This window comes from Aureimonas sp. ME7 (assembly GCF_903970965.1).
Classification (GTDB): Bacteria; Pseudomonadota; Alphaproteobacteria; order Rhizobiales; family Rhizobiaceae; genus Aureimonas.
In genome coordinates, this window is the sequence record NZ_CAJCKW010000004.1 from 224,502 (window position 1) to 281,257 (window position 56,756).

Genomic DNA, 56,756 nt, shown 5'->3' on the forward strand with positions numbered 1-56,756 from the left:
GCGCGTCGATTGGCTCGATCGCTGGCGTATTCGGGCCACAGGTTAGTTGATCATTCACCAAGAAAGCGTTGCCCCGCGCGTCGGTCGGCGCTTTGCCTTCTGCCCGGTGATGCACTAGAGCCGAAGCCCCATCGCTTGGAAGGACATGCCATGAATGCCGCGTCGATGAAGGAACGTGTCGGGGAAGCGGCCGTCGGCCATGTCGAGACGGGCATGCGGCTCGGCATCGGAACCGGCTCCACCGCCGAAGCCTTCGTCCGTGCCCTGGCACCCCGCGTTCAGGACGGCCTTCGCATTGTCGGCGTGCCGACGTCGGAGCGCACGGCTGCCCTGTGCCGCGAACTCGGCATTCCGTTGGCGACGCTCGAGGAGATTCCCGAACTCGATCTCGTGGTGGACGGCGCGGACGAGATCGATGGGCAGTTCCGCCTGGTGAAGGGCGGAGGCGGCGCGCTTCTGCGCGAGAAGATCGTGGCAGCGGCTTCGGCTCGCATGCTCGTGATTGCCGATGCCAGCAAGAAGGTGGACATGCTCGGCACCTTTCCGCTGCCGATCGAGGTGAACGGGTTCGGCGTCGTCGCGACGCTCCTTGCCATCGAGCGCGCGGGTACGCTGCTCGGCCTGTCCGGCGATCTTGCCTTGCGCAAGGTCGGCGAGTCCGCCTTCATCACCGATGGCGGGCATCTCGTCATCGACGCATCTTTTGGCCGTATTCCCGATCCAGAAGCGCTGTCGGCTGCCCTTCACGCTATTCCGGGCGTGGTGGAGCATGGATTGTTTCTGGGTCTTGCGGATGCCGTCCTCCTGGCGGGTCCGGACGGGATCGAGCATCTGCAAGCGAATTGAGGGCGACTTGCGGGCCGAATGGTCGGCCTTGCGAGGAACGCCAGAGTTTGGCATTCGGGCGGCAACGTCCGATCGATGGGAATGGAGTGGGAACTTGAAGCTTTCTAGCGAAACGTTGCGTCGCGGACTTTGCGTTTCCGCCGCCTTTCTGGCCCTGTCGGCGGCTCCTGCCTTCGCGCAGGAGACGAGCCCGGCGCACCTGACGGCCGCGCGCGAAGCCGTGGACGCGCTCGACACGACCGAGCAGTTCGACCAGATCCTTCTCAACGCCGCGACGCAGATCAAGGCGGAGCTGATCGTCAACAACCCGAATCTCCAGAACGAGATCTCGAACATGGTGGACGACAGCGCTCTTGCGTTGGCGCCGCGTCGCGGCGACCTCGAAAACGAGATCGCGCGCATCTATGCCAAGCTCTTCACCGAGCAGGAACTGCGCGAGATCGCCCAGTTCTATGGGTCGGAAGCGGGCAAGAAGCTGATCCAGCAGGGCCCGACCGCCTCGCGCGAGATGCTGGCGGCAGCCGATGTCTGGTCCAGCGGCATTGTGCGTGATCTGCGCAACGCCTCGATCAACGGTATGGCCAAGCTCGCGCCGCCGGCCACCGCCTCGGCTCAGTGACTTCGGCAAACCCGGACCTGTCAATTCCCGAAGGGCGGCCATGTGCCGCCCTTTTCCCATCCTGAAAGGGCAAGCATGACCAGCGGCGGTTTCGACTTCGACCTTCTCGTGATCGGCGGCGGCTCGGGCGGCGTGCGGGCCGCCCGGCGTACGGCGGCTCTTGGACACAGGGTCGCGATCGCCGAGGAATACCGCTTCGGCGGCACATGCGTCATTCGCGGCTGCGTCCCCAAGAAGCTTCTCGTCTACGCCTCGCAATTCGGCGAGCAGTTCGAGGATGCGGCCGGTTTCGGCTGGACGGTGGGGGAAAGTTCGTTCGACTGGGCGCAGCTGATCGCCAACAAGGATCGCGAGATCGACCGGCTGGAGCAGATCTACAGCCGCAATCTCGAAAGCGCGGGCGCGGAGCTTCTGAAGTCCCGCGCCGTTCTTGAAAGCGCGCACGAGGTTCGGCTTCTCGAAACCGACAAAGTGGTCACCGCCGAGCGCATTCTTCTGGCGGCCGGTGGGCGGGCCAACCCGTTCGCGGGCCTGCCGGGCGCGGAGCACTGCATTACGTCGAACGAGGCGTTCCACCTGAAGCGTCTGCCCGGATCGATCGTGATTCTGGGCGGCGGCTACATCGCCGTCGAGTTCGCCAACATCTTCCACGGGCTCGGTTCGGACGTTACGCTCGTCTATCGCGGCAAGAAGATCCTCGGCGGCTTCGACGACGATCTGCGTGACGCCCTGCAGGAGGCGATGACCAAGAAGGGCATCCGCATCCTGTGCGAGGACACGATCGTTGAGGTGGCCGGGAAGGCCGACGGCCGGTTCCAGGCCAAGCTCAAGGGCGGCGCGGTTCTGGATGCCGACGAGGTCATGCTGGCGATCGGCCGCCAGCCCAACACGCTGGATCTCGGATGCGAGAAGGCCGGCGTGGAACTCGACGAGAAGGGCGCGGTGAAGGTCGATGCCTTTTCCAAGACCACGGCCGACAACATCTGGGCGCTCGGCGACATTACCAACCGCATCCAGTTGACGCCGGTCGCGATCCACGAGGCGATGTGCTTCGTCGAGACCGTGTTCCGCGATCGTCCGACGCAGCCCGACTTGGAGGACATTCCGACCGCCGTGTTCTCGCAGCCCGAGATCGGCACGGTCGGCATGACGGAAGCGGAGGCGTCAAAGGAGTTCGCCGAGCTCGAAATCTACCGCACCACTTTCCGCCCCATGCGCAACACCCTGTCGGGGCGCGATGAGCGGACCTTGATGAAGCTCGTCGTGGATGCCGCCTCGCGCCGCGTCGTCGGCGCCCATATCCTCGGACCGGACGCGGGCGAGGTGGCGCAGATCCTCGGCGTCTGCGTCAAGGGTCGCCTGACCAAGGACGTGTTCGACCGCACCATGGCGCTCCATCCGACGGCGGCGGAGGAACTCGTCACGATGTACGAGCCGAGCTACCGGGTCCGGGACGGAAAGCGGGTCGATGGCTGAGGCACCGGTGCCGGCGGTTCACGAGGACCATCCGGACCTCGCCGCGCTGGCCGCCGATGGGCACGTCGTCGCCTATTTCGGCTATGGCTCGCTGGTGAACCGCCGTACGCTGCGCACCCGGTTCCTCGGCCTCCGTCGTGCCTCGGTCACAGGCTGGCGCCGCTTCTGGATGCCGCGCACGGCGCCCCTGCCGGCGCTTCTCTCGGTTCGGCCCGTGGACGGGTTTCGAACCGATGGGGTCGTGGTCTACGATCTCGCCGATCATCTGCCGGCCGTCGACGAGCGAGAAGCGGGCTACCATCGCCGCGTCGTCATGCCGGACCATGTGCGCATCGAAAACGCGCTGGCGACCGAGGCTCCTCTCTTCATCTACGAAGCCGCGCCGACGCAGCCGGACGCGGCCGAGGTCGGCGCCGTGATCTGGCAATCCTATCTCGATGCGGTGCTCCAGGGTTTCTCGACCCTTTACGGCGAGGATGGTGTGCGGCGCTTCGTGTTGGAAACGGAAGGCTTCGAGACCGTGCTTCTCGCCGACCGGGACGCGCCTCGCTATCCGAGGGCCGTCGATATCACAGAGGACTAAGCGCTTCTGTTCGACCGCCTGGTCGCCCAGCGCGGCGCGCGAACGACGCTGCCTCCGGCCGACGTGCCCGCAACCCTTTGGTGACAAACGACGGCGTTCGTGCCACTAAGCCGCGATCGATCGCCCGGCTATGAAGGCCGCGCAGAACCGCGCCATTCCAACTCAAAGCGTGCGGACAGGCGGTCGACGAAGGAGAAAAGCATGGCAAAGGATTGGTCCCCGTCCAGCTGGCGCTCGAAGCCGATCGAGCAGGTGCCCGCCTATCCCGATCTCGGCGCGCTCGCCGAGACCGAAAAGCGCCTCGCCACCTTTCCTCCGCTGGTTTTTGCAGGTGAAGCGCGCAAGCTGAAGAAGGCGCTCGGCGAGGTCGCCGAGGGGCGCTCCTTCCTGCTGCAGGGCGGCGACTGCGCCGAAAGCTTCGCCGAGCATGGCGCCGACAACATCCGCGACTTCTTCCGCGCCTTCCTGCAGATGGCCGTGGTGCTGACGTTCGCGGCTTCATCGCCGGTGGTCAAGGTCGGGCGTATCGCCGGGCAGTTCGCCAAGCCGCGATCGTCCGGCTCCGAAACCAAGGACGGCGTGACGCTGCCGAGCTACCGTGGCGACATCATCAACGGCATCGAGTTCGACGAGAGCCAGCGCATCCCCAGTCCGGACCGGCAGGAGATGGCCTACCGCCAGTCGGCGGCGACGCTGAACCTCCTGCGCGCCTTCGCGCAGGGCGGCTACGCCAATCTCGACAACGTCCACCAGTGGATGCTCGGCTTCGTGTCGGGCAGCCCGCAGGCCGAGCGCTACGGCCAGTTGGCGGACCGCATCTCCGAGACGATGAATTTCATGCGGGCGATCGGCATCAATTCCGACAGCTACCCCGCGCTGCGCGAGACAGATTTCTTCACCAGCCACGAGGCGCTGCTTCTCGGCTACGAGGAGGCCCTCACACGCGTCGATTCGACCAGCGGCGAGTGGTACGCAACCTCCGGCCACATGATCTGGATCGGCGACCGCACGCGCCAGCTCGGCAACGCCCATGTCGAATACTGCCGCGGCATCAAGAACCCGATCGGCCTCAAGTGCGGGCCTTCGCTGGGGGCCGACGACCTGATCCGCCTAATCGACGTCCTGAACCCGCAGAACGAGGCGGGCCGCCTGACGCTGATCACTCGCTTCGGCCACGAAAAGGTCGGCGATCACCTGCCGCGCCTCGTGCGCGCTGTGGAGCGGGAAGGGCGCAAGGTCGTCTGGTCCTGCGATCCGATGCATGGCAACACGATCACGGTCAACGACTACAAGACGCGCCCCTTCGACCGCATCCTGGCCGAGGTGGAGGCGTTCTTCGACGTTCACCGCGCGGAGGGAACGCATGCCGGCGGCATCCACATCGAGATGACCGGCAAGGACGTGACGGAATGCACCGGCGGTGCGGCGCGCCCGGTCCTCGCAGAGGACCTGTCCGATCGCTACCACACGCATTGCGACCCGCGGCTGAACGCCAGCCAGGCGCTGGAACTCGCCTTCCTGACCGCCGAGCGGATCAAGAAGGAGCAGGAAGCGCACCGCCCGTCGCAGGCCGTCGGCTTCTGAGACGTATCGCGAGTTCGAATATGCAAAAGGCCGGGTTCATCACCCGGCCTTTTCGTTTGTGCCCTATGCGCCGCGCGGCACTTCACTCCCCGGGCTTGCGCTCCGCCTGACGGCTCCGCTCGGCCCGCTCCTCGCGTGAGAACAGCCGGTCGCGGATGACGGAGCCGCCCTGCTGCCAAGCGAAGAACAGCGCGAGCAGGAGGACGATGACGCCGATGCCGATCATCACGCCCTGTTCCATCATCTCCAGCCGCTGGAACACGGTGGTTATGGAATAGCCGAAGACGTAGCCGATGGTCGTGAAGATGCCGGCCCAGATGCCGGCACCGATGAAGTTCAGCGCCAGGAACCGTGGAACGGTGATCGAAGAAAGCCCCAGTGCGATCAGCCCGGGCATCCGCAATCCGTAGACGTACCGGTTCACGATCACGAAATAGGCCTGGAAGCGGTCGACGAGACGAAGAGCCTTGGCGAACTTGGGCTTCTTCGTCCACTTCACGACCCACCGGCTGTCGGAGAAGTAGCGCGCGAACAGGAACACCGCGAGATCACCGCAGAAGGACCCGACAAAGGCGAGGCTCGCCATCAGCTCGATCGGATAGGCCCCGCGATAGGCCAGGAAACCTCCGATGATGGCGAAGACCTCACCCTCGAAGAACGTCCCGACGAACACGATGCCGAGGCCGAACCGGTCGATCAAAGAAAGGATTTCGTACACGCGGTCTCCGATGGCGCGGGCGAGGTCGAGCCTCGTCCTGCCCTATGTCGGGCGGGATGCTGCAATTGCAAACATCCGATATTCAGATCGCAATGGTTTGACGATCCGGAGGCGAATGGTTGCAATCGTCACCCGTGTCGTGGAAACCCGGCGCAACGTCAACCGCGCGCCACGGCCATTCGATGCAAGTTCCGCCGCTTCCCGATGCCGTCATGGCGCTCGTGCTTCTCGGCTTCCTGTTTCTCCTGCGCTTCCACCTCTCCATGCGCCGGATTTGGAGCGAAACCGGTCTACCGGAAGGCCGCTGGATCGAACGGTACCGAGCGCCGACGCGGCCGATGAGCTTCGGACGCGCGCTGGAGCCGAATCGGCGCCATGCCGTGCGGCAATTGGTGGTCGCGCTCGTTTGCCTCGCCCTGGCATTCGTTCTCGGCGTCTGGCTCGGTCTCGGTCTCCTTCTCGGCTGGTAGCGTCCGCCAAAGCGTTTGCCAGTTCGGCAAATCCTGCGCTATCGCGAAGGAATGACTGTATTCGTCCGCTTCGCACCGTCGCCCACGGGCTATCTTCACATCGGCAACCTGCGGCCGGCGCTGTTCAACTGGATCTTCGCCCGGCGCCACGGGGGCCGGTTCCTCCTGCGCTACGACGATACGGACACGGAGCGCTCCCGGCCGGAATATGCCGAGGCGATTGCCGAGGATCTTGCCTGGATCGGCATTGTGCCGGATGTCGTGGACCGGCAGTCCGACCGCCTTTCGCGCTACGAGGCAGCCGCCGAGATGCTGCGCGAAAGCGGCTTCCTCTACGCTTGTTACGAGACGCCCGACGAACTCGACCGCATGCGCAAGCGGCGGATGGCGCGCGGCCAGCCCCCGGTCTACGGACGCGAGGGCCTGGCGCTGTCTCCGGAGGAGCGAGCGAGATACGAGGCGGACGGGCGCCGTCCGTACTGGCGCTTCCGTCTGCCGAACGCGTCCGCCGACCCTCTGGTGCCCCAGCGCACCGAAGTGCATTGGGATGATGTGGCGCGAGGACGGCAAACGGTCGATCTCGGCTCCCTGTCCGACCCGGTCCTGGTGCGCGAGGACGGCACGTTTCTGTATACGTTCTGCTCCGTCGTCGACGACGGGGACATGGGCATCACCCATATCCTGCGCGGTGACGACCACGTCACCAACACGGGCGTCCAGATCGCGATCTTCGAGGCGCTCGGATACGCCGTCCCGCATTTCGGCCACTTCAACCTGCTGACGACGATCGACGGCGAGGGGCTGTCGAAGCGCAGCGGTGCCCTGTCGCTGCGCTCCCTGCGCGAGGATGGGGTGGAGCCGATGGCGGTCGCCTCGCTCGCCGTCCTCACCGGCCTTTCCGGCTCGATCGAGGCGATGCCGAGCCTGAATGCGTTGGGCGAACGGGTGGACTTCGCCGGCGTTTCCACTTCGAATTCGAAGTTCGATCCGACTGAGCTCCTACGCCTCAACGCAGAAATCGTGCACGCCATGCCCTACGAAGAGGCGGCCGACCGCCTGACGGAGATCGGCGTGTCCCAGGTCCACGGGGAGGCGTTCTGGCTCGCGGTGCGCCGTAACTGTGCCAAGGTCTCCGATGCCCAGGAATGGGCCGCGATTGCCTTCGGCGATCTTTCCGCCACGCCCGCTCTGTCGGGTGAGGACGAAGGCTTCGCGCGCGAAGCCTTCGATGTCCTGCCGCCTGCCCCTTGGGACGGCACGACCTGGAAGACGTGGACCGAGGCCGTAAAAGCCAAGACCGGGCGCAAGGGGCGGGCGCTGTTCATGCCCCTCCGTCTGGCGCTGACCGGCGTGGATCACGGACCGGAGCTGGCCGACCTGCTTCCGTTGATCGGGCCCGAACGGGCGGCTTCGCGCCGCCCGTGAACGCTCAGCCGTTCGCCGCTTCCTCGCGCTGAACGGCTTCCGCCACCGCGATCGCCGCCATGTTGACGACGCCGCGCGAGGTGACGGACGGGGTCAGGATATGCGCGGGCTTGGCCGTGCCGAGGAGGATCGGGCCGACATGCAGCGCGTCGGTCATCGACTTCACGACGTTCATCGTGATGTTGGCCGCATCGAGCGTCGGGAACAGGAGGAGGTTGGCGTCCTCCGTTAGCGTCGAGTTCGGCATGACCCGCTGGCGCAACTCGCGCGACAAGGCCGCGTCGCCGTGCATCTCGCCGTCGATCTCGAGATCGGGCGCCTGTTCGCGCACGAGCGCCAGCGCCGCGCGCAGCTTGCGCGCATCCGCCGTGTCGGCCGTTCCGAAATTGGAATGCGACAGGAGCGCCGCGCGCGGCTTGATGCGGAACCGCTCGATCATCCCAGCCGAAAGAAGCGCGATTTCCGCCAGATTCTCCGCCGTCGGGCTTTCCTGCACATAGGTGTCGGCGAAGAAGGTCGTCGCGTTCTGCGAGATCAGGAGGCTGAGGCCCGAAAGCTTCGACACGCCCGGCGCGACGCCGATGATCTGCCGGATGTCGCGGATTTGGCGCGAGAAGCGGCCGGCGAGACCGCAGATCAGGATATCCGCGTCGCCACGCGAGACCGAGACGGCGCCGATCACCGTCGTGTTGGTGCGAACGAGGGCGCGAGCCGTGTCCGGGTTGACGCCGCGCCGACCGACCTTGGCGAAGTAGTGATCGACATAATCGCGGTAGCGCGGATCGTCCTCGGGATTGACGACCTCGAAGTCCTGCCCGGGTCGGATGCGCAGTCCGAAGCGCTCGAGACGCGTCTGAATGACGCTCGGACGGCCGATCAGGATCGGGCGGCAGACCTTGTCTTCCAGCAGCACCTGCGCGGCGCGCAGGACGCGCTCGTCCTCGCCGTCCGAGAAGATGACGCGCTTCTGCGAATTGCGCGCCATGGCGAAGATCGGCTTCATCACGAGGCCGGAGCGGTAGACGAAGCGGTTCAGCCGGTCGAGATAGGCATCCCAGTCGGCGATCGGGCGCAGCGCGACGCCCGTGGCTTCCGCCGCGCGGGCGACGGCGGGCGCGATCTTGAGGATCAGGCGCGGGTCGAACGGCGAGGGGATGAGATACTCCGGCCCGAAGACCGGTGTCTCGGACCCGTAGGCCTTGGCGGCGACCTCGGACACTTCCTCGCGCGCGAGAGCGGCGATCGCGTCCACCGCTGCGATCTTCATCTCCTCGTTGATCGAGGTGGCGCCGCAATCCAGCGCGCCGCGGAAGATGTAGGGAAAGCAGAGGACGTTGTTGACCTGATTGGGGAAGTCGGAGCGCCCGGTGCAGATCATCGCGTCCTTGCGGACGGCGCGGGCAAGGTCGGGCATGATCTCGGGCGTCGGGTTGGCGAGCGCGAGAATCAGCGGCTTCTCCGCCATCTTCTCCAAAAGTTCGGGCTTCAGGATACCGCCGGCCGACAACCCAAGGAACACGTCGGCCCCGTCGATCACCTCGGCGAGACTGCGCGCCTCCGTCTGCTTCGCGTAGACCGCCATCCAGCGGTCCATGCGCTTCTCGCGGCCCTCGTAGACGACGCCTTCGATATCGGTGCAGGTGATGTTCTCGACCTTGGCGCCGAGCGCCACCAGAAGGTTGAGACAGGCAAGCGCCGCCGCGCCCGCGCCCGAGGTGACGATGCGAACGTCCTCGATGCGCTTCCCGGCCAGCAGCAAAGCGTTGCGCACCGCTGCCGCCACGATGATCGCCGTGCCGTGCTGATCGTCGTGGAACACCGGGATGCCCATGCGGGCCCGCAGCTGTTCCTCGACCTCGAAGCACTCCGGCGCCTTAATATCCTCAAGGTTGATGCCGCCGAAGGTCGGCTCCAGTGCGGAAACGACCTCCACCATGCGCTCGATGCCCGGCGCGTCGATCTCGATGTCGAAGACGTCGATATCGGCGAACTTCTTGAACAGGACCGCCTTGCCTTCCATAACTGGCTTGGACGCCAGCGGTCCGATATTGCCGAGGCCGAGCACGGCCGAGCCGTTGGATACGACGGCCACGAGGTTGGCCCTGCTGGTGAAGTCGGCCGCCGTCGCCGGATCGTCCGCGATGGCAAGACAGGGCGCGGCGACGCCGGGGGAATAGGCGAGCGCGAGGTCGCGCTGGTTGCCGAGCGGCTTGGTCGCGTGGACGCCAAGCTTACCGGGCTTGGGATGGCGGTGGTAGAAAAGCGCCTGCTCGTCGAGATCCCGCTTCACGGGGGCGTTTGCAGTATCGTCGGCACTCGACATGAGAACTCCTGCGCTGTTCGGGCGGAGGCGTTTTCGCGCCGGCGCGCGATCCTCCCGCCCGATGTCTAATGCAAGCTGCCATCCGGTGAAGCAACCCTTCGTATCGGCGCCGAGGGCAAAGGTGCGTCATACCGCTGAAATACAAACCAGCGAGGGTCGGATGAGTTTCGGCGGCCAGGGAGAGCGCGCCCATGACGACGATTCGCCCGTCCGGCACCATCCGTCACTTTCGCACACTCTTCATCTCCGATCTGCATCTCGGCTCGAAAGCCGCCCAGGCCGAGCAGCTGATCGACTTCCTCGCGGTTCACGACGCGGAGAAGATCTATCTCGTCGGCGACATCATCGACGGCTGGCGCCTCAAGCGCGTGTGGCACTGGCCTCCGTCGCACAACGACGTGGTCCAGGCGTTCCTGCGCAAGGCGCGGCAGGGAACCGAGGTCGTCTACATTCCCGGCAACCACGACGAGTTCCTGCGCGGCTTCCTCGGCCAGCATTTCGGGGGCATCGAGGTGCGCCTGACCGACATTCACCAGACGGCGGACGGGCGGCGGCTTCTCGTCATGCATGGCGACGAGTTCGACGTCGTCGTTCGGAACGCGCGCCTGATCGCCTATCTCGGCGACTGGGCCTATGACGCGGCCATCGCGATCAACCTCGTCTTCAACCACCTGCGCCGCCGCTTCGGCTTCGGCTACTGGTCGTTTTCGTCCTGGGCCAAGCTGAAGGTCAAGAACGCGGTCAACTTCATCGGAGCGTTCGAGAGGGCGCTCGCTTCCGAAGCCGAGCGCATGGGGTGCGACGGCGTCGTGTGCGGCCACATCCACCACCCGCAGATCGCCGAGCGCAGCGGCATCCTCTACGTCAACAGCGGCGACTGGGTGGAAAGCTGCTCCGCCATCGCCGAACGCAACGACGGCTCGCTCGAACTCCTGCGCTGGACGGGGGTCGCGGAGGAACCCGTCCCCGGCCTCGAAGGACAGATCGCAAGGATCGCCCCGGCAAGAGCCGCCTGATCCTCGGGGCTACCCCCAAAGCGACGCTTGTGGAGGATGGACCCTCGAGCCTTCGTAGGTCAGGCCGTTCGGCCGGTCCTCGCGCAGGAGAAGGGGGCCGTCGAGGTCCACCAGTTCGGCGCCCTGCGCCAGGAGCACGGCGGGCGCCATCCCCAAAGAACTCCCCACCATGCAGCCGACCATGACGCCGAACCCATGACGCCGAGCCTCGGCGAGGAAGCGCAGTCCTTCCGTCAGGCCGCCCGTCTTGTCGAGCTTGAGGTTCACGTAGTCGTATCGGCCGACCAGCGAGCCGAGGTCCGCGCTTCCGTGCACCGCTTCGTCGGCGCAGACGGGCACGGGGCGCGGCATGCGGGCGAGCAGTTCGTCCCGGCCGGCGGGAAGCGGCTGCTCGACGACGAAGGCGCCGATCGAAGCCGCCGCCAACATGTTGTCGCGGATCGTGTCCGGCGTCCAACCCTCGTTGGCGTCGATGATCAGCCGCGCTTGGGGCGCGGCCGCGCGCACGGCGCGCATCCGCTCGCCGTCGCCTTCGCCGCCGACCTTGACCTTCAAGACCGTGCGCTCGCCCGCCTCGCGCGTCGCGCGCGCCATCTCGTTCGGCGTGCCGAGGGAGATGGTGAAGGCCGTATCGACCGGGGCCGCTCCAGCGCGGCCGATCGTCTCGGCGACCGAACGACCGCTTCGCTTGGCTTCCAGATCCCACAGCGCACAGTCGACCGCATTGCGCGCAGCGCCCGGCGGCAGAAGCGATTGCAGGGTGTCGAGACCTTCCCCGGCCTCGATCGCCGCGCGGATGCCCTCGATCGCGGCCGTCACGCTTTCCACGGTCTCGCCGTAGCGCGCATAGGGAACGCACTCGCCTCGCCCGGAATTCGAGCCTTCCAAGACGGTGCAGGTGACCACAACGGCCTCGGTTTTTGAGCCTCTCGCGATGGTGAACTGGCGGGCGAGGGGGAAGCGGTCCACTGTGACCGAAAGACGACGCACGATCATAATCCCTCGACAAATCTTAACGGGCATTGCATCGCACACGACGCAAGTTAACTCTGCGGTTTCGGCGCGTCCTGCGCCATAGCCGGATATGCGGCGATCCCATAACGCAAACACCGGATCCGAGCGACCGAATGCTGGATACCCCACGATCCGACGATTCTTCGGGAAACGGCGCGCAGCCTAAGAATGCCGCGCCCACTCTCGAAGCCGATAAGGCCGACGGGGGCGTAATCCTGCATTTCGGCGGCGACTGGCTGGCGCGCACCATCGGCGGCGTGGAAGACACGGTGGCCGAAACGCAGAAGTCGGATCTCGGCAAGTCGATCACCTTCGACCTCGCAGGGGTTGGCCGCCTCGACACGTCCGGCGCGCTTCTCGTCGAGAAGCTTTCGCGCGGGCTGACGGAAGGGGGCGCCAAGGTCACAATCGAGGGCACCGGCGACAGCGAATCCATGCTGTTCGACGCGGTGCGCAAGGCCCTCGACACGAAACGGCCGGAAAAGAAGGTCGCGCAGTCGTCCGTCGTCGTCGATCTCGTGGCCAAGCTCGGCGAGAACGTCATCGCCGCAGGCCGCGAGTTCATGATGGGCCTCAACATCGTCGGCGCCTCGCTCTACGGCGCGGGGCGGCGCATCACCGGCCAGACCCGGTGGCGCCCGGCCGCCATCGTCAGCCAGATGGATCGGATGGGTGTGCGCGCCGTGCCCATCATCGCGCTCATGAGCTTTCTCATCGGCGCGGTGATCGCACAGCAGGGCGCGTTCCAGCTTCGCAATTTCGGCGCCGAGATCTTCGTCGTCGATCTCGTCGGTATCCTGCAGCTGCGCGAGATCGGCGTGCTTCTCACCGCGATCATGATCGCCGGCCGCTCGGGCAGCGCGATCACCGCCGAGATCGGCTCCATGCGCATGCGCGAGGAGGTGGACGCCCTTCAGGTCATCGGGCTCAACCCGATCGGGGTCCTGGTGTTTCCACGCCTCGTGGCGCTGACGATCGTTCTGCCGCTGCTTGCCTTCATCGCGGATCTCGCCGGCCTTCTCGGCGCGATCGTGGTGACGTGGGTCTATTCGGGTGTGACGCCGGAAGCCTTCATCACGCGCATGCGCAGCGCCATCGACATCGGCACCGTCTTCGCGGGACTGATCAAGGCGCCGTTCATGGCCATCGTCATCGGCGTCGTTGCGTCGATGGAAGGGTTGAAGGTGGGCGGCAGTGCCGAAAGCCTCGGCCAGCACGTCACCGCCTCCGTCGTCAAATCGATCTTCCTGGTCATCCTCCTCGACGCTGTTTTTGCGATTTTCTATGCCGCCATCGGATACTGAGACGACCAAGGCCGACGAGCGCGAGGTCATCATTCGCGCCAGCGACGTGACGGTTCGCTTCGGGTCGAAGACGATCCTCGAAGGGCTGTCGCTCGACGTGCGACGCGGCGAGATCCTCGGGTTCGTCGGCGCGTCGGGCACCGGCAAGTCGGTGCTCCTACGCACCATCCTCGGCCTCAACCAGAAGCAGAGCGGCACGATCGAGGTCTTCGGCATCGACTACGAGCGCGCCGACGAGGTCGAGCGCCTCTCGGTCGAGCAGCGCTGGGGCGTCCTGTTCCAGCAGGGTGCGCTGTTTTCGTCGCTGACGGTTCTGGAGAACATCCAGGTTCCCATGCGGGAATATCTCGATATCTCGCCCAAGCTGATGGAAGAGCTCGCCCGCCTGAAAATCGACCTCGTCGGTCTCGCACCGGATGCGGCGGAGAAGTATCCGTCCGAGCTTTCGGGCGGCATGATCAAGCGTGCGGCGCTCGCCCGCGCTCTGGCGCTCGATCCCGATATCGTCTTCCTCGACGAGCCGACTTCGGGCCTCGATCCCATCGGCGCCGCCGACTTCGACGAGCTGATCATGACCCTGCGCGATACGCTGGGGCTGACCGTCTACATGGTGACGCACGATCTCGACAGCCTGTTCCAGGCCTGCGACCGCATCGCCGTTCTCGGCAAGAAGAAGGTGCTGGTCGAGGGACCTCTCCAGACCATGCTGGATAACGACGATCCGTGGGTGAAATCCTACTTCCACGGCAAACGGGCGCGGTATGTCGTGCCCAAAGAAGACAATCCGTACTACGACGGGAATGAGTGATGGAAACCAGAGCGAACTACATCCTCGTCGGCGTCTTCACGCTGGTGGTGCTTCTGGCCAGCTTCGGCTTCGTCTACTGGTCGGCCAACGTCTCGGACCGCGATTCACGCGTGCCGCTGCTCGTCCGCATCGAAGGCTCGGTGTCCGGTCTCAGCCAGGGTAGTCAGGTTCTCTTCAACGGTCTGGCCGTCGGTTCCGTCACCAACCTGCGCATCGACCCGAACAACCCGCGCGTCGTGATCGCGACGACGCAGGTCGATCGCGCCACGCCCGTGACGACCTCCACCACCGCGACGATCGGCTTCCAGGGTCTGACCGGCATCGGCTTCATCGGGTTGACCGGCGGCAACGTCAACGATCGCAACGTGATCCAATCGGCCCTTGAACAAGGCGCGACGCCCGTCATCACCGCTGATCCTTCGGATGTGACCGACATTCTGGCGACGGCTCGCGACATCGCCGACCGCGCCAACAACATCCTTGGCGAGTTCGAGGAACTGGTGCAGGCGGTCGGGCCGTCCGTACGGACCACGGCGGACAACGTCGCCCAGACGTCCACCAACGTGCGCACCTTCACCGACAGCCTCGCGGCCAACGCCGATCAGATCGACGACTTCCTCGCCAGCTTGGCCGACCTTTCTCGCAGCGCCAACAACGTGGCGGAGCGACTGCCGAGCCTGATGGATCAGGCGAGCACCTTCATCGCCGCGCTCAATGTCGGCGCCGTCAACCAGTCGATCGAGAACGTCGCAACGATCACGCAGGCGCTGCGCGACCAGACGGATAATTTCTCGGCCGCGATCGAATCCGTTTCCACCACCGCGCGCGCCTTCGGCTCGGTCGGCGATGCGGTCAACCAGAGCCTGCCGAGCGTCCAGGCCTTCCTCTCCCGCCTCGGCCCAATTTCGGAAACCGCGACCAGCGTCGCCTCGCGTCTCGATACGACGCTGGCGGACGTCAAGAATATCACGGCAGCGGTGAACCCGGATCAGGTCCGCTCCACGGTGGAAAGCGTGTCCGGCTTCACCAGCGCGCTCAACGCGCAGTCGGGCCGCGTAGGCTCGGTCGTCGCCGGCGCCGATACGGTCCTCCAGACCTTGAACGGTGCCTTGGACGGGCTCAACGGCACCCGCGCGCGGATCGACACGCTGCTGGCCGCCGTCAGCGCCAGCACGGTCAACCGCGCCATCAACGACGTGTCTTCGGCGACCAACAACATCGCGGCGGCGGCGCAGTCCGTTCGCGGGGTCGCCGACAATATCGGCAACCGTCGCGAGGACATCGATCGGATCATCACCAATGTCGAGGACACGAGCGGCAATCTGCGCGTCGCCTCCGCGCAGGTGCAGAACCTGATCAATTCGGTCAACGGCCTCGTCAACAGCCCGGACGGCCAAGGCCTCACGGCCGAAGCGCGCGCCACGCTGCAAAGCATCCGCCAGACGGCGGAGACGATCCAGCGCTCCGTCGGCCCGATCGCCGCCAACCTGCAGAACTTCACCGGCCAGGGCCTGCAGGACGCACGCAACCTCATTCGCGAAACGACGCAAGCCGTGACGCGGATCGAGCGCGCGATCATCGAGCTCTCGAACAACCCGAGCCGGGTGCTGTTCGGCGGCGAGGGTAACGGCGAGGTCCGCCAGTTCGATGGGCGCGTCCGGCGCTGAGCGCCGCGCGGCGACCGCCGGTGGTCCATCGGCAACACCTATCGGCCAACCATCCGCGAAGGACGGTCGGCCTCTTTGAAACCCACGGGAACCGCGCCAGCTTCGGTGTCTCGAAAGTACACGCGTCGAGGATGAACATGGCACGAGTTCGGGCGGCAAGATGGACGGGCTTCGCCCTGGTGGCGCTTTCGCTCAGCGCGTGCGCGTCGTTGAAGACGCCGCCGGCGACCTTCGAGCTTTCACCTCCGCCCGCTGCGGAACGGGTGGGCTCCTCCACACGCTCGCAGATCCTTCTGCCCGAGCCCACGGCAACGCGCGCGCTCGACAGCGACCGCATCGTTATCAAGCCGACGCCGCAGACCATTGAAAACCTTGCCGATAGCCAGTGGAGCGATCGTCTTCCACGCCTCGTCCAGCTCCGCTTGCTGCAGGCCTTCCAGAACACCGGGCGGATCGGTGCTGCGGGCGTGCCGGGGCAGGGACTGGCGATCGACTACCAGGTCGTCACCGAGCTTCGCCGCTTCGAGATCGCCTTCGAGCCGCAGCCGACCGCCGTGGTCGAGATTTCGGTGAAAGCCCTCAACGATCGCACCGGCGTCGTGCGCGGATCGCGCGTCTTCACCGCCAAGGTGCCTGTCGCGGACGGCCAGCCCTCCGGCTACGTCACCGCACTGGACGGTGCCTTCGCTCAAGTTGCGGACCAGATCGTCACCTGGATGATCCGGCTGATCTGAGCGTCCCTACCCGACGTTTTTCGAAAGGCCCGCTTCGGCGGGCTTTTTGCTGTGCGTAGTAGGCTGGACGTCTGTCCGCCTCCCAAGGTGACACGGCTTGTTCCGAAAAAATCGGGTGACGCGGGTGTCATGGACTGGCCTGTTTCGATGAACCCTTCCGCCGAGACGGGTTTCCGACGCGTTCGCTTGGATTGCTGACCCAAACACCCGTTTTCTAGATCACTTTCCGACCGGATTGGACGGTCGTTGTCGTCCAGAGGACGCCCGCGCCCGCGGCAGGGCGCTTTCGCTCCGCGGCAGCGCTACTCGCCGGTTACGATGCGGGGGCAGCGCTTCCTCCTCGCGCCTTGTCGCGACCCCAAATCACTTGCCTGCCGACGATACAAACTGGTCGGAAAGTGCTCCAGCTTATCAACAGGGCTAGCCTCAGCGAGGTTTCGTTGTTCGTCGAAACGCAGCACAAGCCCTATCGATCGACGCCACGTTCCACATATCACTCTCGATGGCCAGCCTTTGCGCGAAGCGACAGCGCGAAAAGTTCAAGCGCCACACGAAGATACCGTCCGGTCGGAATGTTGTTCTGTCGCGCGTATGAGGCGACGCATATGTGGCGCGCAGGCTCGTCTGTCAGCTTGCAGGACCGAGTTCGCGTTGTCGAACAGTCTTCAATCCGATCGGGCAAGTAGCTTGGGAGGCAAACGAGCGTATTGCATCTCCCGCAATCGACCCCTCATTGCTTGCCGAACGGATGAGCATTCGGATGCCGATAATTTCCTGTGACAAGGCGTGCCGATCCGCAAGCTAGCAAGGCGCTGCGGCGCCTTCGCCGGCAAGACCCCAAAGAAAAGGGCGGGATCGAGGATCCCGCCCTTTTCTTATTTTCACACGTCGACGTCCTCAGTCGAAGCGCCCGGATGCGTGCGCCAGCATCGTGTAGACCTTGCCCGTGTCCGAGGTAAGGTAGGACTTGGTCCGGGTGTTGTCCGGGTCGCGGCGGGACGCATCCTGCAGAAGCGACTCGAAGTCGGCGATGTAGCGGTCCACCGCATGGCGGAAATCCGCGTCACGCTGGTACTTGCGACGGATCTCGTCGAACGTCTGCTGTCCCTTCATCGTGTAGAGACGACGGGTGAAGACGTTGTGCTCGCCGTTTCGATAGCGGTCCCAAAGCTCGACCGACACGTTGTGATCGATGGCGCGCGCGATATCCACTGACAACGAGTTCAGCGACTCAACGACGTGTGCCTGCGAACGGTCGATGCGGGGGGCGGGGGCTGCAGGCTGAGCCGCGGCGACCGGAGCCTCCTCGTCGCCGTCCTCATCCTCGGAAGCGCGACGCAGGAGATCCGACACCCAGCCGGCCTGCGCCTCGTCCGCCTTGGCGCTGGGAGCGCGGGAGGAGGCGGGCTGGGCGGCTGGCGTTGCAGGGCGAAGCGGCGAGAAGTCGCCGGAGCGCGCCTGGGACGGTGCGCTTTCCGCCGTGCGCCCGACCTGGACCCGAGGCGTTTCACCGCCCGAACGCGTGTCCAGCGCAAGATTCCCGCTGACCGCCGAGCCGGTTGCCTGGCGGCGCTCAGCTTCCTGCTGCGCGTCGCGACGCTCTGCCACTGCGGGCTGCGAAGCCGGGGTCGCCACGGAGCGTGCCGACCGTGCCGCTTCCGAAGCTGGGCCTCGCACATCCAGCGAACGGCCGGACTGGGTGACGATGTCCCCGAGCTCGCGCAGGGCGCGGATCTGGTCCGTCACCGCGCGGCGCATGGCACGCGTGCTTTCGCGCGTCTCCTCCGGCAGCTCGAACACGCCGCGACGAATCTCCGTACGGGCATTCTCGAGTTCGCGGCGGATGTCGCTGGCTGCGCGGCGCATCTCGTTCGTCGCGCCGCCGAAACGCTCGGTCGCCTCTTCGAGGACGCTGCGGACCGCTTCGCGGATTTGCTCGGCACTGGCCTGGCTCCGACGCTCGGTTTCCTCCAGCTGCTGCTCGGCCTCGCTGAGCGAGCCGCCGACCTCGCCTGTGATCGTGCTCGCGACCGCCTTGGCCCGGGCCTCCGCCTCGCCGAACAGCTTCTCGACGACGCCTTCGAACGAGCCGAGCATCGCCGCGATGTCCTGCGAGCGCTGAGACAGGGTCTGCGCCAGGGTGTTGAGCCCCTCGTGACGCTCGTCGAGCGTCGCCTGGAGGTTGGTCTGCGTGCCGTCGAGAAGGGCGGCCGCTTCCGAAAGAAGACGCCCGTGATCGGCGAACTTGTCGGTCAGCGCGCCGATCTGCGCGAAGGCCGAGGTCGTCACCACGTCCATGCGCGACATGGACTGGTCGAGGCGGTCGGACGACGAGGCGATCTCGTCGCCGACGCGCTCCGCTTCGGTGCGGAAGCGGCCGCCGGTGTCGAGAAGCGTGGATTCGGCGCGGGCGAAGTTGCCGCCGGCCTCGTCCAGCATTTCGCGCAGGGTCGTGTTGCTGGTGCCCAGACGCTCGACCAGCGTCTCGATCTGCGCGCCGAGGCTGCCTTGAGCCTCGACCACGCGGGTGACCGCCGCGCTGGCGCGCTCGTCCAGCGAGGACAGGAGCTCGTTGGAGGAGCGGCCGAGCCGGTCGACGGTTTCTTCCGTACGGCGCACGAATTCGGAAACGATCGAGGAGTTTTCCGAGCGCAACCGGTCCGCGACCTGCTGCGAGGTACCTTCCAGCGCCTGCACGGCGAGGGTGCCGCTTTCCGACAGGCGTTCGATGATCGGCTGGGTTTGCGTTTCGATCAGGTGGGCGATCTCGGCGTTGCGGTCGGCCAGCATCTGCGACAGGGCGCGAGTACGCTCGGTCACGGCGGAGCCGATGCGGTCGGCGCTCGAGGTCAGGTCGCGCTCGGACACCGAGACGCGCTCGGCGATCTCGTTGCCGAACGCGGCGGTCGCGTCCGACATCTGCTCGCGGACCTTTTCGGCCTCGACGCGGATGGCCGTGGCGACGCCCGACAGGCTGAGGGCGATCTCCGACCCCTCCTGAACCAAGGCGGCGCGCGCCGTTTCGGCATCGCGCAGGATATGGCCCGACACGTCGGCCGTCTCGTCGCGGATGCTGCCGGCGACGGAAACGATCTCGCCGCGAATGCGCTCGGCCGTTCCTTCGATCTCGCTCCGCAGATCTGCTGCTGCGCGCGCCAGATCCTCGTTGAGCCCCGTCGAGGCGGACCCGAGAAGGCCGGACAGGCGATCGGACAGACCGGCGAGCTCGCCGACGAACCGGTCGGCATGTTCGCCGAGAGTGGAGGTGCTGCGATCGGTTTCGCCGTGGATCAGAGCGGCCGTATCGCGAACACGCAGTGCGAAGCTTTCCGCGTCGCCGAGGAGGCGCAGGCGCGCGGCCTCTGCCTGCTCCGACATGGATGCGGCAACGGCGTCGAGTTCCTCGGTGAGGCGCGTCGCGTCGGTCGCCAGACGCTGGCGGCTGTCGCCGGACGTCGCTTCGAGCCGGTCCGTCGCGCTCGACAGGTCGGCGACGAGCTGGCCGGCCGCCGATCCGATCTGCTCGCGCACCCGGTCGGTCTCTCCGCGCATGGCTTCCACGACATGCCCGACCTCGCTCGCGATCCGCCCTGCATCCTCCAGAAGCGTCCGGCGGGAAACCTCGCCGGTTTCGCGAAGGCGGGTGCTGGCGTCGGTGAACTCGGCGGCGATCGCGGCCGTCTGGTCGGCGACCTCGCGGCGGAGGCCGTCGGACTGCTCGCGGATCTGGATGGCAGCGGACGCCACTTCCTCGCGGATCTGCGATGCATCCACCGCGAACTGTTCGCGGCTCTTGTCGCCGACGATGCGCAGGCGCTCGGCGGCGTGCTCCAGATCGCCCGACAAGGCGCCGGTCTGATCCACCACGATCTGGCGGGCAGCTTCGGCGTCGTTGCGCAGCTGCTTGGCCATGGCTTCCAGACCACCGGCGAACTCGCCGGCCACTTCGGCCAGACGCTCGCGCGCGGCCTCGGCCTCGGTGCGCATCGCCAGCGACGCGCCGCCGATCTGGGTCGCGAAGGCATCGCCTTCGAGAGCGAAGGCCTCGCGCAGCTCTTCCGTCTCGCCTCGCATGCGGGAGGCGACTTCCGCCACGCGGCGGCCGAGCGTTTCGGCTTCTTCCGTGAAGCGTGCCTGTGCCTCGGCGCCGATCGCGCGGATCGATTCCGCCGACGAGACGATGCCTTCCGCGATCCGGGCGCTTTCGCCCGTCAGTTCGTTGCGGGCTGCCTCCGACGTTTCCTGGACCGACTGAGTGACCGCGCGGATCCGTTCCTCGAAGCGCTCGGCTTCGGCGACGAAATCGGCCTGCGCGTTCTGCGAGGCGCTGCGGAAGGTCGAGCCGAGTTCACCGATGACGATGGCGATCTTCTGCGTCTCGGTTTCGAGGCCGGCACGGGCACGGTCCGCCTGCTCGCCCATGGTGGCGGAGGCGCTGACGATGGTCTCGCGCAGCGTATCGGCGATCAGCGAAGTGCGTCCCGACAGCGTGCGCTCGACATTGCCGAGACCGCGCTCCAGGCTGGCGGCGATCGCCTCCGTGCGCTGATCGACGGCAGCCGCAAGGCTTTCCGTGCCGGCGGCCAGCGCTGCCGCGATCTCGTCGCGCTTGGTTTCCAGCGCAGCGGTGACGTTGCCCGCGCTCTGCTCCAGCACGCGGCGAACATCGTCCGCGCGGTCGCCGAGCGTGGCGGCCAGCGAGCCGGCGACATCTTCGATCGCGAGCGTCAGGTTGTCCCGGCGCTCGTCCATCGCGGTGGCTAGCTGGCCGTCGGACTCCACGAGCGCTTCGCGCAGTGCCTGGATCCGCGAGTCGAGCGTCGAGACGATGGTCGCGTTGCCGCCTTCCAGCGTCGTGGCAAGCTTGGTCGCGCGCTCGTCGAGGTCGGAGATGAGCGAGGTTTCCGAGGCGTCCACCAGCTGGCGCATGGACAGGATGCGCTCGTCCAGACCGTCCAGGATGGCGCCGCGCGCCTTCTCCACCGCGTCGCGCAGCGTTGCGCCGCGCCCGTCGAGACCTTGGATCAGCAGGGACAGCGCATTCTCGACGGCGGACAGGATCGTGCCGGCATTGTGGTCGATGTCGCGGGCGAACTGGCCGGTGCGCTCGTCGAGCGTGGTGACGAGGCCGGCCTGCGACGTTCCGATGGTCGTCGAAAGGTCCTGGATGCGGGACGCCAGCTCGGAAACCACGCGCTCGACGGACTGTTCGAAGCCGGCTTCGATCCCGGCCGTGCGCATTTCGAGACGCGCCAGGAACTCCTGCCGCTTGTCGTCGCCGGTCATCAGCGCCGTCTCGAGCCGACCGATCACATCGTCGCCGACGCGTGCGGTGTAGAGATCGAGCGAACTGGACAGGCGCTCGCCGCTGTCGCGCATGAAGGCTTCGCTGGCGGCCAGGCGGTCGGAAAGACCGGCCGACAACGACTGGTTGCGTTCGTCGAAGTTCGAGAGAAGCCGCTCCGTGCGCTGATCCAGCATCCGGTCAAGCGACTCGGTGCGGGTCTCGATCTCGCGGGCCATGGTCTCGGCGCGACCGTCGAGGGCGACGTTGATCGCGGAGGTGCGCTCGGCGAGCAGCGCGTTCATGCGCTCGAGACGATCCTCGAAGCGATCGGTCACGTCGCGGTCGACGCTGGAAAGCGCAGCCTCGAGGCGGGTCGCCCGCTCGTCCACCCCATTGGTCAGACGGCCTTCGGCGCCTTCGATCAGCGTCTCGAAACGCGTCACGTTCTGCTCGATCGTCTGGGTCAGCGCCGCGCCGCGCTCCTCGAACTGCGCCAGCAGCGTCTGCTGGGCGAAGGCGAGGGACGTGTCGATATCGGCCGCACGGTCGCCCAGCGTCGCGCCGAGCGCGCCGATATGGGTATCGAAGCTCGAACGCAGGTGGTCCGAATGCGCCGCGAAGCTCGCGTCGATCTCGGAGCGCGCGGTGGACGCGACGCCGGAAAGATCTTCGCTCCCTTGCGTGATCGCGTCGCGAACCTCGCCGGTGCGAGCGGCAAGCGCGCGAACGAATTCGCTCGACGCATCCTGCAAAGTGGCCGTCATCTCGGTTGCCGAGCGATCGATCGCCAGCGCCTGACCCTCGATCGTCTGGACGAGCTGGGCGCCCTTGCCGGTCAGCGCCGTTTCCAGGGCGGCTAGGCGCTCGTCGAAGCGGCTGATGATGTCGTCGTTGCGGTTGCGCAGGAGCTCGCTCGCGCGGGTGACTCGGGTCTCGAACGCTTCGTCGACCTGCTGCAGGAAGCGCTGCGTCTCGTTCGACAGGAACGACAGGCGCTCGTCGAGACCCGCGGTCAGCGAGGCGGCGAGCGTCGAGTTGTCGGTCTGGATCCGTGCTGCGCGCTCGTCCAGCGTCTCGGCAAGCTGACGGTCGAAGGACTGCGAGCCTTCGATCAACGTGTCGGTGCGCTCGCCCAGGATGCGAAGAACCGCGTCGTTGGAGGAACGGAGACGCTCGCCGGCCTCGTCGCCGATGGTGGCGACGCGCTGGACCAACTCGTCGGAACGCGCCTTGAGGATATCCGCTTGGGCGGAAAGCGAGCGTGCCAGCTCTTCGCTCGTCGCTTCGAGGCGACGCGTCGTCTCGTCGGCGGTCTCGCCGATACGGCGGATCACGCTCTCGCTGCTGCCGCTGAGCGCCTCGTCCACGGCGCGGCTGCGCTCGTCGAACAAGGTGCCGAGTTCCTGGCTGCGACTTTCATAGGCGCGCGAAAGCGCTTCGCCGCGCTCGTCCAGAAGGGTGTGGAAGCGCTGCGTCGCGTCTTCGACCTGCGCCAGAATGCGCGAGGAGGCGCTGTCGACGTCGCCGATCAGACGGTCGTGCGAACCGACGACGGACGAGCGCAGGCGCTCGGCGTGAGACAGCATCGCTTCGCGCTCGCTGGCGAGATCGTTGACGAGCGAACGGATCTTGACCTCGTTGTCGGCATAGGCGCGTTCCAGCGACGACACTTCCGAATGAACGATGCCTTCGAGTTCGCCCATGCGCGAAAGCGCGCGCTCGACACCCTCGCCGAGCGCCGCGACCTCGCGGCGGATCGCGTTGCCGACGCTGGTCACCTTTTCGGAAGCGATGTTCTCCGGCTCGGCGAGACGCAAGGCCACTTCGGCCAGCGAGCGGCTCATCAGGCGAAGGTCCTGCGAGCGGCGAACCATCACCGCGAAGGCGAGAATCAGGAGGGCCGGCAGGATGATGGCGCTGGCGACGATCGCCAGCGTCACGCCCGCGGCGTTTCCGGCTCCCGTCCCATTGGCGCCGAGGAACGCGACGGCGGCCGCCGTCGCCAGGGCGACCCAGGCGGCTGCGACGGCCGCACCGACGACGAGTGTCTTGCGGGACGAGCGTCGGTTCAGAAGCGCGTCCGCCATGACGGCAGCCGAGCGCTGCTCGTCGTTGGCAACGGTGGACTTGAAGTCGCGAGTGCGCGAAGCGCGAGCAAGGGGCGGTTCGTTGCCGGGTTCGGACTGACGTGGCATTTCCGGCGAAACGCGCGGCGTCGCCGCAGCTGCGGTTGCTGCGGCTGTCGCCGTAGCCGCGTTCAGCCGGTCGCCGGAGGTCGGCGGATCGATCGTGTCGGCCGGAGCGCTCGAAGCGATCAGCTGCTCCTCGCCGAGATGGAAGGGGGCCTCTTCGGAAGCCGCCTCGGGCTCATCCGGTTTGGCGGGCGCGTCGTCCTCGGCCTCCGCCTGATCGCCGCTGGTCGCTTCCTCGACGGACCGGTCGAATTCGCTGAGTGCGAAGTCGATGGACACTTCGTCCGCCGTCAAGCTTTCTTCCTCGACATGCCCCTGGGCCTGCCCGGAAAGCCGAGGTTCGCCCCCCTCGGTCGACATGAAGTCGGTATCCTGAAGCGCCGCTTCGAGTTCGTTGACCGCTTCTTCGGAAAGCTGTTCCGCCGTCTTGATCTTCGACATGATCCGCCGCGCCCCGTACTCGTTACATTCGGAAGGACGGGTTCGCGCCTCGTAACCGCGAAACCACCCGCCTGATCCGTCTGCCTGACCCGCTCGCCGGAAGGCGGAACGCGGGCATGCTACTGAGCGTCAAATTAGATACCGCCGCGTGCGAAGGAAACCTTAAAAACGGGCGTTAGATACAAGTTTAAACATTTGGTTAACGACATGGCGAAGATGCCCTCAATTTTCGACATCTTTCGTTTGCCATGCAAACCGTCCGTTGGACGGAACGGGGCTCCGGCGGAGACGCGCGGGAAGCCAGCGTTTGCGCCCGTTTCGATGGGTTCGTGACCTGAAGGCCGTACCGGGCGCGAATTGGAAGGGCGATCCTACCCGAACTCCACTGCGTTCCAAACCGCTAGGGGTGCGTTGGGTGCGGGAGCTGTTGATAACCTTCTCACAAGCGGGAATCGGGCATGCTGTTGACCCCAATCCTCGGCCGGTCTACGCGCAGCAATGACCTCGATCATCTTCATCGCCCATGACGGTACACGCTACGACGTCGATGCCGCCGACGGCTCCAGCGTCATGCAGAACGCGATCCGCAACGACATACCCGGCATCGACGCCGATTGCGGCGGTGCCTGCGCTTGCGCCACGTGCCACGTCTATGTGGAAGAGGGTTTCCTCGACCGGCTTCCGCCGATGGAGCCGATGGAAGAGGACATGCTCGACTTCGCCGTCGACGTGCGCGCCAATTCCCGACTTTCGTGCCAGATCCGGGTTCGCCCGGAGCTCGACGGGCTGACGGTCAGCGTGCCCGCACGTCAAGGCTGACGCGCGGGCCTTGGCTTACCTGGCGGCGGCTACGCGGCGGTTCTGCTCTGCGTTAAGCTTGTCGCGGAGCCGGGCATCGACGACCTTGGCTTCCTGCATGTCGAAGTCGCGCTGAGCCTTTTCGTGGGCGAGCAGCAACTGATTGGACCGGCGGGTGGCGATCGCCTCCATCTTGGCGCAGTCGGCCGAGGGGGGGAGGGCGATCAGCTCCTTCTCCATCCGGCGAAGCCAGGACTTGGCGATCTCGCCATGCTTGGCTTCATGCGTGGCGATGTCCTTATGCAGCACCTTCCACATGGCCTTGGTCTGCGCATCCGCCCCGCTCGGCGCGTTCCACCGAGGAAGAGTGGTGTGGAGATCAAGGCGCAGGTTGGTGCGCTTCAGGGCGCAGCCGAGCTTCTGGGCCTGGTACTGGAAGTCGCCGGTGAAGGAGACTTCGGTCGCTCCCGCCCGGCGCTCGCGTCCGGACAGAAGCGGGCCCTTGAGGCCCAACGCCCTGTCGATTTCGGCGAAGGTGGAACCCTTGACCATGAAATAGGTCGTTCGTTCCGTCACCGAGCCGGCGAAGGCGAGGCCTGGGGTCAAGAATCCCGCCGCGAGGCAGGAGAACAGAAGTCGCCGCATGCCCACTCCCTTGAGCCTTGAAACCTCTACTCGCTACGCTACGCAGGTTACGCGTCGTTACAAGAGACGATTGCGAAATAATTGCGGCCTCGAAGCCGTTGAACGGGAATGCATTCCTTGCGCGACATCTCGATGACGACCGAACGGGTTTGGCAACTGGCCGGAGGAGCTTCGCTCATCCTGGGGCCTTGCTCCACCATCATGGGCGTCTTGAACGTTACGCCAGACAGCTTCTCCGACGGCGGGCGATACGACAAGTCGGTGGAGGACGCGGTCGGCGCCGCTCTGCGGATGATCGACGAGGGAGCGGCCATCATCGACATCGGCGGCGAATCGACGCGGCCGGGTGCCGCGCCCGTTTCGGCGGCCGAGGAGCAGGCACGCGTACTGCCGGTGATCCGCGAACTTCGCTCGCGGACCGGGGTCCCGATCTCGATCGACACCTATCGCAGCGAAACGGCGGCACTGGCGATTGAGGCGGGGGCCACCATCGTCAACGACGTATGGGGGGGGCAGCGCGACGCTGATATTCTGAACGTCGCGGCCGCAACCGGCGCCGGGCTTTGCCTGATGCACACGGGTAGGGACCGCGAGCGCGACCCGGATGTGATCGTCGATCAATTCGCCTTTTTGAAGCGATCGATCGCCTTGGCGAGGGAGGCGGGCGTTGCCGACGATCGCATCGTCCTAGATCCCGGCTTCGGCTTCGCGAAGACTACGGAGGAGAACCTGTCACTGATGATGCGCATGGGCGCACTGGCCGCGCTCGGATTTCCGCTTCTGGCGGGAACATCGCGCAAGCGTTTCGTCCGGGCGGCCCTTGGCGAGGACCGAGGCGATCCGGACGTCGCGACGGCCGCCACGAGCGTTCTCCTGCGCGAGCGTGGCGTCTCGATCTTCCGTGTCCATGCGGTCGGGCCGACGCGCGACGCGTTGGCGATCGTCGATGCCGCGCTCGGCGCGATGCAGGATCGGACGCGCTCGTGACGATCGCGTTCCTGGGACTGGGCGGAAATCTCGGCGACCCGATCGCGGCCATGGCCGAAGCCCTGCGCCGGCTCGATATGGACGCGCGGACGGAAGTGCTCGGCGTATCCTTGGTGTACCGGACACCGCCTTGGGGGCCGGTGGAGCAGCCCGCCTTCCTGAACGCCTGCGCCCGCGTTCGGACCGCGCGGTCTGCGCCGGAGCTTCTGGAGCTTTGCCTCGCGACCGAAGCTGCGCTTCATCGTCACAGGCTGGTCAGGTGGGGACCACGGACGATCGATCTCGACATCCTCGATTTCGGAGGCGAGGAAATCCATGGCGAGCATTTGACGCTGCCCCATCCCCGCATGGCGGAGCGCGCTTTCGTGCTGGTGCCGCTCGCCGAGATCGCGCCCGATCTCGACATCGCAGGCGCGAGCGTTCGCGAGAGATTGCAGGCGCTGGACCGAAGCGGAGTCGAGGTGGCGCTCGCGGGGCCCGATTGGTGGCGAGGCGCCTAGACGCTCACTTCTCGAGCGAGGCGCGTTTGACACTCTCGTCGCGCTTCAAAGTCATTCCGATCACCGGCACGAGTTCGTTGGCGACTTGCACGGAAATGGTGATCTTCAGCTTGTCCTGCTCTTCCAGCCGGGCGACCATCGCGCCTTTCAGCTGCTTGCGGTCGAGGCCGACCACGACCCGATTGCCCGTCACGTCACCCGAGACGATGTCGAGCCCCTTGCCCTTGGAGCCGTCCAGGAAAGAGCCCTTGTAGGAGGCGCCGCCGCGCGTGAAGGTCGCGGTCATCGGCTGGGAGAACATACCGACGCGGCAGGAGCCGTCGAGCGACATGCCGACCGCCTTATCCGGCTGAATGCCAGCGAGGTCACACACGAACTTGGTGCCCTTGTACTTGCCGGCGACGATTTCGCCCGGGCCTGTCCACCGGCCGAACACGGACTGGAAGAACGCCTCGTCGCCATCGGCGCGAGCCGGCTGGACGGAACCGAAGGCGAGCGAAAGAAGGGTGAGACCAAGGGCGATCGGGCGGATCATGGCGGGCCTTCGGAACGGCAAGGACATGGGAGCTATCTATCGCTCCGAACGGTTAACCGATCCTTTCTGAAGGCGCCATGCCTCCTGCCGTCGCACGTCGCGCGTTGCACGAAATCCTCAGCTGCGCTTGGCCCCCAAGTTCGTCAGATCGCTCATGAAATCGCCGATGCGAGGGCGCTGGACGCCGAGGAAGGGCAGGGGACGGCAAAGGTCCATCGTCGCGATGCCGATGCGGGCCGTCAGCAGGCCGTTGACGACGCCCTCGCCCAGCTTGGCCGACAGGCGCGAGGCAAGCCCATGGCCGACGACCTCGCTGACCAGACTGTCGCCGACGGCGATGGAGCCGGTGACGGCGAGATGGGCGAGCACGTCCCGCACCAGACGGACGAGGCCAATGGTGCCAGGGCGGCTGCCATAGAGCGCCGCGATCGCGCGGATCAGGCGAACGGTTTCGAAGAGAACGAAGGCGAGGTCCACCAGCGCGCGCGGACTGACGGCGGTCACCACCGAAACGCGCTTGGCCGAGGCCAGGACGATTGCGCGAGCCTTCGCGTCCAGAGGCAGTAGCAACTCGCGCTCCGCAAGGCGGATCAGGTCCCGTCCGTCGATGACGTCGTCACGCAGCGCCGCGAGGCGATCGCGCCCCGCCGCCGTCTCGGCGCGGGAGGATACCAGTGCGACGAGCCTTGCCACGACATCCGTCGCTTCGGCAGCGGAGTCCGTTTCGAAGGCGCGTCTGCCGTCTTCCCGTTCGCGCTCGATCGTGTCGAGGCGAAGGATGCCAAGCGCTTCGCGAAGGGCGACGCCGACGACGCCGATCAACAGAAGTGCGCTCAAGGCGACCGCGACCCAGCCCAGCCAGTCCGCGCGCGTGAAGAGCTCGCGGATGAAGCTGTCGAGCGCGAGTCCGAAGAGGATCGAGACGATCGCACCGAGCGCGCCCATCGCGAGCTTGCCGAAGGAGAAGCCTCGCTTCCGAGCCCGCACGGGTGAGCCGGCGTCCAGCGCTGCTGCCGCCTCGGCTTCCAGTTCGTCGTCGGCTTCGATGCGGACCTGAGCGAGATCGCTGAAGCTGCGAGGCTCCCTTGGTGTTGGGATCGGGATTTCAGGTGCCGGATCGAGCGAAAAGGCGGCGGGCCGTCGCGGAGGGGTCTCGCTCATGCCAACCGGTCCCCCAGGAGAAACTGAAGTGAGCGGTCCAGCCGGATATGGGGCAGAGACAGGGTCAGGCCCTCTGCCGTCTTCTCCAGCCGAGGCGGCTTGAAGCGCACGAAGGTCACGGGATCCAGTCGTGCGCCGCCGTCTCCGCCTTTCAGGACACGCCCGGCCTCTTCCGGCAGGTCGCCCGGGAAGACGGCGGTTTCCGTATGGCCGTCGAAGCGTTGCCCTGCGATCTCCTCTCCCGCGATCGGCGTTCCGACGATCACGGGAAGGGTGTCGCCCCGGTCGGCGACACTGGCTTCGCGCGTCGCGCGAATGGCGGCCATAGCGACGACTTCCGTTTCGGCGCCCGACAGCTTGGCGCGCGACACGGCGCCGTCGACGAGACGACGGACGATGTTCTCCAGGCGCTGGTGGTTGCTCCTGTGGAGGTGGTCGGCCTTGGTGGCGGCAACGAGGATACGATCGATCCGCCGCGTCACGAGCGAGCCGAGCCAACTGGCTCGTCCCGGACGGAAGCAGGCGAGGATGTCCGCGAGCGCTGTTTCGAGGTCCTGCACCGCTTCGGGGCCTGCATTGATCGCCTGCAGCGCGTCGATCAGGAGGATCTGGCGATCGAGCCGCGCGAAGTGGTCGCGGAAGAAGGGCTTCACGACCACGGTCTTGTAGGCTTCGTAGCGCCGGGCGTGAACGGCGGCGAAGCTGCCCTTCTCGTAGATCCGTCCCGGTTCCACCGCCAGCGGCGCGAAGGTGAGGGCGGGCGAGCCATCGAGGTCGCCCGGCATCAGGAAGCGGCCGGGGGGAAGGGTGGATAGTGCCGTCCTGTCTTCTCGGCAGGCCCGGAGATAGGCTGCGAAAGCCGCGCTCAGCCGCTGGCTATCGGGCTCGTTCGCGGGAGCGGCGAGGTCGATCGTTGCGAGCGCTTGGAGGAACGGTTCGGCCATCGCGGCGCGCGAGGGCATGCGCGCACGCTCCAAGGCTTCGGCCGAGAACGTCTCGTAGCGCTTTTCCAAAAGCGGGAGGTCGAGAAGCCATTCGCCGGGATAATCCACGATGTCGATCGAAAGCTTGCCCGCGCGCACGAACCGCGCCCAGCCGGACGCCGACTCGAACTCTACCGTCAGCCGCAGTTCCGAGATCGCCCGCGTCGATTGCGGCCAGACGCGCTCCTCGACGATGGCGCGGATGTGCTCTTCGTACTGGAAGCGCGGCACGGCATCGTCCGGCTGCTCCTCCAGATAGGTTCGCGAAATCCGCCCCGAACTCTGCGCCTCGAACAAGGGCAGCCGGCCGCCGTGGAGAAGGTTGTGGATCAGCGAGGTGATGAAGACGGTCTTGCCGGCGCGCGACAGTCCCGCCACGCCCAATCGAATCGTGGGATGAAACAGGCCTGCGCCTCGATCCGCCAGATTGTCGAACGCGATACGGGCTTCGTCGGCGATGGAAGGCATTCTGTCTCGATGTTTCCCGATGATGCGAGGCCACGACGCATATAGGCATCGGCCAACGGGAATCGAAGGTTCAGGGTCGGATCACGGCATGCAAATAACCGCGAAGCGTGCCGTCCGGCGCATCCGGCAGTCGGTGGATCGTGATCCAGTGAGCCGTTCCGATGCCATGGCTGGCGATCCCGACCGCGCCCCGATCCCCATTGATACAGGTCGCGCGGACGAACTCCTCGATCGATGGGTTGTGCCCGATCAGCAGCGTTTCGGCGACGCAATGAGCCCGTAGCGCGGCTGCATACGCGGGGGCGCCGAGCGCGTAGAGATCGTCGGAGATATGGATCGCGATGTCGCTCGGCAGCGCCGGGCGTATCCCTTCAAGCGTTTGTCGGGCTCGCCTCGCGGAGGAACACACGATGGTCTGGATCCCACTCGACACATCGCGAACCCGCTCGGAGATCGATGCGATGTCGGCGTTGCCGCGCTCGTCGAGCGGTCGCTCATGGTCCCTTTCGCCGGGAACCGCCCATGACGAATGCGCATGGCGAAGAAGATGGAAGCGATGAAAGGTGACCATGTCCGCTCATAGGGCCTGCGCCGACGCTTGGTCGAGGACAGAAATGGATCGATTCCCCTGATCCTCACAACCACAGGGAGTTACCTCGGTTGTCCCTCGCTACTCCCGGACGATGGGTCGCGCCCATGGGGCGCGCTCCCCGGTTTCACCAATCCGTCATGAATTTCGTTTGATTATCGAGGCTTAGGAAGAGCCTGTGTTTCGGCTGGTGCGTTACAGGCCGCTTGTCCCCGGCGAAAGCGGTCGCTATAAGCCCGGCCACGTCGTTGATGGAGGAAGCGAATGAGCGAGACCTTACCCTTCGAGGCCGGTCTTCCCGAAGACGGCCCCTTCATGAACGACCGGCAGAAGGAGTATTTTCGCAAGAAGCTCCTACGCTGGAAGTCCGACATCCTGAAGGAAGCGCGCGAGACGCTGGACGCCTTGGCCAGCGAAAGCGCCAATCTGGCCGATGCCGCCGACCGTGCATCGTCGGAAACCGATCGCGCCATCGAGCTTCGCGCCCGGGACCGCCAACGCAAGCTCATCTCGAAGATCGACGCAGCGATCGAGCGGATCGACGACGGAACCTACGGCTATTGCGAGGAGACCGGCGAGCCGATCAGCCTTCGCCGTTTGGACGCGCGTCCGATCGCCACCATGTCGCTCGAAGCGCAAGAGCGGCATGAGCGCCGCGAGAAGGTCTATCGCGACGAGTAGTTCGTCCCCATCGACGAGTTATAAACGAAAACGGGCCGCGAAAGCGGCCCGTTTTCGTTTGCCTCGATGAAGGAGCGATCAGCGACGATCGGACACGTCGATCGTGAAGTCGTGGAGCAGTCTCTCCATCTCCTCCTCCAGCGTCAACGGGCGTTCGTCCGCCGGAGAGTCCGCCGATCCGACCGGTGGGGCGACGCTAGGTTCGGAGGCCTGACGTGCGGCTTCCGGCGAGCGGGGTTCGGCTTCCGTCTCGCGTGCCCTCGGAGCGGGCACCGGCTCCGCAGGGGAGGTAGGCGTTGCACGACGCTCCTGGATCGAGGTCGCGAAGCTCTTGACCGACAACGGCGATCGAGCACCTTCGTCCGCAACCGGCTCCGGTCCGGCGAACCCGACCTGACCGACCATCGTCTGCGCTGGCTGTGCTGACGATTGCGCCGGTTGCGCGACGGGAGGTGCCGGCGGACCGCGATAACCCTCCGGGGGAGCCACGGGCGTCGCGACGGAGGCCCGTGTCGCCTGCACCGGGGTCGGCGGAGTGGAAGGCGGAGCGACAACCGACTGATTTCCGCTCGACGTTCCGGCAGCCGCGGCCCAGAGCGATCGCGCCGGCGTCGGCGTCGGCTCCACCTTCGGCGGAAGCGATGGGGCGACCGGCGAGCCGGCCACCGGCTGGTTGGTGCGCGGGGGTGCGAGCGTCGGCGTCGCCATGGAGCGGGGAGTCTGAACCGGAGGAAGGGGAGCCGCCTGCGGTGTCGAAACCGGCTCCGGCGCGCTGGCAGGGTTGGCCTTTAGCTTGTCCGAACTCTCGGTCCGCTTCACCTCGCTTCCCGTCGGCGAAACGGCAGGAGCGATCGGCGCTTCACGGGGCGCTACGCGAATGTCGGCCGGGACAGGCTGCGAGCGAGTCGCCGGAGGCGAAGCGTTCGGCGAGGCCGGCGCCGCGGCGACGGGCGCATTTACGGGGCGAAGCGGCACCGCGGCGACGGGTGTCGACGGTTCGGGCGCGAACGAGGGCTCCCGGCGCTGTGGAGCGGCTGGGATAGCCTGCGGAAGCCCGCGCGCCTGGATTTCGGCGGGCCTCGGCGATGGCGCCTCGACGCGCGGCGCCACGGGAGCTGCAACGATCGGCGCCGGTTCGGGCTGTGGACGCGGCGGAAGGCGATCCTGTTCGACGGACGGTTCGGCCGCGCGAGCCGGTTGAACCTGCGGCACCGTGAGAGACGGCGTGTCCCGTTCCGGCGGGATCGAAGGCGCCGTTTCGGTCGCTTGCGGGCGAGGGGGGATGGGAGCAGATGGAAGCGGACGGCTCCGCGCGTCCGGTTCGGCGCGTGGCTCGGCGACGGGCGCGAGCGCTATGGGGGTCCCGGCGGACTGGCCGACATCGGGAATCGGCTGAACGCTCGGCTGCGGCTGCGGCTGCGGCTGCGGCGTGCGGCGATGCGGCAGCGGACCTTGGCTGGCGCGCTCGGCCTCGGCGAAGTTCGGCTCCTGGCGCTGACGACGAGGCTGGCCGCGCACGATCCCGGGCTCCACGACCAGATCGTTCTGACCGCCGATCAGAATGAGATGTTCGACGTCGTCACGCCGCACCAGAACGAGCTTCCGCTTCGGATCCACCGCCGCCATGTCGAGAACCGCGAGCCTCGGCGCCCGCGAGCGCCCGCCGATACCGCCGCTTCCCGCCAGCACACGCTTGGCCAGACCGATCAGAACCAACGCCAGCAACACGACGAGTGCCGCCGCCAGAACCACCGTAACGATGGGAGCCAGACTGTCGCCCACGACGCCGGCAAGCCATTCGCGCATTTACCATATCCTCCGAGGGGCACCGAAACCGCTCACCGCATGAGGGAGCGTCGATCGCCTTTCATATTGCATTCTAGGGCGTAGCCGACGCCGCTCCAGCGCCGCGTCAGCTACGGAACATAGTGCCGTCGTATCATGTCGAACGATTGCGCCAGGCGCAAATTCGACAGAATCTCGTGATCGTGCCGCCTCCGGTCCTATTCTGTTCGTCACTGTCTCGGAAGGGTCGTTCTCCCGTATATGGAAGTTGAGCTGTGGACCGAAACAGGGCAATGCCGACCCGAATGAGCGACAAACCTTTGATCGACGGGCATTTTGATGGCGGTGGCGTCCGGCGCCTGCTGTTCCTCGCAGGGTTCGTCTTCGTGTTCGCGGCGACCCTCGCGCTTCTCGGTCACTCCTACGGGGCGATCGCGCTTCTCGCGATCTTCGGCATCCTGGCGATGTTCGGCATCGTCGCGATCTTCGGCCTCGCGCTCGGTTTCCTGCGATTCGGCGCGCGTGAGAGCGATGCCAACGTGGCGCGCGAGGCGCTCAACGCCCTGCCGACCGGCATGCTGGTGACGGATCGGCGCGGGCGTATCGTCTATGCCAACCGCGCCTATGGCGAGGAAACCGGGGCAAGCGGCTCCAGCGGCGTTCGCAGCCTGGAGCGGCTTCTGTCGCGCGAGCCCGAAGCGTCGGAGGCGATCTACCGCCTCGCCAACCTGGCGCGCGAAAACCGCATGGGCCAGGAAGAGTTTCGTCTGACCCGCAAGCTCGGCGGAGCAGGGCCTTCGGCGCCGCACTGGTATCGCGCATCCGTCAGCCCGTTCGGCGCGGAGGCAGATGGCTTGCAACTCTGGCAGATCTCGGACGTCACGCCGGAGCGCGAGGAGCAAGAAAGCTTCTTCAAGGACCTTCAACACGCGATCGACTACCTCGACCATGCGCCGGCGGGTTTCTTCGCCTCCGATACGTCGGGCCGCCTCGCCTATATCAACGCGACGCTTGCCGATTGGCTGTCGCTGGATCTGGCCGCCTTCAAGCCGTACGCCCATTCGATCTCGGACCACCTCAGCGAGGAATCGGCGGCGGTCCTGCGGCGCGCCCAGTCCACCGCCGTATCGGGCGAGGTGCAGACGGTGGATCTCGATCTCGTCACGGCTGCCGGACAGCGGCTGCCGGTGCGTCTCCTGCGCAACGCGACCGCTGGAACAGACGGTGCGCTCGGTCTTAGCCGGACGCTGGTCCTCAACCGCTCGCCGCAGGGCAACGACGAGAACGCGCTACGGGACGCCGAGGTGCGCTTCACCCGCTTCTTCAACTCCTCGCCCATGGCGATCGCCGCGATCGACGCCGCCGGGCACGTGACCCGCGCCAACCCCGCCTTCGCCGCCCTTTTCGGCGAAGAAACGGCGATGGGTCGCAGCCTCGTGTCCAGCGGCGTACGGGACGAGAACCGAGAGGCGATCCGTCAGGCGCTCGGCTCAGCGCTTCGAGGGCAGGCCGGCATTCCGTCGGTTGACGCCGAGCTGACGACCGAGCCGGTGCGCTCGGTTCGCCTGTATTTCAGCGCCAACGCCGATGTCGGCGATGGTTCGGGCGAGGTCGTCATCCTCTACGGCGTCGACATCACCCAGCAGCGTACGCTGGAGGACCAGTTCGCCAAGGCCCAGCGGATGCAGGCCATCGGCAACCTCGCCGGCGGCATCGCGCACGATTTCAACAACGTGCTGACCATCATCACCGCGTCCGTGGATTTCCTCCTCCTGAACCACCGCACGGGCGACCCGTCGTTCCAGGACCTTCTGCTGATCAAGCAGAGTGCCAACCGCGCCGCCTCGCTCGTGCGCCAGCTTCTCGCTTATTCGCGCCGCCAGACGATGCGTCCCAAGATGCTGAACCTGACGGACGTGATCGCCGACATGCATCTCCTTCTGAAGCGGATCTCCGGCGATCTCGTGAAGCTGGAGCGCCAGCATGCGCGCGATCTCTGGCCCGTCATGGCCGATATCGGCCAGTTCGAGCAGGTGGTGACCAACCTCGTGCAGAACGCGCGCGACGCGATGTCGACGAACGGGCGCGTCACCATCGCCACGCGCAACGTGCCCGCCGACGAGGCCGCCCGCTTCGGCTACAGCGAACTCGGCGAGGGCGATTACGTCCTGATGGAGGTTTCCGACACGGGCTCGGGCATGCCGGCCGACGTCGCCGAGCGCATCTTCGAGCCGTTCTTCACGACCAAGGAGATCGGCAAGGGAACGGGCCTCGGCCTGTCGATGGCCTACGGCATCATCAAGCAGTCCGGCGGCTCGATCTTCGTCGAAAGCAAGCTCGGCGAAGGAACGACCTTCCGCATCTTCCTGCCGCGTCATATCCCGGCGGAAACAGCCGTGGTGAAAGGCGAGACGCCCTCCGCGGCAGCATCGAACGCCAAGCTCGACCTGTCGGGCACCGCCTCGATCCTGCTCGTGGAGGATGAGGACAACGTGCGCGCCGGCAATGTCCGCGCGCTCAAGATGCGCGGCTACGAGGTGCACGAGGCGTCCAGCGGCGTCGAGGCGCTCGACGTCATGGAAGAGCTCGACGGCCGGATCGACCTCGTCGTGTCCGACGTCGTCATGCCCGAGATGGACGGGCCGACCCTCCTGCGGGAAATGCGCAAGCAGCGGCCCGAACTGAAATTCATCTTCGTGTCCGGCTACGCGGAAGATGCCTTCGCGAAGAACTTGCCAGAGGGCGAGAAGTTCGGATTCCTTCCAAAGCCGTTCTCGTTGAGAGAGTTGGCAGTGGCGGTGAAGGAAGCGCTCGAAGAGTAGGTGATTGGGTTTCCGGCCTGTTGAGCAAAGCCTGCGGGACCAAGAGCGTCGTCCGATCTAGGAAGGCTGCACTTGAAGGCGAACGCGAACGACAGGACCTAACCGGCGGAAATCCGCCGCCAAAGGCATCCACGATCGGTTGTAGTAGGCACAACGATTCACTGGCCGCGGAGCCCTTGCTTCCGATCCAACTGTGATGCCGTGCCATGCATCATTCAGCGTGCCTCGAACGAGCGGCCGCCATGGCCGCTCGTGCCGCAACCGGGAACGGCTGGGCTGCCAGCATCTTGGCGATGAGGGTGCCGGCAATGAGCCCCTCGCAGTCGTCGCCGGGTGTGCCCTCCACCTCCTGTGGAAGGATCGCGCCTGCATCGAGGATCAGGAAAGTTCCGCAACCACAGACGATCGCGTTGCGAACGCCGAGGTCGTGCAACCGTTCGGCAAGTTCTTCCTGGGTCGTATCGGGCCGCGCATCGCAGACCGATATCGCGCAAGGTCGCGGGAGCACGACGACGTCGGCATGACGAAGGATGGGGCGCAGTCTTCGAGCTTCCACGCCGGAATGGCTCATGGCGAGGAGGAGTGGGCGCGCCGGGCGCGTCGCAAGGTGCTCAAGCGTTACCTCCGGCAGGCTCGCATCGATGATCCATGCGTCGGCCTGATCCAGGGCGTGGCGAACATGGCGACGAGACAGAACGCGCGGTGTCAGACGATCGGCGATCGAGAACTCTTGGCGGTCTTCGATGACCTGCCCTTGCGTATCCAACCGTGTCGTGCGCCGGGCGCCCAAGCGATCGAGCCAGACGATGCGACCGTCGAGAATGCCGGCTTCGACCAGAGCCTCACCCACGACGTCGGCTTCCTCGTCCCCGCCGCAAGCGCTGACGAGATGGGCCGAGATGCCGGACGCGCAAAGCACCCGTGCCGCATGGAAACAGTGGCCGGACGCCCGCACATGACGCTGAACCGGCACCGCATTCTCGATACCGGCGACTTCCGTATGGTGCGGGTAGGCGAGCCCGACAAGCACGACGGAGCGGGACTTTGGAATCCGTGTCATCCGTTTGTCGATGCCACCTGACGGGTGATCGAAAACCATCTCCTCATCCCATTCGAGCGGAGAACAAATCAGGATCAGAGCTTGCGGAATGAGAACAAAAAGGGTACATCAATCCCAGCCAACCGCATTGCAGCTCATTCTTCCTCGTGGAATAAGGTCTTGCCCTCATGGCCCAGAATTCACTCCGTCTCGTTGAGGATACATCGGTGGACAAGAACAAGGCGCTCGATGCAGCGCTGTCGCAGATCGAGCGGGCTTTCGGCAAGGGCTCCATCATGCGGCTCGGCGCAACCGAGAAGCTCGATATCGATACGGTGTCCACGGGTTCGCTCGGTCTCGATATCGCACTTGGCGTAGGCGGCTTGCCGAAGGGGCGCATCGTCGAGATCTATGGGCCTGAGTCGTCCGGCAAGACGACGCTGGCGCTTCACACCGTGGCCGAAGCTCAGAAGGCTGGCGGTGTCTGCGCCTTCGTCGATGCGGAGCATGCGCTGGATCCGGTCTATGCGCGCAAGCTCGGCGTCGATCTGGATGGTCTCCTGATCTCGCAGCCCGATACCGGCGAGCAGGCGCTTGAGATCGTCGACACGCTGGTTCGTTCGGGCGCGATCGACGTTCTCGTGGTCGATTCCGTCGCGGCCCTGACGCCGCGCGCCGAAATCGAAGGCGAGATGGGCGACTCGCTGCCGGGCATGCAGGCGCGCCTGATGAGCCAGGCGCTGCGCAAGCTGACGGGGTCGATCTCGCGCTCCAAGTGCATGGTCATCTTCATCAACCAGATCCGCATGAAGATCGGTGTCATGTTCGGCTCGCCCGAGACGACGACCGGTGGTAACGCGCTGAAGTTCTACGCCTCGGTCCGCCTCGACATCCGCCGGATCGGCGCGATCAAGGAGCGCGAGGAGGTTACGGGCAACCAGACCCGCGTCAAGGTCGTCAAGAACAAGCTTGCGCCTCCGTTCAAGCAGGTCGAGTTCGACATCATGTACGGCGAGGGCGTGTCGAAGGTCGGCGAACTCGTGGATCTCGGCGTGAAGTCGGGCATTGTCGAGAAGTCCGGCGCCTGGTTCTCCTACAACTCCCAGCGCCTCGGCCAGGGCCGCGAGAACTCCAAACAGTTCCTGCGGGACAACCCGGCGGTCGCATCGGAAATCGAAGCCGCCATCCGCCAGAACGCCGGCTTGATCGCCGAGAAGCTTCTGGAGAACGGCGGGCCGGACCCGAGCGACGACGCCGAGTGATCGATCAGGAGAAAGCGCCGAAAGGCGCTTTTTTCTTGTCTACCGTTTTCGATGGGTCGACGTCCTCGACCGAAGGGCGAGTGGTCATTCGGCGTCCCCAGCCCACTTCCTTCTCAAGTCTGCCTTGATTTCCGCCCACGTTGATGGGCGGGTCTCGCTTGTGGAGGATGTTCGCATGGATCTCTTTGCCGGTATCGACGGCACCGGGCCGATCAGCAATCCGACCTATGCCGCACAGTTCGCCCATAGTTTCGTCAACCGCCTCCATTCTCGCGGTGGTTGGGGAAAGAGCTACTATCTGCGTGGCCCCAATATGGATGGGCAGGACACACGACAGCTGTCCCGAATGATCCTGCGTGAAGTGGAGGGCGATCTCCATCGCACCTCGGCGCGCAAGGTTTCGCGCGTCTTCCTGGCCGGCTACAGCCGTGGTGGCGCGGCGGTGATCCGCGTGTGCCGCGAACTCGCCCAACATGGACACGTGGTGGACGGGCTGATCCTCTTCGATGCGGTGGACCGTTCGCTGACGGTCGCCGCCGATCGCATTCCTTCCAACGTGCGCAATTGCTACCACGCGCGCCGCCACCCAAGCGCGTTGTCGCGCAACTGGTGGCACAATTGCGGAAATGGGCCGGAGAACGGTGCCCGAACGAACTACGTCCAGGAATATTTCCTGTGCACGCATGGCGCGATGGGCGGCATGCCATGGCTCACGGCCGATACCGATGGGAAGATCAACGAAGCGATGACGGACCGCACCGTGTCCGGCCGCCTGCTTCAGGCCGGACCCTTGTCTCTGCCGTTCGTGATCGCCAACGAGGCGCACCGGCTCGCCAGCAAGACGAACATCACGATCGAAGAAGATCGAAAGGCGTCCGCGCGCGTCTTCGTGGCTGCCAACACGTTTCTGACCTCGCTTCGTGCGGCGCGCGTCGCCGCTGCCTGAACGTCCGCCCGCCGCCCCTTGGCAACAGGGCCCGGGTCTCTCCGCTTCCTCGAAACCCGGACCATGGACAGGTTTTCGGGCGCTCGCTAAAAGGCGGCTGCGGCAGCGTTTCCCGCCGACCGCTTCTCTTCGAGCGTAGGACTATTCCATGAGCGGCGTGAACGATATCCGGTCGACGTTCCTTCAGTATTTCGCGAAGAACGGACATGAGCCGGTCGCCTCGTCCCCGCTGGTGCCGCGCAACGATCCGACCCTGATGTTCACGAACGCTGGCATGGTTCAGTTTAAGAACGTCTTCACGGGTCTGGAAAAGCGCGACTATTCGCGCGCCACCACCGCGCAGAAGGTCGTGCGTGCCGGCGGCAAGCACAACGATCTCGACAATGTCGGCTACACCGCGCGCCATCACACCTTCTTCGAGATGCTCGGTAATTTCTCGTTCGGCGACTACTTCAAGGAGGAGGCGATCAGCCTCGCCTGGAACCTGGTCACCAAGGAGTTCGCGCTCGACCAGTCGCGCCTGCTCGTCACCGTTTATTCGGAGGACGAGGAGGCTGCGCGCCTCTGGAAGTCGATCGCCGGCTTCTCCGACGACCGGATCATCCGCATCCCGACCTCGGACAACTTCTGGACCATGGGCGAGACCGGCCCCTGCGGTCCGTGCTCGGAGATCTTCTACGACCAGGGCGATCAGGTCTGGGGCGGTCCCCCGGGCTCGGCGGAGGAGGACGGAGACCGGTTCCTGGAGTTCTGGAACCTCGTCTTCATGCAGTACGAGCAGGTCGGCCCCGGCCAGCGCCACGATCTGCCACGCCCGTCGATCGACACCGGCATGGGCCTCGAGCGCATGGCGGCGATCCTGCAGGGCGTTCAGTCGAACTACGAGATCGATCTCTTTAAGCGCCTGATCGCAGCGGTCGAGGACGCCATCGGCTCGCGCGCCGAGGGCGACGCCCTGGCGTCGCACCGCGTGATCGCGGACCATCTGCGCGCCACCGCCTTCCTGATCGCCGACGGCGTCCTTCCGTCGAACGAGGGACGCGGCTATGTGCTCCGCCGCATCATGCGCCGCGCCATGCGCCATGCGAAGCTGCTGGGCGCGCGGGAACCGGTGCTCTACAAGCTTCTGCCCACGCTCGTCTCCGAGATGGGCCGCGCCTATCCCGAGCTGGTGCGCGGCGAGGCGCTGACCTCCGAGACGCTGAAGTTGGAGGAAAAGCGCTTCCTGACGACGCTCGATCGCGGGCTCGTCCTTCTGAACGAAGCGTCGCAGAGCCTGAACCAGGGCGACAGCCTCGACGGTGAAGTCGCCTTCAAGCTCTACGACACCTACGGCTTCCCGCTCGACCTGACGCAGGACGCGCTTCGCGCGCGCGGTGTCGGCGTCGATCTCGGCAGCTTCCAGGCCGCGATGGAGCGGCAGAAGGCCGAAGCGCGTGCAAGCTGGGTCGGGTCGGGCGAAGCGGCCGCCGAAACCGTCTGGTTCGCCATCCGCGAGCGCGAGGGTGCAACCGAGTTCCTCGGCTACGACACGGAAACGGCCGAAGGCGAAGTGCGCGCCATCGTGCGCGACGGCGCCGAGATCGAGAGCGCGGCCGCTGGAACGGAAGCGGCGGTGATCCTGAACCAGACGCCGTTCTACGGCGAATCCGGCGGTCAGGTGGGCGATACCGGCGTGCTGCGCGGTGAGGGCGTCGTGTTCGAGGTGTCCGACACGCAGAAGGTCGCGAACGGCCTCTTCATCCATCGCGGCCGGGTCGCCGAGGGCACGCTCAGGAAGGGCGCCGCACTGGAGCTCGTGGTGGACCGCGAGCGTCGGGGCAAGATCCGCGCCAACCATTCCGCGACGCACCTCCTCCACGAGGGCCTTCGCGAAGTGTTGGGCACCCATGTCGCGCAGAAGGGCTCGATGGTCTCGCCCGAGCGCCTGCGCTTCGACTTCTCTCACCCCAAGCCGATGGACGCGAAGGAACTGGCGCGCGTCGAGACGCTGGCGAATGCCGTCGTCCTCGAGAACGCGCCGGTCGAAACGCGCCTCATGGCCGTGGACGACGCGATCGCGCTCGGCGCCATGGCGCTGTTCGGAGAGAAGTACGGCGACGAAGTGCGCGTCGTCTCCATGGGCGGTGCAAAGGACGGCAGCGGCAAGGCTGCCTATTCGATCGAGCTTTGCGGCGGCACCCATGCACGCGCGACGGGCGATATCGGCTTGGTTCATATCCTGTCCGAAAGCGCGGTCGGTGCAGGCGTTCGCCGTGTCGAAGCGCTGACGGGGCGCGCGGCTCTGGACTACTTGCTGGAGCAGGACGCGCGCGTTCGCCGCGTCGCGTCTTCGCTGAAAGTCGGGGCGTCGGAGATCGCGGATCGCGTCGAGGCTCTGGTCGAGGAGCGCCGACGCCTCGAGCGCGAACTCGCCGAGGCCAAGAAGCGTCTGGCCTTGGCCGGTGACGGATCCGCATCCGCCGCCGCGCCGAAGGAGGTCGGTGGCGTCTCTTTCCTCGGACGCGTTCTCGAAGGCGTGGCCGCCAAGGATCTGAAGGGGATGGTGGACGAGGCGAAGGCGGGGCTCGGCTCCGGCATCGTCGCGTTCATCGGCGTCGCGGACGGCAAGGCGAGCGTCGTCGTCGGCGTGACGCCCGACCTGACGGAGCGCTTCAGCGCGGTGGATCTGGTTCGCACGGCGTCGGAGGCGATCGGCGGCAAGGGCGGCGGTGGCCGGCCCGACATGGCGCAGGCCGGTGGCCCGGACGGCGAGCGCGCCGATCAAGCCATATCGGCGATCGAGGCTCGTCTCGCTGCCTGAATATCGATCGTGATCCAAACGAAGAAGGGGCGTCCAGCGGCGCCCCTTTTCTTCGTTAGTCGGCATATTCGGGGAAGGATGCCACTTCGGCCGCCGAGGTGGTCAGCGTCAGGCGTGCGCCATCCGGCGAAAAGCGGTCGATCGGAATGACCTTCTTGCCGGTGAAGCCGGTCGTCGCGCCGTCGAAGTCCACCACGAGTGCGACGGGCGTGTTCGCGTCGGTGCCCAGCACCTCGTCGACCTCGCCGAGTTCCACTCCGTCGCCGCTTTTCAGAACCTTCGCGTCCTCCACCGCATCGACGGTCTTGTTCCAGGGCATGAGCACCACGTTGTCGTTGACTTCGACAAGGGCGGCGTTCTGCGCCTGGGCGGCCACCCCGGACAGGAGGACAGCGGTGGCGGCGGCAAATAGCATACGCTTCATTCGAAGGGCTCCGTTGGGATTGATGGACCCCTAACGGAAGGCCGGAACGCTGGTTCCCCTCAGCGAATGCAGCAGCCCAACACGAAAAACCCGGCCGCTGAGGCCGGGTCCGTTGGGTTCGCGAAGCTCGACCCGATCAGGCTGCGTTCATCGCCGTCTTCAGGTTCTCGTCGATCTTGTCGAGGAAGCCGGTGGTCGAGAGCCAGGGCTGATCTGGGCCGATCAGGAGCGCCAGATCCTTCGTCATGTGGCCGGCCTCCACCGTCTCGATGCAGACCCGCTCCAGCGTCTCGGAGAAGCGCTTGAGCTCGTCGTTGCCGTCGAGCTTGGCGCGGTGCGCGAGACCACGCGTCCAGGCGAAGATCGAGGCGATCGAGTTGGTCGAGGTTTCCTGACCCTTCTGGTGCTGGCGGTAGTGGCGCGTCACCGTGCCGTGCGCGGCTTCCGCCTCGACGGTCTGGCCGTCCGGCGAAAGAAGGACGGAGGTCATCAGGCCGAGCGAGCCGAAGCCCTGCGCCACGATGTCGGACTGGACGTCGCCGTCGTAGTTCTTGCAGGCCCAGACGTAGCCGCCCGACCACTTGAGCGCAGACGCCACCATGTCGTCGATCAGGCGGTGCTCGTAGGTGAGCTTGCGGTTGTCGAACTCGGCCTTGAACTCGGCATCGAACACTTCCTGGAAGATGTCCTTGAAGCGGCCGTCATAGGCCTTGAGGATCGTGTTCTTGGTCGAGAGGTAGACCGGGAAGTTGCGCAGAAGCCCGTAGTTGAACGAGGCGCGGGCGAACTCGCGGATCGATTCGTCGAGGTTGTACATGGCGAGCGCCACGCCGGAGGAGGGCGCCTGGTAGACCTCGTGCTCGATCGTCTCGCCGTCCTCGCCGACGAACTTGATCGACAGCGTTCCCTTGCCGGGGAACTTGAAGTCGGTCGCGCGGTACTGATCGCCGAAGGCGTGGCGCCCAACGACGATCGGCTGCGTCCAGCCCGGCACGAGGCGCGGCACGTTCTTCATGATGATCGGCTCGCGGAAGATCACGCCGCCGAGGATGTTGCGGATCGTGCCGTTCGGCGACTTCCACATCTTCTTGAGCTTGAACTCTTCGACGCGCTGCTCGTCCGGCGTGATCGTGGCGCATTTCACGCCGACGCCGTGCTTCTTGATGGCATTGGCCGAATCGATCGTCACCTGGTCGCCCGTGGCGTCGCGGTTCTCGACCGACAGATCGTAGTACTCGAGGTTCACATCGAGATAGGGGTGGATCAGCTTGTCCTTGATGTACTGCCAGATGATCCGGGTCATCTCGTCACCGTCGAGCTCCACGACCGGATTCTGGACCTTGATCTTCGCCATCGCTGCTTATCCCCTGGAAGATCGCCCCGCCGGATGGCGCGGGCGCATTCTGAATGAAAAGGGGGACGGTTTCCCCCTGCGTCCGTTTCGGGCCTATAGCATCCGCCCCCCGGCACGCAAAGCGCGGGCGCTCGACGATCGGCTTTGCGTGGGGTGGGCGCATCGGCTAGTGGCTAGCGCTGGTACGGATAGAAGGACGCGAGGCCTTGGCAGGCACCAATCGAACTGACGAGAACAGGACGGGCGGCCCGGCGATCATTCTCGTGGAACCACAACTTGGTGAGAACATCGGCATGGTGGCGCGCGCCATGGCCAACTTCGGCCTGGACGACCTGCGCCTCGTCAACCCGCGCGACGGCTGGCCGAACGAGCGCGCCCGCGCCAGCGCATCGCGCGCCGACCACGTGATCGATGCCGTTCGGCTGTATGATACCGTAGAGGCGGCGGCGGCTGACGTCACCTATCTCCTCGCGACTACCGCCCGGCCGCGCTACTCGCTGAAGGCCGTTCGCGGCCCGGACGAGGCGGCGCAGGAAATGCGCGTGCGCGTTTCGAAGGAGCAGCCGGTCGGCATCCTGTTCGGGCGCGAACGCTTCGGCCTGTCGAACGAGGAAGTCGATCTCGCCGACGAGATCGTGACCTTTCCGGTCAATCCCGCCTTCGCCTCGCTCAACATTGCCCAGGCCGTGCTCCTGATGAGCTACGAATGGATGAAGTCGGGGCTGGAGGAGGGCGCGGCGCCCCGCTTCACCGCGCCGGAGATCGTCCCGGCGGAGAAGGACGAGCTTTATCGCTTCTTCGCCCATCTGGAAGAAACGTTGGACGGGACGAGCTACTTCTTCCCGCCCGAAAAGCGCGACACGATGGTCCACAACCTGAGGACCATGTTCACCCGCGCCTCCTTTTCCGAGCCCGAGATCCGAATGCTGCGCGGCGTGCTCCGTTCGATCGATCACCGCTTGGCGCGAGGCGGGGAGTGAGCGCGGGGCCGGTTCTCCTGTTCGATTCGGGCATCGGCGGGCTGACGGTGCTGCGTGAGGCGCGGGTCCTGATGCCGGAGCGGCGGTTCGTCTACGTCGCCGATAACGCCGCCTTTCCCTATGGCGACTGGGAGGAAGAGGCTCTTCGCGAGCGCATCGTCGGCTTGTTCGGCGCGCTGATCCGGGAGCACAAGCCGGCGCTGTGCATGATCCCATGCAACACCGCCTCGACCTTGGTGCTGGGCGATCTGCGTACGACCTTCCCCGATATGCAGTTCGTGGGAACCGTGCCGGCCATCAAGCCGGCAGCGGAGCGCACCTGCTCCGGCCTCGTCAGCGTTCTGGCGACACCCGGCACGGTGAAACGTCAATACACGCGCGACTTGATCGCCCAATGGGGGGCGCGCTGCGAGGTCAACCTCGTCGGCAGCGTGCGTCTGGCGGCGCTCGCCGAAGTCTACATGCGCAACGGCTTCGTGGAGGAGGATGCCGTTCGCGCCGAGATCGAGCCGTGTTTCGTCGAGAAGGGGGGACGGCGGACGGACATCGTCGTCCTCGCCTGCACGCACTATCCCTTTCTCGTGAACCGTATGCGCAAGACCGCGCCCTGGCCGGTCGATTGGCTCGACCCGGCCGAGGCGATCGCGCGCCGCGCAGCCTCGCTGCTTTCCGCGTCCCGCGATGATCGAGACGCCAGTGCGGATCGCGCCATCTTCACGGCGGGCCCGCCCGATGCCGCGACCCGTTCGCTGGTTCGCGGCTTCGGTCTCCAGGCCTGATCAGCCGGCCCGAAGGGTGACGTCCGACGTCTTCTTCGGCTGGCCGTTCACCTGATCGGTCACCGAAAGACTGAACTGGCCGCCGCCCGCGTTGCGAATCGTCATGGTCGCCTTTCTGTCTCCGTGAACCGGGGTCGGGTAGGTGAGATCGAAGGTCAGCGTGTCGCCGCGCACACGCCCGTTGGACAGTTGCGCCGGGCCTTTCGACGATCCCGTATAGGTTCCGGAATAGCGCTGCGAACGAGGGTCGAAGCGGATGTCGGCACCGATCTGCCGACGCACGATGATCGCCGCCCGGCACGAGCCTGAAATCCGCAGCTGATCCTGCGAGGGCTGTGAGCCTTCGACGCTGCACGTGACCCTGCGCGGAGACGTGTCCTGCTCGCGCTGCACGAACCCGGTTCCCCGGAAGCTGCCGTCGAAGCGCGTGAGAAAGCCGGTATCCGCATGGGCGGCACCGGGGGCGATAAAGGCTGCCAGAAGCAGCGGACGGATGATGGATCGCATACGACTATCCCGGACTGGCCGTCTCCAGGGGATTGGAGGGCCTTCGAACTCACTGCGGAACGGATGGCGCGCGGTTTCGTTCGTCCGTTGAACCGGAGTTGAGTGGACCCTCATGGACCTGATCAAGATCATATTCGCCATCCTCCTTCCGCCGCTCGGCGTGTTTCTGGAGGTCGGCCTCGGCAAGCAGTTCTGGATCAACATCATCCTGACGCTGCTCGGCTATATTCCCGGCATCGTCCATGCGGTCTGGGTGATCGCCCGCAAGTGAGCGGGACTGCTTGACATATTCGGCTTCGGGCCATAGTCACGGCGTCATCGGCGGGTCGAAAGGCCCGCCGGTTCTTTTTACGTGTCCCGTGGATCGCCGTGCGCTTCGTTCGGCGGTCCTGTCGGCCTCGGGTTGATCCGGGGCAAAGGAGGGCGCGTTTCCTGGCGTCGCGGATGGTCCGCGAGCGCCGCACCTTTGGGAAATGCGATGTCAAAGCGCGAGTCTTCCAAGTACAAAATCGATCGCCGCATGGGCGAGAACATCTGGGGACGTCCGAAGTCCCCGGTGAACCGCCGCCAGTACGGCCCGGGCCAGCACGGCCAGCGCCGCAAGGGCAAGATGAGCGACTTCGGCACGCAGCTGCGCGCCAAGCAGAAGCTCAAGGGCTACTACGGCGATATCTCCGAGAAGCAGTTCCGCAAGACCTACGAGGAAGCCGCCCGTCGTCGTGGCGATACCTCGGAGAACCTGGTCGGCCTGCTCGAGTCGCGCCTCGACGCGATCGTGTATCGCGCCAAGTTCGTGGCCACGATCTGGGCGGCGCGCCAGTTCGTCAACCACGGCCACGTGAACGTCAACGGCGTGCGCACCAACATCGGTTCGTACCGCTGCAAGGCGGGCGACGTGATCGAGGTCCGTACCAAGTCGAAGCAGCTGACCGTCCTCATCGAGGCGACGCAGCTCGCCGAGCGCGATGTGCCGGAATACATCGAGGCTGATCACTCCAAGATGGTCGCCACGTTCCAGCGCGTTCCGGGTCTGGCCGACGTGCCGTATCCGGTCATCATGGAGCCGAACCTCGTCGTCGAGTTCTACTCGCGCTGATCGGTTCCGCACCGAACCTTTCGAAAGGCCGCCCTCGGGCGGCCTTTTGTTTTTCGGCTGGGCTTGTTAACGCGGAGCGCGAAGCGAAGGATCGATCCCCGATGCTGGATGAAGCGCCAGTTCACGAAGCCGACGAGGCGTCCGAGACCCACGAGGGGACCGGGGCGCATGCCCTGTTCCGGGACGCACCGGACACCGTTTCCTTCAAGAAGCTGCGCAAGCGCCTCCTGCGCGAGGTGCGCGACACGATCGAAACCCACGCCATGGCTCGCCCGGGCGCGCGCTGGCTGATCGGGATTTCCGGCGGCAAGGATTCCTATTCTCTCCTGGCGTTGCTCCTCGATCTGCAATGGCGGGGTATGCTCCCCGTCGAGCTTCTAGCCTGCAATCTCGACCAGGGTCAGCCGAACTTCCCGAAGCACATTCTGCCGGAATGGCTCAGCGCGCATGGCATCCGGCATCGGATCGAGTATCGCGACACCTACTCGATCGTGAAGGAAAAGGTGCCTGCGGGAGCGACCTACTGCTCGCTCTGTTCGCGCCTTCGGCGCGGCAACCTTTATCGCATCGCACGCGAGGAAGGCTGCGAGGCGCTGGTCCTAGGCCACCACCGCGACGACAGCCTGGAAACCTTCTTCCTCAACATGTTCCACGGCGGCAAGCTCTCGGCCATGCCTGCCAAGCTTCTGAACGACGAGGGGGACCTCACGGTTCTGCGCCCGTTGATCCGCTCGGGCGAAGACGACATCGCGCGCTTTGCGAGCGCCATGCGCTTTCCCATCATCCCCTGCGATCTCTGCGGCAGCCAGGACGGGCTGCAGCGGAATGCGATGAAGACGTTCCTCTCCGACATGGAGCAGCGCTTTCCCGGCCGCAAGGAAACGATCGCCCGCTCGCTCGCCAACGTGCGCGCGAGCCATCTCCTCGATACCTCGCTCTTCGACTTCACCAGTCTCCAGCCCCGAACGGATGCCCCGACGTGACCTTTGATATCGATACGCTTGCCACGATCCTGCGCGACGCCGCCGCCGCCGAAATCATGCCGCGCTTCCGCCGACTGGACGAGGGCGACATCCGCGAGAAGACCTCGGCCATCGATCTCGTGACCGAGGCGGACGAGGCGGCCGAGCGCTTCATCAAGGATGCCTGTTCGGGCGCGTTTCCAAACGCGCTTTTTGTGGGCGAGGAAAGCGTCGCGGCCGACCCGGCGCTGCTGGCCGAGATCGGCAAGGCCGATCTCTCCATCATCGTCGATCCGATCGACGGGACCGCCAACTACGCGATGGGTGCGCCGCTGTTCGGCGTCATGGCGGCTGTGGTGTCCAAGGGCGAGACGATCGGCGGCATCATCTACGATCCGCTCGGCGACGACTTCATGATCGCCGAAAAGGGAAGTGGTGCCCACTTCGTTCGACCCGCCGGTGATCGTCAGCGTCTGGCAGTCGCCGCGCCGGCGCCGATCGACGAGCTGTTCGGGGTGGCGTCGTCGAGCTTCCTGCCGCTCGAGCAGCGTCGGCTGCTCCTGTCGCGTCTCGCCGATATTCGCATCCTCGCGAACTACCGTACGGCCGCGCACGAGTACCGTCTGGTGGCGTCGGGCAGCATCCACTTTCAGTTCTACCTGAAGCTCATGCCGTGGGATCACCTGGCCGGCACGCTCCTAATCGAGGAGGCTGGAGGCTACGTGCGCAAGCTGGACGGGTCGCGCTACCTCCCGACCGACACGGGCGGCGGCCTCCTGACCGCGCCGGATGCCGAAACTTGGAGGGCCGTCCGCGAGCTGGTCGGCCGCGATATCACGGCTTGAAACGACGAAGGCGGCACCCCGAGGGTGCCGCCCTCCTTTTATTCTACAAATGCCGTTTCGCCGACGCTTCGCTTCTCCGCCGGGTCGCGGAACAACCGTCCGTTCTCGGCCACGAGAGCACAGATGAACGCGCCGATCGATAGCGCGACGTAGCCGGCTAGAAGCGGGATCAGCGTTCCGTTGTAGAGATAGCCGATCAAGGCGCCGAGTACGCCGCCGCCGAAGGTCTGCATGAAGCCGAGGACCGACGAGGCCGTACCTGCGACATGGCCGAGTGGGTCCATCGCCAAGGCGTTGAAGTTCGTGCCGATGAAGCCGAACATGCAGAGCGACAGGATCGTCATCGGCAGATAGACCGCAAAGGGTGGAACGCCGCCGTAAAGCAGCGCGATCGCCAGATGCAGGATGTTGAGCCCCAGGAAGATGCACAGGGCGCCATGCGATAGGTGCCGCATCCCGAACCGCTCGACAAGGCGCGAGTTGCTGAACGAAGCGACGGCCATGAAGATGGCGCCCGCCGAGAAGTAGAGGGTGAACTCCGGTCCGAGCTGGTAGACCGAAACGTAGATCTGCTCCGCCTGGTTAATGAAGGCGAAGAGGACGCCGAAGATCAGCGCCGTGGACAAGGTATAGGCGAAGGCACGCCGATTGGTTAGGACAACGCCGAACGCGTGGCGAACGCGACTGAAGGTCAGCGGGAGCCGATCTTCTGGATGCTGCGTCTCGGGCAAGCGGAGATAGGTCCAGAGCGTTACGAAAGCGCCGAACGCAGCGACGCCCCAGAAGATCAGGTGCCAGTCGCCGACGAACAGGAACAACTGACCGAGATTGGGGGCAAGCACCGGGATCGCCATGAAGATCATCATCACGAGCGACATCACGCTCGCCATGCGCGCGCCGCCGAAACAGTCCCGCACCACCGAAACCGCGATGACGCGGGTCGCCGCCGCGCCGATGCCCTGCAGCGCGCGCAGCGCGAGGAGCATGCCGAATGTCGTCGAGAACGTCGCGAACACCGAGGCCGCGACGTAGACGAGAAGGCCGAACAGGAGCACCGGCCGCCGCCCGAACCGGTCCGACAGGGTTCCGTAGATGATCTGTGCGATCCCGAAGCCCATCACGTAGGACGAGATCACGAACTGTGCGCGGTTGGGATCGGCCAGTTGCAGCGTCTGGCTGATGTTGGTCAGGGCGGGAATGAAGATATCGATCGCGGCTGCGTTTAGGGCCATGATGCAGGCGATCAGCGTCACGAGCTCCCAATAGGGGAGCCCACGCACGGTCTTCGGCGCGTTCGTCATCGGGTCGATCTTTCGTAAGGACGGATCCTTCTATCCCTTCGCTTCAGGAAAGCAAGGAACCCTGATGAACTTGAGGTTTCCATCGGCCAACGAAAAAGGCCCGCTCGGATCGAACGGGCCTTCTCGAAACCTTTGAAACCGGACCCTTCAGGCCGCGGGCGAGGCGGCCTGGACGGCCACGCCCTTGTCGGTGAAGAAGTCCTGGAGTTCGCCGGCCTGGAACATCTCGCGCAGGATGTCGCAGCCGCCCACGAACTCGCCCTTCACGTAGACCTGCGGGATCGTCGGCCAGGAGCCGTATTCCTTGATGCCGTTGCGCAGATCGTCCGACGACAGAACGTTGACGCCCTTATAGTCCACGCCGAGATAGTTCAGGATCTGAACGACCTGACCCGAGAACCCGCACTGCGGAAAGTCCGGCGTTCCCTTCATGAAGACGATCACATCGTTCGTCTTCACCTCGTTGTCGATCCAGTCGATGATGCCGGTCATGGAAGATCCCGTCGCTTGGTCAAGTTTGAATGGCGGTGGCGCGGCGCGCTCTCGAACACACATACGGTGTGCCGGCCCCGGTTTAAAGATTGGCCACAGCCGCAGCTCTATTTCGGCGCGCTGGTCTGCAGCGCCAGTGCATGGAGAATACCGCCCATGTTTCCTTGCAGCGCCTGATAGACCATCTGATGCTGCTGCACGCGCGACTTGCCTCGGAAGCTTTCGGCGACGACCTCCGCCGCGTAGTGGTCTCCGTCGCCGGCCAGATCGCGAATGGTGACGGTGGCGTCGGGAATGGCGTCCTTGATCATCTGTTCGATGTCGTGGGCGTTCATAGGCATAGGTGCGTCTCCTGCCGGCGGTCGCTCGTGCGGCGCGACCGTCGACTTCAAGCTAAAGCCGATCCGAACGATCGGCAATCGATCGTTGGCGGGTCAGGCGGCAGCCGCCTCGGAGGCGACGGCGCCGGACATGAAGTCCGGGAACCAGCTTTCATGGGCGATGGTCAGGTCTTCGACCGTGACCGACAGGACGCCTGCGATCTCCAGCGCCGAACCACCGACCGTGCCGAGGCGGCGATGGGGAAGGGCGCCGAGACCCACCTCCAGCGCATCCGCGCCATCCGCCGGCACGGAAACGAGGTAGCGAGCCTGATCCTCGCCGAAGAGCAGCGCATGCCGCGCACCTTCGCCGAGCGCTACTTGTGCGCCCTTACCCGAAGCGATGCACATTTCGGCGAGTGCGACGGCCAGCCCGCCGTCCGACAGGTCGTGGCAGGCGCTGGCATGCCCGGCGCGGATCAGCCCGCGCACCGCGTCGCCATGCGCCTTTTCAGCGCCGAGATCGACCACCGGCGCGCCGCCGTCCTCGCGCCCCGCGATCTCGCGCAGGAAGATGGAAGCGCCGAGATGGCTTCCGTCCGCCCCGACGAGGACGATCGCGTCGCCCTCCTGCCAGCCGCCGATCGTCGCCGTCTTCGTGCGATCGTCGATCAGCCCGACGCCGCCGATGGTCGGGGTCGGCAGGATCGCCTGGCCCTGCGTCTCGTTGTAGAGCGACACGTTGCCGGACACGATTGGGAAGCCCAGCGCCTCGCACGCCGCCCCGACGCCCTGCACTGCCTTGACGAACTGCCCCATCGTCTCCGGGCGTTCGGGATTGCCGAAATTGAGGTTGTCGGTCGCCGCCAGCGGCTCGGCGCCGACGGCCGTCAGGTTGCGCCAACACTCGGCGACCGCCTGAGCGCCGCCCTGATAGGGATCGGCCTCGCAGTAGCGCGGCGTCACGTCGGACGAGAAGGCCAGTGCCTTCGTCGCGTGGCCGTCGACCCGAACGACGCCGGCGTCGCCGCCCGGGCGCTGCATCGAGTTGCCCTGGATCAGCGTGTCGTACTGCTCGAACACCCAGCGGCGCGAGGCGATGTCGGGCGAGCCCATGATGCGCAGGAGAGCGGCGCCGTAGTCCGTCGGCTCCGCGATGTCGGCGGCCGAGATTGCGATGGGAGCCTTCGGCTCGGTCCACGGGCGGTCGTATTCGGGGGCTTCGTCGCCGAGTTCCTTGATCGGTAGGTTGGCGACTTCGGCGCCGTCGAACAGAATGCGGAAGCGGAGGTCGTCCGTCGTCTTGCCGACGACGGCGAAGTCGAGGCCCCATTTCACGAAGATGGCCTCGGCCTCCTCGTGCTTCTCGGGTCGCAGCACCATGAGCATGCGCTCCTGGCTTTCCGAGAGCATCATTTCGTAAGGTGTCATCCGCTCTTCGCGAACGGGCACCTTGTTGAGGTCGAGCTCAATGCCGAGATCGCCCTTCGCGCCCATTTCCACCGCCGAGCAGGTGAGGCCGGCGGCGCCCATGTCCTGGATCGCGATGACGGCGCCCGTCGCCATCAGTTCGAGACAGGCTTCGAGCAGACACTTCTCGGTGAATGGGTCGCCGACCTGCACGGTCGGGCGCTTCTCCTCGATCTTCTCGTCGAACTCCGCCGAGGCCATGGTGGCCCCGCCGACCCCGTCGCGGCCCGTCTTGGCGCCGAGATAGACGACGGGCAGGCCGACGCCCTCCGCCTTGGAGTAGAAGATCGCGTCCGTCTTCGCGAGACCGGCCGCAAACGCGTTGACGAGGCAGTTGCCGTTGTAGCGCGGATGGAAGTTCACCTCGCCGCCGACCGTCGGCACCCCGAACGAATTGCCGTATCCGCCGACGCCCGCGACGACGCCGGCGACGAGGTGACGGGTCTTCGGGTGATCCGGTGCGCCGAAGCGGAGCGCGTTCATGGCTGCGATGGGGCGCGCGCCCATGGTGAACACGTCGCGCAGGATGCCGCCGACGCCCGTCGCCGCACCCTGGTAGGGCTCGATATAGGAGGGGTGGTTGTGGCTCTCCATCTTGAAGACCACGCAGTCCCCGTCGCCGATATCCACGACGCCGGCATTCTCGCCCGGACCCTGGATGACGCGCGCACCCTTCGTCGGCAGCGTGCGTAGCCAGCGCTTGGACGACTTGTAGGAGCAGTGCTCGTTCCACATCGCCGAGAAGATGCCGAGTTCGGTGATCGTCGGCTCGCGTCCGATCAGGCCGAGGATCCGGTCGTACTCGTCCGGCTTCAGACCATGGCTGGAGACGAGCTCGGGGGTGATCTGGATATCGGCCATATTGCCTCCGGTTCGGGCGGCGGAAGGGAAAGCGTAGGGTTTTGCGTCAGCAGCGCGGTGCCGCGCACGCGAAATGCGAGTGTGTGGGGCGTCTCATCTCGCCGGTACCCAATCCGTCCGGTTGCGGCAAGCACCGACATCGGATGCGGCACGAAGGATCGTTGCGTCGTCCTCGACCTGGCTGACGGCCCCGTCGATGCGCCGCTGGAGGATCAGAAGCGTATGATCGAAACGACCACCCTGCATCGGCGCACGCAGACAGACGGCATATCCCGATGCGAATCCGGCGGAGACGAAGCCACGGCTGCGCTCGAAAGGGCGACCCCGATAGATGGCACGGCCGGTTTCGTTGATATAGCGCACCTCCGCCGCGTTCGGCGCTCCGGCGCTCGCGGGTACGGGGGCGGCATCGGTGCGGCATCCCGCCAGCAGGCTGCCCGCGACGGCGAGAATCACAACGCCGATTTCGCGCATCGAAGCCGGACGATCAGGCATCGCAGCTGGAGGATCCGGAACGCCAGCGATCGATGTCCGCTTCGAGGCGAGCGCGCAGCGGCGATGCCAGAAGCGGCCCGTAGGTCGAAACCTCCGAGGATCCGCGCTGGCCTTCGACGACGAGGAGCGGACGCGCTTCAAGGCGCCCCTTGGGCACCAGAAGGAAGCGAGGCTTGCCGGAGAAGGAGGACAGCTCTGGCGCAAGGCTGTAGGCGGCGAACGCCGGATCGCGCGACTTGAACCAGCAGCGATTGGCCGCGAGCGTCAGCCGCTCCATTCGATCGAGACCGGTATCGGCGCGTTGCGGAGCGCGGGCCGGTGCCTGAGGCGCGGGCGAGGCGCAGCCGGCAATGAGCGCGAGCCCGATCAGCGCCGCTCCGGAGATCGTCCTACCGCCGAGGCCGAGCTGTTTCAAGCCGCGATCCCTCGGCTGACCAGACCTAGCGCGCCTTCGAACAAGGCGCGCCCGTCCGTTCCCCCGTGCTCCGGCTCGACGAGGTTTTCGGGGTGGGGCATCATGCCGAGCACGTTGCCGCGATCGTTGACGATGCCGGCGATGTCGTTGATGGCGCCGTTGGGGTTGGTTCCCTCGGCATAGCGGAACACGACCTGCCCGTTGTCTTCCAGCCGCGCGAGCGTGTCGGCGTCGGCGAAGTAGTTGCCGTCATGATGGGCGACGGGGCAGCGGATGATCTGGTCCTGTGCGTAGCCCGTCGTGAATCGCGTCTGAGCGTTCGCCACCTGGAGCTTCACTTCGCGGCAGACGAACCGGAGGCTCGTGTTGCGCATGAGCGCGCCGGGCAGGAGGCCGGCTTCGCACAGGATCTGAAACCCGTTGCAGACACCCAGGACCGCGACCCCTTCGGCCGCCTTGCGCGCCACCGCCTGCATGACGGGCGAGCGGGCGGCGATGGCGCCGCAGCGCAGATAGTCGCCGAAGGAGAAGCCGCCGGGAACGACGATGAGATCCACGTCCGGAATCTCGGTCTCGGTCTGCCAGACGGTGACGGGGGGGCGGCCGGCGATGCCCGTCAGCGCCGCGATCATGTCGCGGTCGCGGTTGAGGCCCGGCAGGAGGACGACGGCGGACTTCATGGACGGATCCTTAGGCGAGCTCGACCGCGTAGTTCTCGATCACCGTGTTGGCCAGGAGCTTCTCGCACATGGCCTTCAGGTCGGCTTCGGCCTTCGCGCGGTCGGAGCCCTCGACCTCGACGTCGAAGACCTTGCCCTGGCGAACGCCGCCCACGCCCGAAAAGCCGAGCGTGCCGAGAGCGCCTTCGATGGCCTTGCCCTGCGGGTCGAGGACGCCGTTCTTCAGGGTGACGACGATACGGGCCTTGATCACGTTTTCTGCCTGCCTTGCGAGTAAACCAGTCTCAGTGCCGGCGCCGGTTGCGACGCAGGACGACGCGTCACTTCACCAGCACCGGCCCGGAAGGGCGGGGCGGCTCGTTCTCGTTCATGATGCCGAGGCGCCGGGCGACCTCCTGGTAAGCCTCGACGAGGCCGCCCATGTCGCGGCGGAACCGGTCCTTGTCGAGCTTGTCCTGCGTCTGGACATCCCACAGGCGGCAGGAGTCGGGCGAGATCTCGTCGGCCACGATGATGCGCATCATGTCGCCCTCGAACAGGCGGCCGGTCTCGATCTTGAAGTCCACGAGCTGGATGCCGACGCCGAGGAACAGGCCGGACAGGAAGTCGTTGACGCGGATGGCGAGCGCCATGATGTCGTCGATTTCCTGCGGGCTCGCCCAACCGAAGGCCGTAATGTGCTCTTCCGACACCATCGGGTCGTCGAGCTGATCGGCCTTGTAGTAGAATTCGATGATCGAGCGCGGCAGCACGGTGCCTTCCTCGATGCCGAGGCGCTTGGCGAGCGAGCCCGCCGCGACGTTGCGCACCACCACTTCGAGCGGAATGATCTCGACTTCCTTGATCAGCTGCTCGCGCATGTTGAGCCGCTTAATGAAGTGGGTCGGGATGCCGATCCGGTTGAGATGGCTGAAGATGTATTCGGAGATGCGGTTGTTGAGGACGCCCTTGCCGTCCACCACCTCGTGCTTCTTCTTGTTGAAGGCGGTGGCGTCGTCCTTGAAGAACTGAACGAGGGTGCCGGGCTCCGGGCCTTCGTAGAGGATCTTGCCCTTGCCTTCGTAGATACGGCGGCGACGTGTCATGAATGTTGCCTGATCGCAAAAAGGCGAGTCGAGGCCCGACCCGCTAAAAACCATATGTCTCCCGCGGGTGAATAGACCAAACACCCGCCCTAAACAATCGCAAACCCGAATTGACGGGGTCTTAAGGCCTCCTGACAACCGGAAAGTCGGCTGGACATCGCGACCGAGGCCGCTAGCCT

At 65.8% G+C, this 56,756-nt stretch carries 49 protein-coding genes; 26 read left to right on the forward strand and 23 right to left on the reverse strand.

Annotation, left to right across the window (positions count from 1 at the left end):
- Positions 1-150 precede the first annotated feature (150 nt).
- From rpiA to H7A85_RS09855, 5 genes are all read left to right on the forward strand, one after another.
- Positions 151-846, forward strand: a complete 696-nt coding sequence (rpiA, locus tag H7A85_RS09835) for a ribose-5-phosphate isomerase RpiA (RefSeq protein ID WP_182085748.1) — start codon at positions 151-153, stop codon at positions 844-846.
- Positions 847-940: 94 nt separating this feature from the next.
- Complete coding sequence (locus H7A85_RS09840) at positions 941-1,465, forward strand: DUF2059 domain-containing protein (protein WP_244631081.1); 525 nt, start codon at positions 941-943, stop codon at positions 1,463-1,465.
- A 75-nt stretch (positions 1,466-1,540) separates the two neighbouring features.
- On the forward strand, positions 1,541-2,941 hold the full coding sequence (gor, locus tag H7A85_RS09845; protein ID WP_182085749.1) for a glutathione-disulfide reductase: 1,401 nt from the start codon (positions 1,541-1,543) through the stop codon (positions 2,939-2,941).
- Positions 2,934-3,524 (forward strand): gamma-glutamylcyclotransferase family protein, encoded by a 591-nt coding sequence (locus H7A85_RS09850; protein WP_182085750.1) that lies wholly within the window; start codon positions 2,934-2,936, stop codon positions 3,522-3,524. The genes gor and H7A85_RS09850 overlap by 8 nt, the downstream gene beginning before the upstream one ends.
- A 201-nt stretch (positions 3,525-3,725) precedes the next feature.
- Complete coding sequence (locus H7A85_RS09855; RefSeq protein ID WP_182085751.1) at positions 3,726-5,108, forward strand: 3-deoxy-7-phosphoheptulonate synthase class II; 1,383 nt, start codon at positions 3,726-3,728, stop codon at positions 5,106-5,108.
- A gap of 82 nt (positions 5,109-5,190) precedes the next feature.
- Here H7A85_RS09855 and H7A85_RS09860 read toward each other — a convergent pair whose 3' ends face one another.
- Positions 5,191-5,826, reverse strand: a complete 636-nt coding sequence (locus H7A85_RS09860; RefSeq protein ID WP_182085752.1) for a DedA family protein — start codon at positions 5,824-5,826, stop codon at positions 5,191-5,193.
- Between the two features lie 182 nt (positions 5,827-6,008).
- Here H7A85_RS09860 and H7A85_RS09865 point away from each other — a divergent pair, with 182 nt between their 5' ends.
- Positions 6,009-6,296 (forward strand): hypothetical protein, encoded by a 288-nt coding sequence (locus tag H7A85_RS09865; RefSeq protein ID WP_182085753.1) that lies wholly within the window; start codon positions 6,009-6,011, stop codon positions 6,294-6,296.
- A gap of 51 nt (positions 6,297-6,347) precedes the next feature.
- Positions 6,348-7,721, forward strand: a complete 1,374-nt coding sequence (gene gltX, locus H7A85_RS09870) for a glutamate--tRNA ligase (RefSeq protein WP_182085754.1) — start codon at positions 6,348-6,350, stop codon at positions 7,719-7,721.
- A gap of 4 nt (positions 7,722-7,725) precedes the next feature.
- Here gltX and H7A85_RS09875 read toward each other — a convergent pair whose 3' ends face one another.
- A complete protein-coding gene (locus tag H7A85_RS09875) occupies positions 7,726-10,044 on the reverse strand; it encodes an NADP-dependent malic enzyme (protein WP_182085755.1) in 2,319 nt (772 codons plus the stop codon).
- Between the two features lie 191 nt (positions 10,045-10,235).
- On the opposite strand from H7A85_RS09875, the gene H7A85_RS09880 reads away from it, so the two are divergent.
- Complete coding sequence (locus H7A85_RS09880) at positions 10,236-11,060, forward strand: UDP-2,3-diacylglucosamine diphosphatase (protein ID WP_182085756.1); 825 nt, start codon at positions 10,236-10,238, stop codon at positions 11,058-11,060.
- A gap of 9 nt (positions 11,061-11,069) precedes the next feature.
- Here the strand turns inward: H7A85_RS09880 and dgcA are convergent, their stop codons facing one another.
- Positions 11,070-12,056, reverse strand: a complete 987-nt coding sequence (gene dgcA, locus H7A85_RS09885; RefSeq protein ID WP_182085757.1) for an N-acetyl-D-Glu racemase DgcA — start codon at positions 12,054-12,056, stop codon at positions 11,070-11,072.
- 131 nt (positions 12,057-12,187) lie between these two features.
- Here dgcA and H7A85_RS09890 point away from each other — a divergent pair, with 131 nt between their 5' ends.
- From H7A85_RS09890 to H7A85_RS09905, 4 genes are all read left to right on the forward strand, one after another.
- Positions 12,188-13,378 (forward strand): ABC transporter permease, encoded by a 1,191-nt coding sequence (locus H7A85_RS09890; RefSeq protein ID WP_182085758.1) that lies wholly within the window; start codon positions 12,188-12,190, stop codon positions 13,376-13,378.
- On the forward strand, positions 13,359-14,186 hold the full coding sequence (locus tag H7A85_RS09895; protein WP_182085759.1) for an ABC transporter ATP-binding protein: 828 nt from the start codon (positions 13,359-13,361) through the stop codon (positions 14,184-14,186). Before H7A85_RS09890 ends, H7A85_RS09895 begins: the two co-directional genes overlap by 20 nt.
- Entirely contained in the window at positions 14,186-15,853 is a 1,668-nt protein-coding gene (locus tag H7A85_RS09900; protein ID WP_182085760.1) for an MlaD family protein, read from the forward strand. The genes H7A85_RS09895 and H7A85_RS09900 overlap by 1 nt, the downstream gene beginning before the upstream one ends.
- Before the next feature lie 137 nt (positions 15,854-15,990).
- A complete protein-coding gene (locus tag H7A85_RS09905; RefSeq protein WP_182085761.1) occupies positions 15,991-16,587 on the forward strand; it encodes an ABC-type transport auxiliary lipoprotein family protein in 597 nt (198 codons plus the stop codon).
- Between the two features lie 897 nt (positions 16,588-17,484).
- Here H7A85_RS09905 and H7A85_RS09910 read toward each other — a convergent pair.
- Complete coding sequence (locus tag H7A85_RS09910; RefSeq protein WP_244631083.1) at positions 17,485-24,507, reverse strand: hypothetical protein; 7,023 nt, start codon at positions 24,505-24,507, stop codon at positions 17,485-17,487.
- 498 nt (positions 24,508-25,005) lie between these two features.
- On the opposite strand from H7A85_RS09910, the gene H7A85_RS09920 reads away from it, so the two are divergent.
- Positions 25,006-25,326 (forward strand): 2Fe-2S iron-sulfur cluster-binding protein, encoded by a 321-nt coding sequence (locus H7A85_RS09920; protein ID WP_182085764.1) that lies wholly within the window; start codon positions 25,006-25,008, stop codon positions 25,324-25,326.
- 15 nt (positions 25,327-25,341) lie between these two features.
- Here the strand turns inward: H7A85_RS09920 and H7A85_RS09925 are convergent, their stop codons facing one another.
- Positions 25,342-25,950: a DUF922 domain-containing protein gene (locus tag H7A85_RS09925; RefSeq protein ID WP_182085765.1), complete on the reverse strand. Its 609-nt coding sequence runs from the start codon at positions 25,948-25,950 to the stop codon at positions 25,342-25,344.
- A gap of 132 nt (positions 25,951-26,082) precedes the next feature.
- Here H7A85_RS09925 and folP point away from each other — a divergent pair, with 132 nt between their 5' ends.
- Together folP and folK are read left to right on the forward strand one after the other, a co-directional pair.
- Positions 26,083-26,937: a dihydropteroate synthase gene (gene folP / locus H7A85_RS09930; protein WP_182085848.1), complete on the forward strand. Its 855-nt coding sequence runs from the start codon at positions 26,083-26,085 to the stop codon at positions 26,935-26,937.
- Entirely contained in the window at positions 26,934-27,437 is a 504-nt protein-coding gene (gene folK / locus H7A85_RS09935) for a 2-amino-4-hydroxy-6-hydroxymethyldihydropteridine diphosphokinase (protein ID WP_182085766.1), read from the forward strand. Before folP ends, folK begins: the two co-directional genes overlap by 4 nt.
- 4 nt (positions 27,438-27,441) lie before the next feature.
- Here the strand turns inward: folK and H7A85_RS09940 are convergent, their stop codons facing one another.
- From H7A85_RS09940 to H7A85_RS09955, 4 genes are all read right to left on the reverse strand, one after another.
- Positions 27,442-27,972, reverse strand: a complete 531-nt coding sequence (locus tag H7A85_RS09940; protein WP_182085767.1) for a hypothetical protein — start codon at positions 27,970-27,972, stop codon at positions 27,442-27,444.
- A gap of 117 nt (positions 27,973-28,089) precedes the next feature.
- The gene (locus tag H7A85_RS09945) at positions 28,090-29,133 is read right to left on the reverse strand and encodes a TIGR01620 family protein (RefSeq protein ID WP_182085768.1); all 1,044 of its coding nucleotides are present in this window, start codon (positions 29,131-29,133) and stop codon (positions 28,090-28,092) included.
- Positions 29,130-30,584: a YcjX family protein gene (locus tag H7A85_RS09950; RefSeq protein WP_182085769.1), complete on the reverse strand. Its 1,455-nt coding sequence runs from the start codon at positions 30,582-30,584 to the stop codon at positions 29,130-29,132. Before H7A85_RS09950 ends, H7A85_RS09945 begins: the two co-directional genes overlap by 4 nt.
- Before the next feature lie 70 nt (positions 30,585-30,654).
- The gene (locus H7A85_RS09955) at positions 30,655-31,155 is read right to left on the reverse strand and encodes a histidine phosphatase family protein (protein ID WP_182085770.1); all 501 of its coding nucleotides are present in this window, start codon (positions 31,153-31,155) and stop codon (positions 30,655-30,657) included.
- Positions 31,156-31,437: 282 nt separating this feature from the next.
- Between H7A85_RS09955 and dksA the strand changes: the two genes are divergently transcribed.
- Positions 31,438-31,854, forward strand: coding sequence for an RNA polymerase-binding protein DksA (dksA, locus tag H7A85_RS09960; RefSeq protein ID WP_182085771.1), 417 nt, complete (start codon positions 31,438-31,440; stop codon positions 31,852-31,854).
- 78 nt (positions 31,855-31,932) lie between these two features.
- Here dksA and H7A85_RS09965 read toward each other — a convergent pair whose 3' ends face one another.
- Positions 31,933-33,660: a flagellar biosynthetic protein FliO gene (locus H7A85_RS09965; protein WP_182085772.1), complete on the reverse strand. Its 1,728-nt coding sequence runs from the start codon at positions 33,658-33,660 to the stop codon at positions 31,933-31,935.
- Positions 33,661-33,944: 284 nt separating this feature from the next.
- On the opposite strand from H7A85_RS09965, the gene H7A85_RS09970 reads away from it, so the two are divergent.
- Positions 33,945-36,461, forward strand: a complete 2,517-nt coding sequence (locus H7A85_RS09970; protein WP_182085773.1) for a PAS domain-containing sensor histidine kinase — start codon at positions 33,945-33,947, stop codon at positions 36,459-36,461.
- Between the two features lie 211 nt (positions 36,462-36,672).
- On the opposite strand, the gene H7A85_RS09975 is transcribed toward H7A85_RS09970, so the two are convergent.
- Entirely contained in the window at positions 36,673-37,521 is an 849-nt protein-coding gene (locus H7A85_RS09975) for a hypothetical protein (RefSeq protein ID WP_182085774.1), read from the reverse strand.
- A 167-nt stretch (positions 37,522-37,688) separates the two neighbouring features.
- On the opposite strand from H7A85_RS09975, the gene recA reads away from it, so the two are divergent.
- From recA to alaS, 3 genes are all read left to right on the forward strand, one after another.
- The gene (gene recA / locus H7A85_RS09980; RefSeq protein WP_182085775.1) at positions 37,689-38,762 is read left to right on the forward strand and encodes a recombinase RecA; all 1,074 of its coding nucleotides are present in this window, start codon (positions 37,689-37,691) and stop codon (positions 38,760-38,762) included.
- A 175-nt stretch (positions 38,763-38,937) separates the two neighbouring features.
- Complete coding sequence (locus H7A85_RS09985; RefSeq protein ID WP_182085776.1) at positions 38,938-39,708, forward strand: hypothetical protein; 771 nt, start codon at positions 38,938-38,940, stop codon at positions 39,706-39,708.
- 148 nt (positions 39,709-39,856) lie between these two features.
- Complete coding sequence (gene alaS, locus H7A85_RS09990) at positions 39,857-42,511, forward strand: alanine--tRNA ligase (protein WP_182085777.1); 2,655 nt, start codon at positions 39,857-39,859, stop codon at positions 42,509-42,511.
- A gap of 55 nt (positions 42,512-42,566) precedes the next feature.
- On the opposite strand, the gene H7A85_RS09995 is transcribed toward alaS, so the two are convergent.
- Both H7A85_RS09995 and H7A85_RS10000 read right to left on the reverse strand, forming a co-directional pair.
- The gene (locus tag H7A85_RS09995) at positions 42,567-42,935 is read right to left on the reverse strand and encodes a hypothetical protein (protein ID WP_182085778.1); all 369 of its coding nucleotides are present in this window, start codon (positions 42,933-42,935) and stop codon (positions 42,567-42,569) included.
- Positions 42,936-43,071: 136 nt separating this feature from the next.
- Positions 43,072-44,289 (reverse strand): NADP-dependent isocitrate dehydrogenase, encoded by a 1,218-nt coding sequence (locus tag H7A85_RS10000; RefSeq protein WP_182085779.1) that lies wholly within the window; start codon positions 44,287-44,289, stop codon positions 43,072-43,074.
- Between the two features lie 293 nt (positions 44,290-44,582).
- Between H7A85_RS10000 and H7A85_RS10005 the strand changes: the two genes are divergently transcribed.
- Both H7A85_RS10005 and murI read left to right on the forward strand, forming a co-directional pair.
- Complete coding sequence (locus tag H7A85_RS10005; RefSeq protein WP_244631099.1) at positions 44,583-45,269, forward strand: RNA methyltransferase; 687 nt, start codon at positions 44,583-44,585, stop codon at positions 45,267-45,269.
- Positions 45,266-46,048: a glutamate racemase gene (gene murI, locus H7A85_RS10010; RefSeq protein ID WP_182085781.1), complete on the forward strand. Its 783-nt coding sequence runs from the start codon at positions 45,266-45,268 to the stop codon at positions 46,046-46,048. Before H7A85_RS10005 ends, murI begins: the two co-directional genes overlap by 4 nt.
- On the opposite strand, the gene H7A85_RS10015 is transcribed toward murI, so the two are convergent.
- Positions 46,049-46,555 (reverse strand): hypothetical protein, encoded by a 507-nt coding sequence (locus tag H7A85_RS10015; RefSeq protein WP_182085782.1) that lies wholly within the window; start codon positions 46,553-46,555, stop codon positions 46,049-46,051.
- Positions 46,556-46,667: 112 nt separating this feature from the next.
- Between H7A85_RS10015 and H7A85_RS10020 the strand changes: the two genes are divergently transcribed.
- The 4 genes from H7A85_RS10020 (at position 46,668) to H7A85_RS10035 (ending at position 49,458) form a co-directional block, all read left to right on the forward strand.
- A complete protein-coding gene (locus tag H7A85_RS10020) occupies positions 46,668-46,826 on the forward strand; it encodes a YqaE/Pmp3 family membrane protein (RefSeq protein ID WP_182085783.1) in 159 nt (52 codons plus the stop codon).
- A 207-nt stretch (positions 46,827-47,033) separates the two neighbouring features.
- Positions 47,034-47,651, forward strand: coding sequence for a 30S ribosomal protein S4 (rpsD, locus tag H7A85_RS10025; RefSeq protein WP_182085784.1), 618 nt, complete (start codon positions 47,034-47,036; stop codon positions 47,649-47,651).
- Between the two features lie 101 nt (positions 47,652-47,752).
- Positions 47,753-48,634, forward strand: coding sequence for a tRNA 2-thiocytidine(32) synthetase TtcA (gene ttcA, locus H7A85_RS10030; protein WP_182085785.1), 882 nt, complete (start codon positions 47,753-47,755; stop codon positions 48,632-48,634).
- Positions 48,631-49,458: an inositol monophosphatase family protein gene (locus H7A85_RS10035; RefSeq protein WP_182085786.1), complete on the forward strand. Its 828-nt coding sequence runs from the start codon at positions 48,631-48,633 to the stop codon at positions 49,456-49,458. Before ttcA ends, H7A85_RS10035 begins: the two co-directional genes overlap by 4 nt.
- A 38-nt stretch (positions 49,459-49,496) precedes the next feature.
- On the opposite strand, the gene H7A85_RS10040 is transcribed toward H7A85_RS10035, so the two are convergent.
- The 9 genes from H7A85_RS10040 to purC form a co-directional block, all read right to left on the reverse strand.
- Positions 49,497-50,759 carry a multidrug effflux MFS transporter gene (locus H7A85_RS10040; RefSeq protein ID WP_182085787.1) on the reverse strand — a complete coding sequence of 421 codons (1,263 nt, stop codon included), beginning with the start codon at positions 50,757-50,759 and terminating at the stop codon, positions 49,497-49,499.
- A gap of 147 nt (positions 50,760-50,906) precedes the next feature.
- Positions 50,907-51,251, reverse strand: coding sequence for a Grx4 family monothiol glutaredoxin (gene grxD / locus H7A85_RS10045; protein ID WP_182085788.1), 345 nt, complete (start codon positions 51,249-51,251; stop codon positions 50,907-50,909).
- A gap of 107 nt (positions 51,252-51,358) precedes the next feature.
- Positions 51,359-51,592, reverse strand: a complete 234-nt coding sequence (locus tag H7A85_RS10050) for a BolA family transcriptional regulator (protein ID WP_182085789.1) — start codon at positions 51,590-51,592, stop codon at positions 51,359-51,361.
- 93 nt (positions 51,593-51,685) lie between these two features.
- Positions 51,686-53,902, reverse strand: coding sequence for a phosphoribosylformylglycinamidine synthase subunit PurL (gene purL, locus H7A85_RS10055; protein WP_182085790.1), 2,217 nt, complete (start codon positions 53,900-53,902; stop codon positions 51,686-51,688).
- Positions 53,903-53,995: 93 nt separating this feature from the next.
- A complete protein-coding gene (locus H7A85_RS10060) occupies positions 53,996-54,376 on the reverse strand; it encodes a hypothetical protein (protein WP_182085791.1) in 381 nt (126 codons plus the stop codon).
- A 13-nt stretch (positions 54,377-54,389) separates the two neighbouring features.
- Positions 54,390-54,812, reverse strand: coding sequence for a hypothetical protein (locus H7A85_RS10065; protein ID WP_182085792.1), 423 nt, complete (start codon positions 54,810-54,812; stop codon positions 54,390-54,392).
- Entirely contained in the window at positions 54,809-55,492 is a 684-nt protein-coding gene (gene purQ / locus H7A85_RS10070; RefSeq protein ID WP_182085793.1) for a phosphoribosylformylglycinamidine synthase subunit PurQ, read from the reverse strand. Before purQ ends, H7A85_RS10065 begins: the two co-directional genes overlap by 4 nt.
- A gap of 10 nt (positions 55,493-55,502) precedes the next feature.
- Entirely contained in the window at positions 55,503-55,745 is a 243-nt protein-coding gene (gene purS / locus H7A85_RS10075) for a phosphoribosylformylglycinamidine synthase subunit PurS (RefSeq protein ID WP_182085794.1), read from the reverse strand.
- A 67-nt stretch (positions 55,746-55,812) separates the two neighbouring features.
- Positions 55,813-56,577, reverse strand: a complete 765-nt coding sequence (gene purC, locus H7A85_RS10080; RefSeq protein WP_182085795.1) for a phosphoribosylaminoimidazolesuccinocarboxamide synthase — start codon at positions 56,575-56,577, stop codon at positions 55,813-55,815.
- Between the last annotated feature and the right edge of the window lie 179 nt (positions 56,578-56,756).

What these genes read in the sequence shown, in the direction of transcription:
- H7A85_RS09850 (WP_182085750.1), top strand. Translation starts at nt 2,934, where the DNA reads ATGGCTGAGGCACCGGTGCCGGCGGTTCACGAGGACCATCCGGACCTC.
- grxD (WP_182085788.1), bottom strand. Translation starts at nt 51,251, where the DNA reads ATGACCGGCATCATCGACTGGATCGACAACGAGGTGAAGACGAACGAT.
- purC (WP_182085795.1), bottom strand. Translation starts at nt 56,577, where the DNA reads ATGACACGTCGCCGCCGTATCTACGAAGGCAAGGGCAAGATCCTCTAC.
- rpiA (WP_182085748.1), top strand. Translation starts at nt 151, where the DNA reads ATGAATGCCGCGTCGATGAAGGAACGTGTCGGGGAAGCGGCCGTCGGC.
- H7A85_RS10060 (WP_182085791.1), bottom strand. Translation starts at nt 54,376, where the DNA reads ATGCGCGAAATCGGCGTTGTGATTCTCGCCGTCGCGGGCAGCCTGCTG.
- H7A85_RS09945 (WP_182085768.1), bottom strand. Translation starts at nt 29,133, where the DNA reads ATGAGCGAGACCCCTCCGCGACGGCCCGCCGCCTTTTCGCTCGATCCG.
- purL (WP_182085790.1), bottom strand. Translation starts at nt 53,902, where the DNA reads ATGGCCGATATCCAGATCACCCCCGAGCTCGTCTCCAGCCATGGTCTG.
- H7A85_RS09865 (WP_182085753.1), top strand. Translation starts at nt 6,009, where the DNA reads ATGCAAGTTCCGCCGCTTCCCGATGCCGTCATGGCGCTCGTGCTTCTC.
- H7A85_RS10000 (WP_182085779.1), bottom strand. Translation starts at nt 44,289, where the DNA reads ATGGCGAAGATCAAGGTCCAGAATCCGGTCGTGGAGCTCGACGGTGAC.
- H7A85_RS09905 (WP_182085761.1), top strand. Translation starts at nt 15,991, where the DNA reads ATGGCACGAGTTCGGGCGGCAAGATGGACGGGCTTCGCCCTGGTGGCG.
- H7A85_RS09925 (WP_182085765.1), bottom strand. Translation starts at nt 25,950, where the DNA reads ATGCGGCGACTTCTGTTCTCCTGCCTCGCGGCGGGATTCTTGACCCCA.
- ttcA (WP_182085785.1), top strand. Translation starts at nt 47,753, where the DNA reads ATGCTGGATGAAGCGCCAGTTCACGAAGCCGACGAGGCGTCCGAGACC.
- recA (WP_182085775.1), top strand. Translation starts at nt 37,689, where the DNA reads ATGGCCCAGAATTCACTCCGTCTCGTTGAGGATACATCGGTGGACAAG.
- H7A85_RS09875 (WP_182085755.1), bottom strand. Translation starts at nt 10,044, where the DNA reads ATGTCGAGTGCCGACGATACTGCAAACGCCCCCGTGAAGCGGGATCTC.
- H7A85_RS10050 (WP_182085789.1), bottom strand. Translation starts at nt 51,592, where the DNA reads ATGCCTATGAACGCCCACGACATCGAACAGATGATCAAGGACGCCATT.
- alaS (WP_182085777.1), top strand. Translation starts at nt 39,857, where the DNA reads ATGAGCGGCGTGAACGATATCCGGTCGACGTTCCTTCAGTATTTCGCG.
- gltX (WP_182085754.1), top strand. Translation starts at nt 6,348, where the DNA reads ATGACTGTATTCGTCCGCTTCGCACCGTCGCCCACGGGCTATCTTCAC.
- H7A85_RS09920 (WP_182085764.1), top strand. Translation starts at nt 25,006, where the DNA reads ATGACCTCGATCATCTTCATCGCCCATGACGGTACACGCTACGACGTC.
- rpsD (WP_182085784.1), top strand. Translation starts at nt 47,034, where the DNA reads ATGTCAAAGCGCGAGTCTTCCAAGTACAAAATCGATCGCCGCATGGGC.
- H7A85_RS09955 (WP_182085770.1), bottom strand. Translation starts at nt 31,155, where the DNA reads ATGGTCACCTTTCATCGCTTCCATCTTCTTCGCCATGCGCATTCGTCA.
- H7A85_RS10015 (WP_182085782.1), bottom strand. Translation starts at nt 46,555, where the DNA reads ATGCGATCCATCATCCGTCCGCTGCTTCTGGCAGCCTTTATCGCCCCC.
- purQ (WP_182085793.1), bottom strand. Translation starts at nt 55,492, where the DNA reads ATGAAGTCCGCCGTCGTCCTCCTGCCGGGCCTCAACCGCGACCGCGAC.
- H7A85_RS09985 (WP_182085776.1), top strand. Translation starts at nt 38,938, where the DNA reads ATGGATCTCTTTGCCGGTATCGACGGCACCGGGCCGATCAGCAATCCG.
- H7A85_RS09895 (WP_182085759.1), top strand. Translation starts at nt 13,359, where the DNA reads ATGCCGCCATCGGATACTGAGACGACCAAGGCCGACGAGCGCGAGGTC.
- gor (WP_182085749.1), top strand. Translation starts at nt 1,541, where the DNA reads ATGACCAGCGGCGGTTTCGACTTCGACCTTCTCGTGATCGGCGGCGGC.
- H7A85_RS09855 (WP_182085751.1), top strand. Translation starts at nt 3,726, where the DNA reads ATGGCAAAGGATTGGTCCCCGTCCAGCTGGCGCTCGAAGCCGATCGAG.
- H7A85_RS09950 (WP_182085769.1), bottom strand. Translation starts at nt 30,584, where the DNA reads ATGCCTTCCATCGCCGACGAAGCCCGTATCGCGTTCGACAATCTGGCG.
- H7A85_RS10020 (WP_182085783.1), top strand. Translation starts at nt 46,668, where the DNA reads ATGGACCTGATCAAGATCATATTCGCCATCCTCCTTCCGCCGCTCGGC.
- folP (WP_182085848.1), top strand. Translation starts at nt 26,083, where the DNA reads ATGACGACCGAACGGGTTTGGCAACTGGCCGGAGGAGCTTCGCTCATC.
- H7A85_RS10005 (WP_244631099.1), top strand. Translation starts at nt 44,583, where the DNA reads ATGGTGGCGCGCGCCATGGCCAACTTCGGCCTGGACGACCTGCGCCTC.
- dgcA (WP_182085757.1), bottom strand. Translation starts at nt 12,056, where the DNA reads ATGATCGTGCGTCGTCTTTCGGTCACAGTGGACCGCTTCCCCCTCGCC.
- H7A85_RS09900 (WP_182085760.1), top strand. Translation starts at nt 14,186, where the DNA reads ATGGAAACCAGAGCGAACTACATCCTCGTCGGCGTCTTCACGCTGGTG.
- H7A85_RS09940 (WP_182085767.1), bottom strand. Translation starts at nt 27,972, where the DNA reads ATGATCCGCCCGATCGCCCTTGGTCTCACCCTTCTTTCGCTCGCCTTC.
- H7A85_RS09995 (WP_182085778.1), bottom strand. Translation starts at nt 42,935, where the DNA reads ATGAAGCGTATGCTATTTGCCGCCGCCACCGCTGTCCTCCTGTCCGGG.
- H7A85_RS09970 (WP_182085773.1), top strand. Translation starts at nt 33,945, where the DNA reads ATGAGCGACAAACCTTTGATCGACGGGCATTTTGATGGCGGTGGCGTC.
- H7A85_RS09890 (WP_182085758.1), top strand. Translation starts at nt 12,188, where the DNA reads ATGCTGGATACCCCACGATCCGACGATTCTTCGGGAAACGGCGCGCAG.
- H7A85_RS09965 (WP_182085772.1), bottom strand. Translation starts at nt 33,660, where the DNA reads ATGCGCGAATGGCTTGCCGGCGTCGTGGGCGACAGTCTGGCTCCCATC.
- H7A85_RS09975 (WP_182085774.1), bottom strand. Translation starts at nt 37,521, where the DNA reads ATGACACGGATTCCAAAGTCCCGCTCCGTCGTGCTTGTCGGGCTCGCC.
- H7A85_RS09880 (WP_182085756.1), top strand. Translation starts at nt 10,236, where the DNA reads ATGACGACGATTCGCCCGTCCGGCACCATCCGTCACTTTCGCACACTC.
- dksA (WP_182085771.1), top strand. Translation starts at nt 31,438, where the DNA reads ATGAGCGAGACCTTACCCTTCGAGGCCGGTCTTCCCGAAGACGGCCCC.
- H7A85_RS09910 (WP_244631083.1), bottom strand. Translation starts at nt 24,507, where the DNA reads ATGTCGAAGATCAAGACGGCGGAACAGCTTTCCGAAGAAGCGGTCAAC.
- H7A85_RS10040 (WP_182085787.1), bottom strand. Translation starts at nt 50,759, where the DNA reads ATGACGAACGCGCCGAAGACCGTGCGTGGGCTCCCCTATTGGGAGCTC.